The 53,864-nt window shown below is 63.5% G+C and carries 58 protein-coding genes and 3 pseudogenes (1 of these 61 running past the window's edge); 34 read left to right on the top strand and 27 right to left on the bottom strand.

The features are described 5' to 3' along the window. A protein-coding gene (locus ABIB80_RS25365) for a haloacid dehalogenase type II (RefSeq protein ID WP_007596984.1) crosses the window boundary here: on the bottom strand, positions 1-215 show its 5' portion. The gene continues 517 nt to the left of window position 1, outside the view; only the first 215 of its 732 coding nucleotides appear in the window; the start codon lies at positions 213-215; the stop codon falls past the left edge of the window. A gap of 93 nt (positions 216-308) precedes the next feature. After that, entirely contained in the window at positions 309-1,319 is a 1,011-nt protein-coding gene (locus tag ABIB80_RS25360) for a zinc-dependent alcohol dehydrogenase family protein (RefSeq protein ID WP_007596983.1), read from the bottom strand. An 84-nt stretch (positions 1,320-1,403) separates the two neighbouring features. Here ABIB80_RS25360 and ABIB80_RS25355 point away from each other — a divergent pair, with 84 nt between their 5' ends. Then, a complete protein-coding gene (locus ABIB80_RS25355; RefSeq protein ID WP_007596982.1) occupies positions 1,404-1,751 on the top strand; it encodes a MerR family transcriptional regulator in 348 nt (115 codons plus the stop codon). Positions 1,752-1,923: 172 nt separating this feature from the next. On the opposite strand, the gene ABIB80_RS25350 is transcribed toward ABIB80_RS25355, so the two are convergent. Beyond that, positions 1,924-2,808: a 4-hydroxyphenyl-beta-ketoacyl-CoA hydrolase gene (locus ABIB80_RS25350; protein ID WP_007596981.1), complete on the bottom strand. Its 885-nt coding sequence runs from the start codon at positions 2,806-2,808 to the stop codon at positions 1,924-1,926. Positions 2,809-3,131: 323 nt separating this feature from the next. Between ABIB80_RS25350 and ykgO the strand changes: the two genes are divergently transcribed. The 3 genes from ykgO to ABIB80_RS25335 all read left to right on the top strand — a co-directional run bounded on the left by ykgO (position 3,132) and on the right by ABIB80_RS25335 (position 4,391). Beyond that, complete coding sequence (gene ykgO, locus ABIB80_RS25345) at positions 3,132-3,257, top strand: type B 50S ribosomal protein L36 (RefSeq protein ID WP_006611362.1); 126 nt, start codon at positions 3,132-3,134, stop codon at positions 3,255-3,257. Between the two features lie 107 nt (positions 3,258-3,364). After that, complete coding sequence (locus tag ABIB80_RS25340) at positions 3,365-4,006, top strand: tetratricopeptide repeat protein (RefSeq protein WP_007596972.1); 642 nt, start codon at positions 3,365-3,367, stop codon at positions 4,004-4,006. Between the two features lie 124 nt (positions 4,007-4,130). Next, positions 4,131-4,391, top strand: a complete 261-nt coding sequence (locus ABIB80_RS25335) for a hypothetical protein (protein WP_007596971.1) — start codon at positions 4,131-4,133, stop codon at positions 4,389-4,391. A 12-nt stretch (positions 4,392-4,403) separates the two neighbouring features. On the opposite strand, the gene ABIB80_RS25330 is transcribed toward ABIB80_RS25335, so the two are convergent. Next, a complete protein-coding gene (locus ABIB80_RS25330; protein WP_007596968.1) occupies positions 4,404-4,586 on the bottom strand; it encodes a hypothetical protein in 183 nt (60 codons plus the stop codon). Positions 4,587-4,912: 326 nt separating this feature from the next. Between ABIB80_RS25330 and ABIB80_RS25325 the strand changes: the two genes are divergently transcribed. Continuing rightward, positions 4,913-5,869: an alpha/beta fold hydrolase gene (locus ABIB80_RS25325; protein ID WP_354128666.1), complete on the top strand. Its 957-nt coding sequence runs from the start codon at positions 4,913-4,915 to the stop codon at positions 5,867-5,869. A gap of 18 nt (positions 5,870-5,887) precedes the next feature. Here ABIB80_RS25325 and cycA read toward each other — a convergent pair whose 3' ends face one another. Next, positions 5,888-6,283: a cytochrome c-550 CycA gene (gene cycA, locus ABIB80_RS25320; protein ID WP_007596966.1), complete on the bottom strand. Its 396-nt coding sequence runs from the start codon at positions 6,281-6,283 to the stop codon at positions 5,888-5,890. Positions 6,284-6,556: 273 nt separating this feature from the next. Here cycA and ABIB80_RS25315 point away from each other — a divergent pair, with 273 nt between their 5' ends. The 5 genes from ABIB80_RS25315 to ABIB80_RS25295 all read left to right on the top strand — a co-directional run bounded on the left by ABIB80_RS25315 (position 6,557) and on the right by ABIB80_RS25295 (position 12,573). Further along, the gene (locus ABIB80_RS25315) at positions 6,557-8,050 is read left to right on the top strand and encodes an FAD-linked oxidase C-terminal domain-containing protein (protein ID WP_007596965.1); all 1,494 of its coding nucleotides are present in this window, start codon (positions 6,557-6,559) and stop codon (positions 8,048-8,050) included. 63 nt (positions 8,051-8,113) lie between these two features. Further along, the gene (locus ABIB80_RS25310) at positions 8,114-9,352 is read left to right on the top strand and encodes an FAD-binding protein (protein ID WP_007596964.1); all 1,239 of its coding nucleotides are present in this window, start codon (positions 8,114-8,116) and stop codon (positions 9,350-9,352) included. Continuing rightward, positions 9,349-10,671, top strand: a complete 1,323-nt coding sequence (gene glcF / locus ABIB80_RS25305; protein ID WP_354128665.1) for a glycolate oxidase subunit GlcF — start codon at positions 9,349-9,351, stop codon at positions 10,669-10,671. The genes ABIB80_RS25310 and glcF overlap by 4 nt, the downstream gene beginning before the upstream one ends. A 99-nt stretch (positions 10,672-10,770) precedes the next feature. Next, complete coding sequence (locus tag ABIB80_RS25300) at positions 10,771-11,130, top strand: histone (RefSeq protein WP_354128664.1); 360 nt, start codon at positions 10,771-10,773, stop codon at positions 11,128-11,130. A gap of 441 nt (positions 11,131-11,571) precedes the next feature. Then, positions 11,572-12,573 (top strand): TorF family putative porin, encoded by a 1,002-nt coding sequence (locus tag ABIB80_RS25295; RefSeq protein WP_007596962.1) that lies wholly within the window; start codon positions 11,572-11,574, stop codon positions 12,571-12,573. A gap of 246 nt (positions 12,574-12,819) precedes the next feature. On the opposite strand, the gene ABIB80_RS25290 is transcribed toward ABIB80_RS25295, so the two are convergent. Then, positions 12,820-14,583 carry an ABC transporter ATP-binding protein/permease gene (locus ABIB80_RS25290; RefSeq protein WP_007596961.1) on the bottom strand — a complete coding sequence of 588 codons (1,764 nt, stop codon included), beginning with the start codon at positions 14,581-14,583 and terminating at the stop codon, positions 12,820-12,822. A 312-nt stretch (positions 14,584-14,895) separates the two neighbouring features. Here ABIB80_RS25290 and ABIB80_RS25285 point away from each other — a divergent pair, with 312 nt between their 5' ends. Continuing rightward, positions 14,896-16,560, top strand: a complete 1,665-nt coding sequence (locus tag ABIB80_RS25285; protein ID WP_007596960.1) for an L-lactate permease — start codon at positions 14,896-14,898, stop codon at positions 16,558-16,560. Positions 16,561-16,698: 138 nt separating this feature from the next. After that, positions 16,699-17,097: an META domain-containing protein gene (locus ABIB80_RS25280; RefSeq protein ID WP_007596957.1), complete on the top strand. Its 399-nt coding sequence runs from the start codon at positions 16,699-16,701 to the stop codon at positions 17,095-17,097. 157 nt (positions 17,098-17,254) lie between these two features. Here the strand turns inward: ABIB80_RS25280 and ABIB80_RS25275 are convergent, their stop codons facing one another. Continuing rightward, positions 17,255-18,466, bottom strand: coding sequence for a hypothetical protein (locus ABIB80_RS25275; protein WP_007596956.1), 1,212 nt, complete (start codon positions 18,464-18,466; stop codon positions 17,255-17,257). A 26-nt stretch (positions 18,467-18,492) separates the two neighbouring features. Here ABIB80_RS25275 and ABIB80_RS25270 point away from each other — a divergent pair, with 26 nt between their 5' ends. Further along, complete coding sequence (locus ABIB80_RS25270) at positions 18,493-18,672, top strand: hypothetical protein (protein ID WP_035993636.1); 180 nt, start codon at positions 18,493-18,495, stop codon at positions 18,670-18,672. Here the strand turns inward: ABIB80_RS25270 and groL are convergent. After that, positions 18,669-20,300: a chaperonin GroEL gene (gene groL / locus ABIB80_RS25265; RefSeq protein ID WP_007596955.1), complete on the bottom strand. Its 1,632-nt coding sequence runs from the start codon at positions 20,298-20,300 to the stop codon at positions 18,669-18,671. The genes ABIB80_RS25270 and groL overlap by 4 nt on opposite strands. A 146-nt stretch (positions 20,301-20,446) precedes the next feature. After that, positions 20,447-20,743, bottom strand: coding sequence for a co-chaperone GroES (locus tag ABIB80_RS25260; protein ID WP_007596954.1), 297 nt, complete (start codon positions 20,741-20,743; stop codon positions 20,447-20,449). Between the two features lie 313 nt (positions 20,744-21,056). Here ABIB80_RS25260 and ABIB80_RS25255 point away from each other — a divergent pair, with 313 nt between their 5' ends. Beyond that, positions 21,057-21,578: a hypothetical protein gene (locus ABIB80_RS25255; protein WP_007596953.1), complete on the top strand. Its 522-nt coding sequence runs from the start codon at positions 21,057-21,059 to the stop codon at positions 21,576-21,578. 187 nt (positions 21,579-21,765) lie between these two features. Here ABIB80_RS25255 and ABIB80_RS25250 read toward each other — a convergent pair whose 3' ends face one another. Further along, positions 21,766-22,545 carry a protein phosphatase CheZ gene (locus ABIB80_RS25250; protein WP_007596952.1) on the bottom strand — a complete coding sequence of 260 codons (780 nt, stop codon included), beginning with the start codon at positions 22,543-22,545 and terminating at the stop codon, positions 21,766-21,768. Between the two features lie 314 nt (positions 22,546-22,859). Between ABIB80_RS25250 and ABIB80_RS25245 the strand changes: the two genes are divergently transcribed. Then, entirely contained in the window at positions 22,860-23,660 is an 801-nt protein-coding gene (locus ABIB80_RS25245) for a L,D-transpeptidase (RefSeq protein ID WP_007596951.1), read from the top strand. A gap of 74 nt (positions 23,661-23,734) precedes the next feature. On the opposite strand, the gene ABIB80_RS25240 is transcribed toward ABIB80_RS25245, so the two are convergent. From ABIB80_RS25240 to ABIB80_RS25215, 6 genes are all read right to left on the bottom strand, one after another. Next, positions 23,735-24,571: a DUF2076 domain-containing protein gene (locus ABIB80_RS25240; protein ID WP_007596950.1), complete on the bottom strand. Its 837-nt coding sequence runs from the start codon at positions 24,569-24,571 to the stop codon at positions 23,735-23,737. Between the two features lie 135 nt (positions 24,572-24,706). Further along, on the bottom strand, positions 24,707-25,552 hold the full coding sequence (locus tag ABIB80_RS25235) for a ChbG/HpnK family deacetylase (RefSeq protein ID WP_007596948.1): 846 nt from the start codon (positions 25,550-25,552) through the stop codon (positions 24,707-24,709). Continuing rightward, positions 25,549-26,610, bottom strand: coding sequence for a glycosyltransferase family 2 protein (locus tag ABIB80_RS25230; protein ID WP_007596946.1), 1,062 nt, complete (start codon positions 26,608-26,610; stop codon positions 25,549-25,551). Before ABIB80_RS25230 ends, ABIB80_RS25235 begins: the two co-directional genes overlap by 4 nt. Before the next feature lie 112 nt (positions 26,611-26,722). Next, positions 26,723-27,700 (bottom strand): ATP phosphoribosyltransferase, encoded by a 978-nt coding sequence (gene hisG, locus ABIB80_RS25225; protein WP_007596944.1) that lies wholly within the window; start codon positions 27,698-27,700, stop codon positions 26,723-26,725. Between the two features lie 3 nt (positions 27,701-27,703). After that, positions 27,704-28,855, bottom strand: coding sequence for an ATP phosphoribosyltransferase regulatory subunit (locus ABIB80_RS25220; protein ID WP_007596942.1), 1,152 nt, complete (start codon positions 28,853-28,855; stop codon positions 27,704-27,706). Between the two features lie 132 nt (positions 28,856-28,987). Continuing rightward, entirely contained in the window at positions 28,988-29,740 is a 753-nt protein-coding gene (locus tag ABIB80_RS25215) for a 16S rRNA (uracil(1498)-N(3))-methyltransferase (protein WP_007596940.1), read from the bottom strand. A 210-nt stretch (positions 29,741-29,950) separates the two neighbouring features. Here ABIB80_RS25215 and ABIB80_RS25210 point away from each other — a divergent pair, with 210 nt between their 5' ends. Both ABIB80_RS25210 and ubiA read left to right on the top strand, forming a co-directional pair. Beyond that, positions 29,951-30,610, top strand: coding sequence for a hypothetical protein (locus tag ABIB80_RS25210; protein WP_007596938.1), 660 nt, complete (start codon positions 29,951-29,953; stop codon positions 30,608-30,610). Next, positions 30,607-31,539 carry a 4-hydroxybenzoate octaprenyltransferase gene (gene ubiA / locus ABIB80_RS25205; RefSeq protein WP_007596935.1) on the top strand — a complete coding sequence of 311 codons (933 nt, stop codon included), beginning with the start codon at positions 30,607-30,609 and terminating at the stop codon, positions 31,537-31,539. The genes ABIB80_RS25210 and ubiA overlap by 4 nt, the downstream gene beginning before the upstream one ends. Here ubiA and ABIB80_RS25200 read toward each other — a convergent pair. Next, positions 31,536-32,054 (bottom strand): DUF6101 family protein, encoded by a 519-nt coding sequence (locus ABIB80_RS25200; protein WP_007596933.1) that lies wholly within the window; start codon positions 32,052-32,054, stop codon positions 31,536-31,538. The two genes, ubiA and ABIB80_RS25200, sit on opposite strands and share 4 nt — an antisense overlap. A 264-nt stretch (positions 32,055-32,318) precedes the next feature. On the opposite strand from ABIB80_RS25200, the gene ABIB80_RS25195 reads away from it, so the two are divergent. The 7 genes from ABIB80_RS25195 to ABIB80_RS25165 all read left to right on the top strand — a co-directional run bounded on the left by ABIB80_RS25195 (position 32,319) and on the right by ABIB80_RS25165 (position 38,500). Then, positions 32,319-33,722, top strand: a complete 1,404-nt coding sequence (locus ABIB80_RS25195) for a TldD/PmbA family protein (RefSeq protein ID WP_354128663.1) — start codon at positions 32,319-32,321, stop codon at positions 33,720-33,722. Further along, positions 33,709-34,527, top strand: a complete 819-nt coding sequence (locus tag ABIB80_RS25190) for an inositol monophosphatase family protein (protein WP_007596930.1) — start codon at positions 33,709-33,711, stop codon at positions 34,525-34,527. The genes ABIB80_RS25195 and ABIB80_RS25190 overlap by 14 nt, the downstream gene beginning before the upstream one ends. A gap of 60 nt (positions 34,528-34,587) precedes the next feature. After that, positions 34,588-34,830, top strand: a complete 243-nt coding sequence (locus ABIB80_RS25185) for a DUF4170 domain-containing protein (protein ID WP_007596929.1) — start codon at positions 34,588-34,590, stop codon at positions 34,828-34,830. Further along, positions 34,827-35,540 carry a lysophospholipid acyltransferase family protein gene (locus ABIB80_RS25180; protein ID WP_007596928.1) on the top strand — a complete coding sequence of 238 codons (714 nt, stop codon included), beginning with the start codon at positions 34,827-34,829 and terminating at the stop codon, positions 35,538-35,540. The genes ABIB80_RS25185 and ABIB80_RS25180 overlap by 4 nt, the downstream gene beginning before the upstream one ends. Beyond that, positions 35,503-36,849 (top strand): 3-deoxy-D-manno-octulosonic acid transferase, encoded by a 1,347-nt coding sequence (locus ABIB80_RS25175; protein ID WP_088941022.1) that lies wholly within the window; start codon positions 35,503-35,505, stop codon positions 36,847-36,849. Before ABIB80_RS25180 ends, ABIB80_RS25175 begins: the two co-directional genes overlap by 38 nt. Further along, entirely contained in the window at positions 36,842-37,858 is a 1,017-nt protein-coding gene (lpxK, locus tag ABIB80_RS25170; protein ID WP_007596926.1) for a tetraacyldisaccharide 4'-kinase, read from the top strand. Before ABIB80_RS25175 ends, lpxK begins: the two co-directional genes overlap by 8 nt. Before the next feature lie 306 nt (positions 37,859-38,164). Then, positions 38,165-38,500 carry a GYD domain-containing protein gene (locus ABIB80_RS25165; protein WP_007596925.1) on the top strand — a complete coding sequence of 112 codons (336 nt, stop codon included), beginning with the start codon at positions 38,165-38,167 and terminating at the stop codon, positions 38,498-38,500. Between the two features lie 374 nt (positions 38,501-38,874). Here ABIB80_RS25165 and ABIB80_RS25160 read toward each other — a convergent pair whose 3' ends face one another. Beyond that, on the bottom strand, positions 38,875-39,069 hold the full coding sequence (locus ABIB80_RS25160; RefSeq protein WP_083869876.1) for a hypothetical protein: 195 nt from the start codon (positions 39,067-39,069) through the stop codon (positions 38,875-38,877). 497 nt (positions 39,070-39,566) lie between these two features. On the opposite strand from ABIB80_RS25160, the gene ABIB80_RS25155 reads away from it, so the two are divergent. Further along, on the top strand, positions 39,567-39,872 hold the full coding sequence (locus tag ABIB80_RS25155) for a hypothetical protein (RefSeq protein ID WP_007596923.1): 306 nt from the start codon (positions 39,567-39,569) through the stop codon (positions 39,870-39,872). A gap of 16 nt (positions 39,873-39,888) precedes the next feature. Here the strand turns inward: ABIB80_RS25155 and ABIB80_RS25150 are convergent, their stop codons facing one another. Next, positions 39,889-40,116 carry a DUF2093 domain-containing protein gene (locus tag ABIB80_RS25150; RefSeq protein WP_007596922.1) on the bottom strand — a complete coding sequence of 76 codons (228 nt, stop codon included), beginning with the start codon at positions 40,114-40,116 and terminating at the stop codon, positions 39,889-39,891. 175 nt (positions 40,117-40,291) lie between these two features. Here ABIB80_RS25150 and ABIB80_RS25145 point away from each other — a divergent pair, with 175 nt between their 5' ends. Together ABIB80_RS25145 and ABIB80_RS25140 are read left to right on the top strand one after the other, a co-directional pair. Beyond that, entirely contained in the window at positions 40,292-41,116 is an 825-nt protein-coding gene (locus ABIB80_RS25145) for a dienelactone hydrolase family protein (RefSeq protein ID WP_219685584.1), read from the top strand. A 223-nt stretch (positions 41,117-41,339) separates the two neighbouring features. Continuing rightward, on the top strand, positions 41,340-41,525 hold the full coding sequence (locus ABIB80_RS25140; protein ID WP_198288339.1) for a hypothetical protein: 186 nt from the start codon (positions 41,340-41,342) through the stop codon (positions 41,523-41,525). 249 nt (positions 41,526-41,774) lie between these two features. Here ABIB80_RS25140 and xseA read toward each other — a convergent pair whose 3' ends face one another. Next, complete coding sequence (gene xseA / locus ABIB80_RS25135) at positions 41,775-43,397, bottom strand: exodeoxyribonuclease VII large subunit (RefSeq protein WP_354128662.1); 1,623 nt, start codon at positions 43,395-43,397, stop codon at positions 41,775-41,777. Positions 43,398-43,534: 137 nt separating this feature from the next. On the opposite strand from xseA, the gene ABIB80_RS25130 reads away from it, so the two are divergent. The 3 genes from ABIB80_RS25130 to ABIB80_RS25120 are packed head-to-tail and all read left to right on the top strand — an operon-like array spanning position 43,535 to position 45,395. Continuing rightward, positions 43,535-44,545, top strand: coding sequence for an alpha/beta hydrolase (locus tag ABIB80_RS25130; RefSeq protein WP_007596919.1), 1,011 nt, complete (start codon positions 43,535-43,537; stop codon positions 44,543-44,545). Further along, positions 44,542-45,096 (top strand): hypothetical protein, encoded by a 555-nt coding sequence (locus tag ABIB80_RS25125; protein WP_007596918.1) that lies wholly within the window; start codon positions 44,542-44,544, stop codon positions 45,094-45,096. Before ABIB80_RS25130 ends, ABIB80_RS25125 begins: the two co-directional genes overlap by 4 nt. Then, positions 45,096-45,395, top strand: coding sequence for a winged helix-turn-helix domain-containing protein (locus ABIB80_RS25120; RefSeq protein ID WP_007596917.1), 300 nt, complete (start codon positions 45,096-45,098; stop codon positions 45,393-45,395). Before ABIB80_RS25125 ends, ABIB80_RS25120 begins: the two co-directional genes overlap by 1 nt. Before the next feature lie 112 nt (positions 45,396-45,507). Here ABIB80_RS25120 and ABIB80_RS25115 read toward each other — a convergent pair whose 3' ends face one another. Together ABIB80_RS25115 and ABIB80_RS25110 are read right to left on the bottom strand one after the other, a co-directional pair. After that, complete coding sequence (locus ABIB80_RS25115; protein WP_007596916.1) at positions 45,508-46,032, bottom strand: DUF8737 domain-containing protein; 525 nt, start codon at positions 46,030-46,032, stop codon at positions 45,508-45,510. Positions 46,033-46,047: 15 nt separating this feature from the next. Continuing rightward, complete coding sequence (locus tag ABIB80_RS25110) at positions 46,048-46,401, bottom strand: hypothetical protein (RefSeq protein ID WP_354128661.1); 354 nt, start codon at positions 46,399-46,401, stop codon at positions 46,048-46,050. A gap of 178 nt (positions 46,402-46,579) precedes the next feature. Between ABIB80_RS25110 and ABIB80_RS25105 the strand changes: the two genes are divergently transcribed. Further along, entirely contained in the window at positions 46,580-47,494 is a 915-nt protein-coding gene (locus tag ABIB80_RS25105; protein ID WP_007596914.1) for a LysR substrate-binding domain-containing protein, read from the top strand. Between the two features lie 34 nt (positions 47,495-47,528). On the opposite strand, the gene ABIB80_RS25100 is transcribed toward ABIB80_RS25105, so the two are convergent. Further along, the gene (locus tag ABIB80_RS25100) at positions 47,529-48,515 is read right to left on the bottom strand and encodes a crotonase/enoyl-CoA hydratase family protein (protein ID WP_007596913.1); all 987 of its coding nucleotides are present in this window, start codon (positions 48,513-48,515) and stop codon (positions 47,529-47,531) included. A gap of 174 nt (positions 48,516-48,689) precedes the next feature. Between ABIB80_RS25100 and ABIB80_RS25095 the strand changes: the two are divergent. Further along, a pseudogene (locus ABIB80_RS25095) lies at positions 48,690-48,902 on the top strand (winged helix-turn-helix domain-containing protein); the annotation flags it as partial. A gap of 145 nt (positions 48,903-49,047) precedes the next feature. On the opposite strand, the gene ABIB80_RS25090 reads toward ABIB80_RS25095, so the two are convergent. Then, positions 49,048-49,890 (bottom strand): Crp/Fnr family transcriptional regulator, encoded by an 843-nt coding sequence (locus ABIB80_RS25090; protein WP_007596912.1) that lies wholly within the window; start codon positions 49,888-49,890, stop codon positions 49,048-49,050. Positions 49,891-50,196: 306 nt separating this feature from the next. Next, positions 50,197-50,734: pseudogene (locus ABIB80_RS25085) on the bottom strand (REP-associated tyrosine transposase). A gap of 59 nt (positions 50,735-50,793) precedes the next feature. Here ABIB80_RS25085 and ABIB80_RS25080 point away from each other — a divergent pair. After that, positions 50,794-50,928 (top strand): annotated as a pseudogene (locus ABIB80_RS25080) (transcriptional regulator); the annotation flags it as partial. A 183-nt stretch (positions 50,929-51,111) separates the two neighbouring features. Next, positions 51,112-52,017, top strand: coding sequence for a 3'-5' exonuclease (locus ABIB80_RS25075; RefSeq protein WP_354128660.1), 906 nt, complete (start codon positions 51,112-51,114; stop codon positions 52,015-52,017). Here the strand turns inward: ABIB80_RS25075 and ABIB80_RS25070 are convergent. Together ABIB80_RS25070 and ABIB80_RS25065 are read right to left on the bottom strand one after the other, a co-directional pair. After that, entirely contained in the window at positions 51,992-52,636 is a 645-nt protein-coding gene (locus tag ABIB80_RS25070) for an SLATT domain-containing protein (RefSeq protein WP_354128659.1), read from the bottom strand. The two genes, ABIB80_RS25075 and ABIB80_RS25070, sit on opposite strands and share 26 nt — an antisense overlap. Beyond that, positions 52,636-53,864: reverse transcriptase domain-containing protein (locus ABIB80_RS25065; protein WP_354128658.1), on the bottom strand; the 1,229-nt coding region annotated here is incomplete at its 5' end. The genes ABIB80_RS25070 and ABIB80_RS25065, both read right to left, overlap by 1 nt.

The following is a 53,864-nucleotide window of genomic DNA, read 5'->3' as shown; positions in this document are numbered from 1 at the left end:
CGCAACGTATAGGCGAGCGAGTCGCGCGTGATGGCTGCAAAGTCCTGGTAGCGCCGCATCAGCGAGCGCAGCCAGGTGTATTCGAGCTGCTTGAGCCGCCAGATCTGCGTGATGATCTCACCGTAGCCGGGAAACGCATCCTCGGTGATCTCCGCGACCGATTGGATATCGTAAAGCGTTCCGTAGGCGTCGAAGACAACGGCTTTGAGACTCAATTCACCTGTCCCCCGGGATCGTTGCGGTCCACGGACTATACAAGGCGCAGCGAAATCGGTCCAAGAGGCAATCGCGACTTGGGCCTCTGGTTTCTAAAGCCTGATCACGACCTTGCCGAAATGTGAGCCGGTCCGCAGGTGCGCATATGCTTCGGGAACCTCGTCGAAGTCGTAGACCCGATCGACGATCGGGTGGATCGCATGCTCGGTCAGGAAGCGATTCATCGCGACAAAGTGTTCGGCCGATCCGACGGTGACACCGATGATGTCGGCATTCTCCCACTGCAGGCGTGCGAGGTCGGGCTTGGGACCGAACCCCGTCAAAACCCCAATCTGAACGATCTTGCCACCCGAAGCGACCGATCGCAGCGATCGGTCATAGGTGCCGGGACCGCCGAGTTCGAGGATATGACTGGCGCCGGCGCCATTCGTCGCCTTCATCAGGGCGACATCCCAGTCCGGCGTGTCGCGGTAGTTGATGAGGATCGAACCGCCCAGCGCCTTGGCGCGGGCGAGTTTTTCGTCCGAGGATGATATCACGATCGCGCGCGCGCCCAGCGCCGCTGCGAATTGAAGCCCGAACAGCGCGACGCCGCCTGTTCCCTGGACCAGCAGCGTGTCGCCTTTGCGCATCCCGCCGCGTGCGATGAGGCCATGAAAAGCCGTGACGCCGGCGCAGGGCAGGGTCGCTGCCTCCACCGCGGACAGATGCGCCGGCACCGAGACCAGCGCGGTCGCCGGCAGCACGACATACTCAGCCAGCATTCCGTCCATCGTGTTGCCACCGAGGGATAACGGAATATAGCTGGACTTGAACGGCCCCGAGATCCAATCGCGGAAGAACGATGCAGCGACGCGGTCCCCGAGCCGCCATTGCGCGACGCCGGCGCCGATGGCGTCAACGACACCCGCACCGTCGGAGAGTGGAACGCGTCCGTTGAGCTCGCCTTGGCCTGCACGGTCGAGGACCAGGAGGTCGCGGTAATTCAGACTTGCCGCTTCGACCCGAATGCGGACCTCGCCATTGGCGGGTTCGGGTTTGCCGACGTCGACGCACGCAAGGCGGCCAGCACCAGCATGGCCATTCAAATGGTAGGCTTTCATCGTTGCTCCCTTCACAAGTGGCATTCACTTGGACGAGCGAAGTCTGTAAGGTCTGACAGCGCTGTGAGGGTCAAGAGGCTTCAGATGAAAATCGGTGAACTCTCCCGACGGACGGGGGTCAGCGTCCGAATGCTGCGCTACTACGAAGGCGAAGGACTGCTTGCGCCGCTGCGGACGAACTCCGGCTATCGCGACTATGGCACGGCCGAAGAGGAAACCGTACGGCGCATCAAGATGCTTGGCGGTGCGGGGATGACGCTCGAAACCATCAAGCGGTTGCTCCCCTGCGTCAGGAACAACGATCCGGCTTTCACGCCGTGCAACGAGCTGCGAAAAATACTCATGCAGCAGGTCGGCCTGATCGATGAACGTATCGAGACGCTCAGCCAAAGCCGGACAATCCTGGCCGGCTTCCTCGCAAGCGTGAACTGATCGGACGCAACGCCGCCATCGGATTCACCGCGCCAAGGCCGCCATCCGCAACTTGGGCCGCAGCTGGGTGCTGGACCTGCGCGGCGCGAGCATCGGCCTTGAGCCTTGAGGACCTGAGCGTGAGGGCTTCGATAGCAGCGTCGAAGCCCTCAATGCGCTGACGAGTGCGCCCCTAGATCCCCAACAGCTTCCTTGCGTTCGCCTTCAGCACCTTCGGCCGGATCTCATCGCGGATGTCGATCTTGGCGAAATCCGACAGCCAGCGGTCCGGCGTGATCACCGGCCAGTCCGAGCCGAACAGCATCTTGTCCTGCAGGATCGAGTTGATGTAGCGCACCAGGATCGGCGGGAAATATTTCGGCGACCAGCCCGAGAGGTCGATGTAGACGTTGGGCTTATGGGTCGCGACCGACAGTGCTTCCTCCTGCCAGGGGAAAGAGGGATGCGCGAGGATGATCTTGAGGTCGGGGAAATCGGCCGCGACGTCGTCCATGTACATCGGGTTGGAATATTTCAGCCGCATGCCCATGCCGCCGGGCATGCCCGAGCCGACGCCGGTCTGGCCGGTGTGGAACAGCGCGATCGCGCCGCCATTGTTGATCTCTTCATAGAGCGGATAGGCCATGCGGTCGTTGGCGTAGAAGCCCTGCATGGTCGGGTGGAATTTGAAGCCGCGAACGCCGTATTCCTCGATCAGCTTGCGCGCCTCGCGCACCCCGAGCTTGCCCTTGTGCGGGTCGATCGAGACGAAGGGGATGAGAACGTCGAGATGGTCGGAGGCGATCTCCAGCATCTCCTCGTTCTTGTAGCGGCGGAAGCCGGTCTCGCGCTCGGCGTCGACCGGAAAGATCACCGCGGCGATGTTCTTGGATCGATAGTAGGCGGCAGTCTCCGGCACGGTCGGCGGATGCTTGTGCGGCGACTTGAAATAGTCGGCCATCTGCGCCTGGAAATCGTCATAGCCGTCGTCGGGATGGGTGCCGCAGGGCTCCTCGGCGTGGGTGTGGATATCGATGGCGACGACGTCGTCGATATTGGGCAGCTTCAGCTTCGGCATGGGTTTCCTCCCGACGGGTTGTCGAATTGATTATATGATATAACGAATTTGGCAAGGCATTGTGGGACAAGGCGTCGTGGGACAGGCGTCGCCCGAGATGCTGATTGGGCCGATCCGGCCGCTTCTACTTTGCATGGGGTTGTTTTCCTGAATTTGCTGGGTGGGATCGGGCCAGTTAACATTGACATCCGGTCCTCCCATGCCTTAAGAACCGCCCCGTCCCGGGCGGTCGGTCCGCCAGCGGGAAAATCTCATTTTGCCTCATTCGCGCGTGCCGAAACGGTAGTGCCGAACACGGCCTTTCGAACGTTCAGGATTCTGCCATGAAGGTCCGTAACTCGCTGAAATCGCTGCGCGGTCGCCATCGCGCCAACCGCCTGGTCCGCCGCAAGGGCCGGGTCTATGTGATCAACAAAGTGCAGCGCCGCTTCAAGGCACGTCAGGGCTGATTTCGCCCTGCCGGACGCTCGCGAGCGCCCCGCAAGACCACGGTCTCACACGAGTTTGACGCCGCCCCTGCTTTGCAAGGGCGGCTTTGCGCGTTTAGACTTCGGCCATGGCAGTGAGATTCTTCGTTGCGCGCACCCTGTGTCTGGCTCTTGTGCTGGGAGCCGCCGGACTCGCTCCGGCGCTGGCGCAGCAGATTGATCCACCGACCCCGCCCGGCAAGCAGAAGAAACTTCCGGAAGCGCCGGCCAAGCTGCCCAAGGTCGACCGCACCAAGAATCTCGATTTCCTGTTCGGCGCGCTGAAAGCTGCGCCCGACGAGGCCAGCGCCAAGCACGTCGAGGCGCGGATCTGGGCGATCTGGATCCAGACCCCGAGCGACACCGCGGCGCTGCTGATGGCGCGGGCCAAGACCGCGGTCGACGCAAAGAAGATCGAGGTCGCGATCAAGCTGCTGGATTCGGTCGTCAAGCTCAGGCCCGACTATATCGAGGCCTGGAATCGTCGCGCGACGCTCTACTACATGCAGAACGATTATGGCCGTTCGCTCGCCGACATTCGCGAGGTGTTGATCCGTGAGCCCCGCCATTTCGGCGCGCTCGCAGGCCTCGGCATGATCATGCAGGAGGTCGGCGACGAAAAGCGCGCACTCGAGGCCTACCGCAAGGCGCTCGCCGTCAATCCGCACCTCGAGAAGATCCCCGATCAGGTCAAGGCGCTGACCGAGAAGGTCGAAGGCCGCGATATTTAGCGGACAAGTCGATCATTGCTCGAGCGAATGCAACGCAGGCGGATTAACCACGATGACACGCGCTGCGTCACGAGGGGTGTGGGTGGCACCGCCGCAGGCCTACCTTCATGGCGGGAGCACAGCCATGAAGCGTTTGATCTTTGCAGGTACATTGCTGTTGGCGTCGGGCACGGCGAGCCTCGCCGACGGACTGTTCTGGGTGGTCGGCAATCGCGCCACCGGAAAATGCAACATCGTGACCAGCAATCCCGTGATCATCGGCGACGTCTGGTTCGGTGACGGTCCTTACAAATCGAAGGCCGACGCCAAGCTTGCCCGTTCGACCATCCGCGCCTGTCCCGCACCCACGCCTGACGAGGAAAAGGACGAGGACAGCACGAACTAGGTCGACAGCGACCTAGTGCAAAACGCTGCCCTCGCGCTCGGCGAGGCCGCGATCGACTGCTGCGGCGTAGGCCTTTGCAAGCTCCGTCTCGAGGTGCTCGTTGATCAGCAGCAGCGCGCGCACAGCACCGCGCAGGTCGCCGTGGCAGCTTGCCACGATCTCGTCGATCGCAGTATCTTTGGATCTCAGGCTCATCGAAATTCTCCGGTTCAAATCAGGATAAATCCTGCCGGTCTTTCCCGCATCCCCGAGGGTTGCGAGCAGGATCGGCGCCCACCTGCGTCTAAATGGCGGAACCGACCGTGGCGATTATATGGACGCCGCGATGACGACTGCATGAACCTGTTTCGAGGCTTGCGTGCTGCGGGGAGTAGCATTGATTTCGTTGCGTTTTTACCGCTTGAATTATGCACATATCCACAGCCCCGGTATTTCAAGTGGAGCGCGGGGGCTCCCCGGGCGAAACTGCCGCCCGCAAGCCACGTAACTGCCCTGTGCCCTGGATCGCCCGGATTCCATCCATGATCGTGATGTCAGTCGTGACCGCGCTGGTTGTGCTGGCGCTGGTCACGCAGGCCGGCGTCCTCGCTGTGCAACGCGCCTTTCCACCGCAAGGCCGGATGATCGAGGTCGATGGCGCCGTGCTTCACCTCGTCGATATCGGCCCGCGCGATTCGGGCCTGCCGATCGTGATGCTGCACGGCGCGAGCTCCAACCTCGAGGCGATGCGGCGGCCGCTCGGCGATCTCCTCGCCAGGGATCATCGCGTCATCCTGATCGACCGTCCCGGTCATGGCTGGAGCACGCGGGCGCGGCGGCAGGATTCGACCCCGGAGGTGCAGGCGCGGATGATCGATGAGGCGCTCGGCAAACTCGGGATCGATCGCGCGGTCTTCGTGGTGCATTCCTGGAGCGGCGCGCTTGGCGCGCGGCTGGCGCTCGATCATCCTGGCCGCGTCGCGGGCCTTGTGATGCTCGCGCCCGTCACCCATCCCTGGCGCGGCGGCGTCGGCCGCTACAACGAGATCATAGCAACGCCCGTGATCGGCCCGCTGCTCGCCTACACCATAACCCTGCCGCTGGGCTATTTCCTGAGCGAGCCCGGCGCGCGCAACGTCTTCCTGCCGCAAATGATGCCGGATGGTTTCGTGCGGGACTCCGCGACGCCGCTGCTGCTGCGCCCGCGCGAGTTCATCGCCAATGCCTATGATCTGGTGACGCTGAAGGAAGCGGTCGCCGTGCAGGTCGTCCGCTACGGCGAGATATCGGCGCCAGTCACGATCATCGCCGGCGAACCCGACAAGACGGTGAAGACCGACATTCACGCGCGCCCGTTCGCTGCCACCGTGCAGAATGCCAAGCTGATCGTGCTGCCTGATCTCGGCCACATGGTGCAGAACGCGGTGCCCGATCTCGTCAAGACGGAGATCGAGACGATGATCGGAAACATCGTCCCGGCGCAGGCGGCCGCCGATTAGCGGCCGCCGCTTACGCGCTTACTGCTTGATCTTGCCGTCCTTGTCGAACTGCGACACATAGGCCCAGAGATTGTTGATCTCGTTCTCGTTCTTGATGCCGGCGAACGCCATCTTGGTGCCGGGGATCTTGGCCTTCGGGTCCTTGATGTATTCCTTGAACTGCGCCTCGTTCCAGGTGATGCCGGAATTCTTGTTGGCGTCGGAATAATTGTAGTCCGGCGCGGTGCCGGACTTGCGGCCGTCGAGGCCGTTGAGCTCGGGGCCGACCTTGTTCTTGGCGCCTTCGCCGATCGCGTGACAGGCCAGGCATTTGTTGAACGAAGACTTGCCGGCCGCGGCATCCTGCGCCATCGCGGCAGGTGCGGTGGCAATCGCGGTGAGGATGGTCAGTGCGCCAAAAATCAGTTTTGTCATCGGGTGCTCTTCGTCTCTTCCCTGGGGTCTGGTCAGTTGCATGCCTGATCGGCAATGGTCGGACCTGCCGGTTTTGGCAGGCCTGTCCGGATTGGACAAGCCGCCAAACCATGGCAGGTTTCACGATTTCCTACTTGTCCCAGAGCGAACTCGTGCAAGATCGTCGATCCGACTTTCGGATGGCCTACCCAAACCACCGCGGACGTGGTTGATTTGCCGCGACAATTCGATCGTGCGGCCTCGGCCGGAAGGATACGCCATGAAGGAAATGTTATGGCCATCATGATGCCTGCGAGCGACCAGGCCGTGCTCGCGCGCCGCGCCGAGATCGTGGCTGCATTGCGCGCAATCGTCCCAGGCGAAGGCGTGATCGATACGCCTGCCGAGATGCGGGCCTATGAATCCGACGGATTGACGGCCTATCGGCAGCCGCCGATGGTCGTGGTGCTGCCCGACACGACCGAGCAGGTTTCGCTCGTCCTGAAATATTGTGCCGGACAAGGCATCAAGGTGGTGCCGCGCGGCTCGGGCACCTCGCTCTCCGGCGGCGCGCTGCCGCTGGAAGACGGCGTGCTCCTGGGCCTCGGCAAGTTCAAGCGCATCCGCGAGATCGATTTCGACAACCGCGCCGTCGTCACCGAACCCGGCGTCACCAACCTCGCGATCAGCCAGGCCGTCGCCCATGCCGGGTTCTACTACGCGCCGGATCCGTCCTCGCAGATCGCCTGCTCGATCGGCGGCAATGTTGCGGAGAATTCCGGCGGCGTGCACTGCCTGAAATACGGCATGACCACCAACAACGTGCTCGGCTGCGAGATCGTGCTGATGAGCGGCGAGATCCTGCGCATCGGCGGCAAATCGGCGGAGAACTCCGGCTACGACCTCATGGGCGTCATCACCGGCTCGGAAGGCCTGCTCGGTGTCATCACCGAGATCACGGTGCGCATCCTGCAAAAGCCGGAGACGGCGCGTGCGCTGATGGTCGGATTCGCGCAAGTCGAGGCGGCCGGCGAATGCGTGGCGCGCATCATCGGCGCCGGCATCATTCCAGGCGGCATGGAGATGATGGACAAGCCTGCGATCCACGCCGCGGAAGCCTTCGTCCATGCCGGCTATCCGCTCGATGTCGAGGCCCTCCTCATCATCGAGCTCGACGGTCCCAAGATCGAGGTCGATGAGCTGATCACGCGGGTCGAGACGATTGCGAACGCTTGCGGCTCGACCACCTGCCAGATCTCGACCTCGGAGGCCGAGCGCAATCTGTTTTGGGCCGGCCGGAAAGCCGCGTTCCCCGCCGTCGGCCGCATCTCGCCGGACTATCTCTGCATGGACGGCACCATCCCACGCGGTGCGCTGCCGAAGGCGCTGGCGCGCATCCGCGAGCTATCCGAAAAATACCAGCTCGGTTGCGCCAACGTGTTCCATGCCGGCGACGGCAATCTGCATCCGCTGATCCTCTATGACGCCAACAAGCCCGGCGAGATCGAGCGCGCCGAAGCCTTCGGCGCCGACATCTTGCGCGCCTGCGTCGAGTTCGGCGGCGTGCTCACCGGCGAGCACGGCGTCGGCATCGAGAAGCGCGATCTGATGCCGGAGATGTTCAGCGAGATCGACCTCAACCAGCAGCAGCGCCTGAAATGCGCCTTCGACGCGCAGGGCCTGCTCAATCCCGGAAAGGTGTTTCCGACCCTGCACCGCTGCGCCGAGCTCGGTCGCATGCACGTCCATGCCGGCAAGCTGGCGTTTCCCGACATTCCGCGGTTCTAGAGCCGCCTCGCTGCAACGCGCCAAATTTGATTTTCGCTGCAAACTTCGGTACCCGCTACAGGCGTGGATACGCTCAAGGTACGAGACGCCAAAGACGTCGAAGAGGTGGTGCGCGCGGCGATTGCCAATGAGCAGCCGCTCGAGATCATCGGCCATGGCTCCAAGCGTGCCATCGGTCATGCGATGGCGACCAACGCCGTGCTCGACGTCTCCGCGCTGAATGCCATCACCGCCTATGAGCCCAACGAACTCATTGTCACGCTCCAGGCCGGGGCGCCGCTGGCCGACGTGCTGTCGCTGATCGATGCCAAGAACCAGCAATTCGCCTTCGAGCCGATGAACACCGCGCCGCTGCTCGGCACGCCCGCGCTCGGCACCATCGGCGGCATGATCGCGGCTGGCCTGGCCGGTCCGCGCCGGATCAAGGCGGGCGGGGCGCGCGACCATCTGCTTGGGGCGCAGGCTGTCTCCGGTTTCGGCGACAGCTTCAAGACCGGCGGCAAGGTGGTGAAGAACGTCACTGGCTACGACCTCTGTAAGCTTCTCGCGGGTTCCTGGGGCACGCTGTCGATCATGACCGAGGTCACGCTGAAGGTGATGCCGAAGCCGGAGGCGGAGCGGACGCTGTTGCTGCGCGGGCTCGACGATGCCGCCGCGAACAAGGCGATGACGGCGGCGCTCGGCTCGCCCTTCGACGTCTCCGGGGCCGCGCATCTGCCGACATCGGCGTTCCGGACCAAGATCGAAGGTCTCGGCGATATCGCAGGCCAAAGCGAGGCGCTGACCGTGCTGCGGCTCGAGGGCATTACCGCCTCGGCCGCTCACCGTGCCGGCTCGCTGCGCGAATTGCTGGCGCCGTTCGGAACCGCAACTCTCGTCGAGGACACGGTGTCAGCGGCGCTGTGGACCACGATCCGCGACGTCCTGCCGTTCGCGGCTGACGGCGCGCTGGGGGCGTGGCCGGTCTGGCGGATCGTCTGTCCGCCGGCGTCGGGCGCGGCGCTCGGGACGCTGCTGGCGCGCGAGACCGGCGGCGAATTGATCTACGATTGGGGTGGTGGACTGATCTGGGCGGCGTTGCCACCGAAGCCGGACGCGCATGCCGCGGCCGTGCGCGAACGTGCAAATGCGGCCGGCGGGCACGCTACGCTGATCCGGGCGGCCGAGGACATCAGGCGCACGATCGATGTATTCCACCCCCAATGCCCTGGCCTTGCCGCCTTGAGCGAGCGGGTCCGCGCCAGCTTCGATCCGAAGACCATCCTCAACCGGGGCCGGCTGTTGCGGGGCGTTGCGGCATGAAGACCGAATTCTCACTCGCGCAGCTCGCCGATCCCGACATCGCGGAAGCCGACAAGATCCTGCGCGCCTGCGTCCATTGCGGCTTCTGCACCGCAACCTGCCCGACCTATGTGCTGCTTGGCGACGAGCTCGATAGCCCGCGCGGCCGCATCTATCTGATCAAGGAGATGCTGGAGAAGGACCAGACGCCGACCGCCGAAGTGGTCAAACATGTCGACCGCTGCCTGTCGTGCTTGGCTTGCATGACGACCTGCCCCTCGGGGGTGAATTACATGCATCTGGTCGATCAGGCCCGGGTCAGGATCGAGCAGCGTTACGAGCGGCCGCTGGCCGAGCGGCTGCTGCGCCGGGTGCTGGCCTTCGTCCTGCCGGACCCGCAGCGTTTCCGCGCCAGCATGGTGCTGGCGCGGCTGGCCCGCCCGCTGGCCGCGTTCCTGCCGACGCCCCGGCCGTCGGCGACGCCCGGCCTGATCCTGCGCCTGAAGGCGATGTTGGCGCTGGCGCCGAGCCGGCTGCCGCCGCCGGGGCCCGCCGCCGGCAGTGTGTTCGCGGCTCTCGGCAAGAAGCGCGGCCGGGTCGCGCTGCTCCAGGGCTGTGCCCAGCAGGTGCTGGCGCCGCGCATCAACCAGGCTGCCATCAGTCTCCTCACGCGCCACGGCATCGAGGTCGTCCTGGTCAGGGACGAGCAGTGCTGCGGCGCGCTGACCCATCACCTCGGCAACGACCAGGACGCATTGGCGCGGGCTCGCGCCAATGTCGCGGCGTGGCGCGCGGAAGCGGCCGGCGAGGGGCTCGACGCCATCCTGGTGACCGCGTCCGGTTGCGGCACCGTGATCAAGGACTACGGCTACCTTCTGCGCGAGGACGCTGCGCTTGCCGCCGATGCGGCGAAGGTCTCTGCGCTCGCCAAGGACATCACTGAATATGTCGCCGGCCTTGGACTCGCGGCCACGGCGCGACAGGACAACATCGTCGTCGCCTATCACTCGGCGTGTTCGTTGCAGCACGGGCAGAAAATCACGGGCCTTCCGAAAGAATTGCTTTCCAATAACGGATTCGTGGTGAAAGATGTGCCCGAGAGCCATTTGTGTTGCGGTTCGGCGGGGACTTACAACATTCTCCAGCCCGAGCTTGCGGGCCGGTTGCGTGATCGCAAGGTCGCCAACATCGCGAGCGTCAAGCCGGACATGATTGCCACAGGCAATATCGGCTGCATGGTGCAGATTGCCAGTGGCACGTCAGTTCCGGTCGTACACACGATTGAGCTTCTCGATTGGGCTACGGGCGGGTCGCGGCCGGCATTGAACGCGCAAGACTGAGCTTTCGAAGACCGAGCTTTCGAGGGCTGAGCTTTCGTCCGGAGGTGACGGCTGAAGACACCCGATCGACCATTGTTCGGCGGCAACAGGAGGACCACGATGGCGAAAGCGAAGAAGAAAAAAAGCAAGAAGGCCAAAAAGGCCAAGAAGGCAGTAGCGGCGAAGAAGACCGCAAAGAAGGCAGCCAAGAAGTCGGCGAAGAAGTCTGCCAAGAAGGCTACAAAGAAATCTGCGAAGAAGGCCGCGCCGAAGAAGGCGGCCAAGAAGGCCGCTAAGCAGGCTGCGCCCAAGAAGGCCGCCAAGAAGGCTGCGAAGAAAGCGGCGCCGAAGAAGGCGAAGGCAGCTCCCGCGCCGAAGCCGTCAACGCCGGCAGCTCCGGCTCCTGAGCCCGCCGTCGAGACAAGCTGGGCGATGCCTTCGTCTTCTGCGGACTCGACGCCGGCCGAAGGACAAGGTTAGGCCCAAGGTTCAGGCCCAAGGTTCAGGCCCAAGGTTAGGCCAAAGGGCTGGGTCCAATCCGACGACCATGATCGACAACAGGAAGGCCGCAGCGGTGATGCTGCGGCCTTTTTGCATCGCGCGACGGCGCGCGGAGGATGGTCTTGTCCGGAAGCAACCTGATTCGTGGCGCGGGCAGCACGGTGCCGCAGGACCCGTACTAACCCGGGCCTCCCAGTGCACTTTGGATTGCAAATAATGTGTTCGAGAAGACACACAGGCTGACAACCTGCCGTGGAATCGTCAGAACGCCCAAAAAGTCGGCAGATGCCCGCGTTTTTTGCTTCTCGGTTTGCGCCACTCCATCCAGATTGCCGCAGTTACGAAATTTGCAATCAGGTCGTGCGTTCCGGGGGCTTCCGGGATCCGGCTGGGGTCATAGAACTGGTGATGGGGATCGAAATGAAAAAAGTGGCTTTGTTGGCAACGGCGCTGGCAATGGTGACGGGCTCGGCTTTCGCGGCAGACATGGCGGTGAAGGCTAAGAAGGCCCCGGTGGTTGCGTTCGATCCCTGGGATATCGCCTTCGGCGGCGCCATCATGAGCGACTACATCTTCCGCGGCGTCACGCAGTCGAACCACAAAGCGTCGGTCGCGGCCTATTTCGAGCCGCGCTACAACGTCAACAAGGACCTCCAGCTCTACGTCGGCGTGTCCGCCGAGAGCATCTCCTTCGCCAATCGCGCCGCTGCTGAAGTCGACATCTACGGCGGTATCCGCCCGACCTTCGGCGCCTTCGCGTTCGACATCGGTGTCTGGGGCTACCTGTATCCGGGCGGCAGCTGCGCCGACAACGTGCTCACCGGCGGCATTCCCGGCGGCAACGTCTGCGGCGTCAGCACGACCACGATCTTCCTCGCCGACGGCAACGTCATGAAGAAGGACGTCAGCTTCGTCGAAGTCTACGGCAAGGTGAACTACACCATCAACGACAGCTTCACGGTCGGCGCGACCGAGTACTACTCGCCGAACTTCCTGAACTCGGGTGCTTGGGGCAACTACGCTTCGTTGACCGCCAAATACACGGCGCCCAGCACGGCCTTCGGTCCCTCCGGCATGGGCATGTACGTGTCGGGTGAGTTCGGCCGGCAGTGGTTCGGAACTTCGGACGCCTTCTACGGCACCGGCGTCGGCACCGTTTTCGCCAACGGTATCCCCTACAAGGACTACAACACCTGGAACATCGGCATCGGCTTCACCTACAAGGTGTTCACGCTGGACCTGCGTTACTCCGACACCGACCTGAACAAGGGTGATTGCAACGCCTTCACCAGCGCCTTCAACGCCACCGGCACCACCAACGTCACCGCGATCAATCCGGGCGGCGCTGGATCCAACTGGTGCGGCGCGGCCGGCATTGCCAAGCTGTCGTTCGACCTGACGGCGATGAGCAACCTGAAGTAAGCTTCTTCCCGAAGCGACTTGATGAGGGCGGCAGGGCAACCTGCCGCCCTTTTGCTTTGGGACTTTTGGGGCGCAGGCTGAGGGCCTGCATGGTTCGAGACGTCCGCCTTCCGGCGGGCTCCTCACCATGAGGGGGCACGGTTTTCACCGCGAGGACAGACCTCATCCTGAGGGCCCGCCAAGGGCGGGCGTCTCGAAGGATGGCCGCAACGAAGGGCGATAGCCTCAGGGCTTGGTCGAGCCGTCTCAGCGTGCCGCGCTCGGCTCCTTCTCGACCGGCACACCACCGTCACCGAGGACGTGGATCGCGCCGTGCTTCACCATCGTCACCTTGCGGGTATGGAAGGCTTCCAGCGTCGAGCGGTGGCCGATCGAGACGAGGGTGGCCTGTGGCAGCTTCTCCGCCAGCAGCCGGTACAGGCGGGCCTCGGACGGCTCGTCCAGCGAGGCCGTGGCCTCGTCCAGAAACAGATAGTCCGGCGCATGCAGGAGCGCGCGGGCGAGCCCGAGCCGCTGCTGCTCGCCGAGCGACAGCATCCGGTTCCAATGACCGTCCTCCTCAAGACGCTCGGCCAGGTCAGGCAATCCGACCGCGATCAGCGCATCCCTGACGCGTGAGGTTTCGAACGCGCCCGGCGCGGCCGGATAGACCACCGCGTCGCGCAGCACGCCGACCGGGAAATAGGGGCGCTGGGGCAGCATCATCAGCTTCGCCTTTTCCGGGACGAAGATGGTGCCGGTGCCGAACGGCCAGATGCCGGCGATGGCCCGGAACAGCGTCGACTTGCCGGAGCCGGACGGTCCGGTCACCAGCACGCGCTCCGGCGTCTGGACGGAGAAGGCGTCGGCGGCGACCAGCGGCGTGCCGCTCGGCAGGTTCACGCAGAGCTGTTCGAGGGCGATATTGCGATTGCCGCCGGCGGCCTTGAGGGCAATCGCAGGCTCGTGCGGCGGCAGGTGCGCGGCCGCATCGACCGACATCTCGAAGCCGTCGAGGCGGGCGACGATCGAGCGCCATTCCGCCAGCGATCGGTACGCCGTGACGAAGAACGACAATGCGCCCTGTACGCTCGAGAAGGCGGAAGCGGTTTGCATCATGTCGCCAAGCTGGATCTTCTTGGCGAAGAAGGCCGGCGCCACCAGCACGTAGGGAAAGATCACGGCGGCCTGCTGATAGCTCGCGGTGAACGCGGTGAGGCGCTTGGTACGGCTCATAATGGCGTACCAATTGCCGATCACGAAGCCGAAGCGATCCAGCAGGCGGCCGCGCTCGGCGCCTTCGCCCTTGAGCAGCGCGATCTGCTCGGAATTCTCGCGGACGCGGACGAGGTTGAAGCGGAAGTCGGCCTCGAAGCGCTGCTGCTCGAAATTGAGATTGACCAGCGGGGCACCGATCCAGTGCGTCAGCGCCGTGCCGAAGATCGCGTAGACCAACGCGCCCCAGCAGAGATATCCGGGGATCATGAGGTCGGCGCCGAACAGGTGCAACGGCGCGGCGTTGGAAAGCCCCCAGAGGATGATCACGAAGGAGAACAGCGTCACGATCGACGAGAGCAGGCCGAGCCCGATGGTCAGGGTCTGCTCGACGAAGTTCTTGACGTCCTCGGTGATGCGCTGGTCCGGGTTGTCGGCCGCATCGCCCTTGAGCTGCATGCGGTAGTGGGTGGCGCCCTGCAGCCATTCGCCCAGATAGTGCCGGGTCAGCCATTGCCGCCAGCGGATCTGCAGCCACTGGTTCAGGTACAGCTTGTAGACCGCCAGCGCGATGAAGGCGGAGGCGAGGCCGATGAAGATCCAGATCTCCCTGACGAAGCTATCCCAGTCGCTTGCCTGCAGCGAGCTGTAGAACCGGTTCTGCCATTGGTTGACCAGGACGTCGATCGCGACCAGCGCCAGCTCCATTGCGATGACCGCGGCGAGCAGGCCGCGGCCGGCCCATTTGTCCTCCGACCGGAAATACGGGGCGGCGATTCGCCAGACGATCGCGAGCGTGGCGCTGATGTTCTTCACAGAGCTCTGTCTCCTGAGGGGATGTGCACAACTGCCCGGGCCAAAGACCTGGGACGACGGCGGAAATCGGCGCGCTTAGACTAAAGTCGCGAGTCCTGCAATTTGCGTTGGCTTGTCGCAGCTTGCAACCCTAGCATGGGGCTCATCGGCGCGGGGTGGGGGCCTCCGGGATTTCGCGAGCTTGTGAGCGGACGGGAACCGCTGCATTCGCGAGGAATTCGCGTCCGGCTCGGGGGTTATCGCTTCAGCGTCAAGCAGGATCGGCTGTCCACGCGGGCGGCCTGCAGCACACATGCGTGGGGGAGGAAGATCATGTGGAATCAAGTTTATGACCCGTTGCACAGCCCCGTGCTGTCGACGATCGCGGCGGCAGTCCCTGTCGTCACATTGCTGGTCCTGATCGCGAGCGGCCGCGTCCAGGCTCATATCGCGGCGGTCGTCGCCGTGATCGTGGCCAATTTGATCACGATCTTCGTCTTCACCATGCCGGCGAACATGTCGATCCGCGCCTCGGTGCTGGGCATCGTGACAGGCTTTTTCCCGATCGGCTGGATCGTTCTCAACGTCATCTTCCTCTACCAGGTGACGGTGAGCACCGGACGCTTCGAATTGCTCAAGCGCGCGGTCGGCGGCGTCACCGAGGACCGGCGGCTGCAATTGCTGCTGATCGCGTTTTCGTTCGGCGCGTTCTTCGAGGGTGCCTCGGGCTTCGGCACGCCGGTCGCGATCACGGGCGCCGTCCTGATCGGCCTCGGCTTCTCGCCGCTTGCAGCAAGCGGCCTGTCGCTGATCGCCAACACCGCGCCGGTCGCCTATGGCGCGCTGGGCACACCGATCCAGGGCCTGGCCTCGGTCACCGGGCTTGATCCCTATATCCTCGGCGCGATGGTCGGCCGGCAATTGCCGTTCTTCTCGCTGATCGTGCCGTTCTGGGTGGTGTGGGCGTTCGCGGGCTGGAAGGGCATGAAGGATGTCTGGCCGGCGATCCTGGTCACCGGCGTGTCGTTCGCGGTCCCGCAATTCTTAATCTCGAACTTCATCAATCCCTGGATCGTCGACATCGGCGCATCGCTGATCTCGATGGGCGCGCTGATCCTGTTCCTGAAGGTCTGGCAGCCGAGGCAGCTCTGGCTGTCCCCCGCGCTGCGCGGCCGCGATGAATCGGCCGCCACCATGGCTGCGGCAAAACCGATGGACAAGACGCCGCTGACGCAGAGCGAGCTGTTCAGCGCGCTGCTGCCGTGGATCATCGTCTGTATCGTGATGCTGATCTGGGGCAATGGTGGATTCAAGACCTGGGCGAATTCGATCTTCACCTGGAACTATCCCGTTCCCGAGCTGCATCAGATGATCAACAAGATGCCGCCGGTCGCGCCAGGGCCGACGAAAGAGAGCGCGGTGTTCGGCTTCACCTATCTCTCTTTCACCGGCACGGGCATGCTGATTGCGGCGATCATCTCAGGCTTCCTGATGGGCGTCGGTCCTGGCCGGCTCTTGACGGAATACGGGCGTACCATCCGGCTGTGCGCGATCTCGCTGATCACGATCTCGGCGATGCTCGCGATCGGTACGCTGACGCGGCTCTCCGGCGTCGACGCGACGCTCGGCCTCGCCTTCGCCGCAACCGGCGTGCTCTATCCCTTCTTCGGCACGCTGCTCGGCTGGTTGGGCGTGGCCCTGACGGGATCGGACACTGCCTCCAACGTGCTGTTCGGCAACCTGCAGAAGATCACCTCGGAGCAACTCGGCCTGTCGCCGATCCTGATGGCTGCGGCGAACTCGTCCGGCGGCGTAATGGGCAAGATGATCGACGCGCAGTCGATCGTGGTCGCCTCGACCGCGACCAACTGGTACGGCCATGAGGGCACGATCCTGCGCTTCGTGTTCTGGCACTCGATCGTGCTGGCCTCGTTGGTCGGCGTGTTCGTGACGTTGCAGGCCTATGTCTGGCCGTTCACGGCGATGGTGCTGAAGTAGCAGGCCACGCCCGCCTTCGACGCAAATCCCCGCGAGGTTGGTCCTCGCGGGGATTTTTGCGTCGTGCATGGGCGAACCTTCTCAACGGCGCCGCCGTCTTATAGAAGGTGCCGCAAATCAGGTCGGTCGAGAGGTCTCATGGTTTCGTTCAGGCAGACGGTGTGCGCGGCGGTTGCAATGCTGGCGATGTCCACGCTCGCGCGTGCGGAGGACGGTTTTCCGTTCGGCACCGAGATGACGCTGGAGGCGCTGCCGCAGCCGGGCTCGAAGCGGATTCCAAACATCGAGATCGGCGACAATGGCGAGGTCGTGCTGGAGCTCTGGTGCAAGGGTGGCCAGGGCCAGTTCTCGGTCGCCGGCAACACCGTGATCTTCGTGCCCGGCCAGATCCAGGACCGCTCCTGCCCGCCGGCGCGGGCCCAGGCCGACGACGATCTCGTTGCAGCGCTGGGCAGCGTCGAGACTTGGAAGCGCCAGGGCGACGTGCTCACGCTCGTCGGCCCCAAGCCGCTGCGCTTCCGCGTCAACGGGAATTAGATCTCTCGCGTCCCGGACGCGCTGCAGCGTGCAACGTTGCTGCGCAGAGCCGGGACCCAGTTATCTATCGTCGATCTCGTGCGCGGCTTCTGGGCCCCGGCTCATCAGCGCATCACTGACGTGCTGCACTGCGTCCGGGGCACGATAGTTCAGCGGGCTACTTCCACACCGACTTGTCGGCGTCCCAGCGCTGGCCTTTCAGCTCCTTGGCGAGCGCCTCGACCGAACCGTTGTCGTCGGGCTGATCGCCTTCCTCGTCGGCGGTCGCTTCGTCCGAGAGATTGAGCTTGGCGCCGCTGCTCTCGTCAGTGGTCGTGATCGCGGGACTCCCGACCCAGAGCATGAGCTTGTCGGTCGTGCCGGGCTTGTCGGGCGAGACGAGGCCCGCGACCTCGATCGTGTCGGTGAGCTCGAGCGCGGGAAAATCCTGGTTCGGCCGCTTGAACACCAGCTTGAGCTTGCCGGTCGCCGGGTTGAAGCCTTGTGAGACCGGCTTTGCCGCCAGCGTCCTGCTCAGCACGCCGGCCACCGCGGCCGCGAGCTTGTCGCGGTTGATCTTGTCGCCCTCGCGCCAATCGGCGGCGGCAATGCGGATGGTGCGGTCCATCTCGGTCATGCCCGCGGTCCAGCCCGCGGCGGTGACGCCGGGCGTCGCCTTGAATTTTGCCAGCAGCGCGCTGGCGCGCTCCGGATCGACCGACATGTTGATGGTCTGCTCGCCCGCGCGCAGCGCGTCGCAGCCGACGGTGAGGCTCGCCAGCGTCACCTCGACGTCCTGGCCCTTCAGGCTCTTCAGGAACTCGGTCGCGGCATCCAGCTTGACCTTGACCGCGATCGCTTCCGGCGAGACGTCGGTGAAATCCTTCGGCTGCGGCGTGATGCCGTCGTCGGAGGTCTGGTTGTCGAGGAATTCCTTCTCGCTGAGATCGGAATTGTCGGGTGAGGTGACCTCGGTCACGGCCTGGCCGATGCTGATCTGGCCGCGGAATTCGAACGTGTCTCCGGCCTGTTTGCGCAGCAGTTTGACGGTGACCGGCGCCTTCGCGCCGAGGCTCTGCGTCGTACCCGTCAGGTTCTGGCCGGCGACCTGGAGATTGACGACGAAGCGGTCCTTGCGGTCGGAATTCTTCGCGACGGGATAACAGACGTCGAGCACGGCTGCGGTGACGGTCTTGCCCTGGCGTGTCTCCTTCAGGATCACGTCGGCATTGCCGTCCATCAGCCCGTCGATCGAGGTGAAATAGCGCGTCTCGACGCCGCCGGGCGCCGTGGCCTTCGGCGACAGCTTCATCTGGGCGGATGCGACCTCAGGCGAAACTGCAAGCAGAGCCGCCAGAACGGCCGTGGAGCAAAACACAAGCGCGCGCATCGAGGAAATCCCTGAGGCAATGGGGCATGATCCGGAAAAATGTGAAGCGGTTTTCCGATCAGATCATGCCCAAACAATTCGAATCGGGCGTCACCGTAGTGGGTTTTGGCCGCCGGTTGAATTGGAAAGCACGGGGCACGATTGCCAAAAAAGAAGGCCGCCCGGAGGCGGCCTTCGCAACACTGCAATGGAACGGACGGCTTTAGAAGCCGCCCATACCGCCACCGCCCGGCATGCCGGGCGCGGCGTCCTTCTTCGGCGACTCCGCAACCATGGCCTCGGTGGTCACCAGCAGGCCGGCGATCGAGGCGGCGTCCTGGAGCGCGGTGCGCACCACCTTGGCGGGGTCGATGATGCCCTTCTCGACCATGTCGACATACTCCTCGGTCTGGGCGTCGAAGCCGAAGGTCTCGGACTTGTTCTCCAGGATCTTGCCGACGACGATCGAGCCTTCCACGCCCGCGTTCTCGGAGATCTGGCGGATCGGGGCTTCCAGCGCCTTCAGCACGATGTTGATGCCGGCCTGGACGTCGGCATTGGCATTGGTCAGACGGCCGACCGCCTTCTTGGCGCGGAGCAACGCGACGCCGCCGCCGGGGACGATGCCTTCCTGCACCGCGGCGCGGGTGGCGTTGAGCGCATCCTCGACGCGGTCCTTCTTCTCCTTGACCTCGATCTCGGTGGCGCCGCCGACGCGGATCACCGCGACGCCGCCTGCGAGCTTGGCGAGACGCTCCTGGAGCTTCTCACGGTCGTAATCCGAGGTGGTCTCCTCGATCTGGGCCTTGATCTGGCCGACGCGGGCCTCGATCTCCGGCTTCTTGCCGGCGCCCTTGACGATTGTGGTGTTCTCCTTGTCGATCACCACCTTGCCCGCGCGCCCAAGCATCTTCACCGTGACGTTCTCGAGCTTCATGCCGAGGTCTTCGGAGATCAGCTGGCCGCCGGTGAGGATCGCGAGGTCCTCGAGCATGGCCTTGCGGCGGTCGCCGAAGCCCGGCGCCTTGACGGCGGCGACCTTCAGGCCGCCACGGAGGCGGTTGACGACCAGGGTGGCCAGCGCCTCGCCCTCGACGTCCTCGGCGATGATGACGAGCGGCTTGCCCGACTGCACCACGGCTTCAAGCACCGGCAGCATGGCCTGCAGGCCGGACAGCTTCTTCTCGTGCAGGAGGATGTAGGCGTCCTCGAGCTCGGCGGTCATCTTCTCGGGGTTGGTCACGAAGTAGGGGCTGAGATAGCCGCGGTCGAACTTCATGCCCTCGACGATGTCCACCTCGGTGTCGAGCGACTTGTTCTCCTCGACGGTGATGACGCCCTCGTTGCCGACCTTCTGCATCGCCTGCGCGATCATTTTGCCGATGGCGGCATCGCCGTTGGCCGAGATGGTGCCGACCTGGGCGACCTCGGAGGAGGCGGCGACCGGCTTGGCGCGCTTCTCGATGTCCTTGACGACGGCCGCGACCGCGATGTCGATGCCGCGCTTGAGGTCCATCGGGTTCATGCCGGCGGCAACCGACTTGGCGCCTTCGCGCACGATGGACTGGGCCAGCACGGTCGCGGTCGTGGTGCCGTCGCCGGCGAGGTCGTTGGTCTTGGAGGCGACCTCACGCACCATCTGGGCGCCCATGTTCTCGAACTTGTCCTCGAGCTCGATCTCCTTGGCGACGGTGACGCCGTCCTTGGTGATACGGGGCGCGCCGAACGACTTCTCGATGAGCACGTTGCGGCCCTTCGGGCCGAGCGTCACCTTGACGGCGTTGGCGAGAATGTCGACGCCGCGCAGCATGCGATCGCGCGCGTCTCCGGAAAACTTGACGTCTTTGGCAGCCATGGTCTGCAATTCCTCTTCTATTTTCGTGATGTGTCTTGTTTATTGGGTCGCCTCATTCCGGGATCTGCGATCGAACCCGGCGGAATGATGCATGCCCGGATCGAGTGACCCGGGCATGCATTCAGCGGCCGTTCAGGCGTCTGGCCTTAGGCCATCACACCCATGATGTCCGACTCCTTCATGATCAGGAGCTCATCGTTGTCGATCTTGACCTCGGTGCCCGACCACTTGCCAAACAGCACACGGTCGCCGACCTTGAGGTCGATCGGGATCAGCTTGCCGGCCTCGTCGCGGCCACCGGGGCCGACGGCGACGACTTCGCCCTGGGACGGCTTTTCCTTGGCCGTGTCCGGAATGATGATGCCGCCCTTGGTCTTTGACTCGGCGTCGATACGTTTGACCACGACACGGTCATGCAGCGGACGAAATTTGGATTTAGTCATGACGTTTCCCTTTGGAGGCTCGCTTCGGAAGGAGTGAAAGTGGGCGGGCGGCGCTTCCGTCCACCCTTCCCGAGGATCGATCGGCGCGCGTTAGCAATCCATCTTTCAGAGTGCTAATGGTGCGTCCGGGAATATGGCTTGGCCGCGATCCTGTCAAGCAAAGGTGGTTAAGCGATTGGTGAGACGGATATAGGATGGTGACATTGGAAACTTGTTCGGGGCGCCGGCGTATTAAAGGACGTCATTGCTCCGGCAGCGGTTTTGCGCTTGGCTGCGGAAGGGGTGCGGCCATGGTTTTGTCCGGGGGAATGCCATGATCAGTTCAGCTCACGCGCGCACGGTCGCCAATCTGGCGGCGGCTTCTTGCCTGGCGCTGCTGCTTGGCGCCTGCGGCGGCGGCATGAGCCTGCCGTCCTTTTCTTCGTCCTCACCGCCCCCCGAGGCCGAGCCCGGCACCGGTCCGGAAATGCCCGCGTCGATCCGCGCCGACGAGATCGTTGGGCGCTGGGGCCTCGCCTCGTTCCAGAACCCGGCCGACCGCGCCCGCACCGAGGCTGCCGCCCGGGCCCAATGCAAAAATCCTTACGTGATCACCGCCGGCTCCTCCGGCGGCGTGATCATGCATCTGGCGGACCAGGCAACACCGCAGGAGCTGCGGCTGAAGGGGTCGCCCAGCGGCAAGAATTATATCGGGCCGGCGGGTCCGACGCCCGGCGAGCAGGACCGCGAGATCGTCTCCTTCGACGGTCGCGTCCTCATCACCCGCTTCATCGACAAGGACGCCGCCACCCGCTACGGCAACATGGTCTACGTCCGCTGCGCGCCGAGGGCGTGAGGTTCTCTCTTCCGTCATGCCCCGCGAAGGCGGGGCATCCAGTACGCCGCGGCCCCTCGGTTCAATCGCTATCGACTCGGAATACTGGATCGCCCGGTCAAGCCGGGCGATGACAGCGGAGGGAATGCTCTCACGAAAAAAACGCCGGCTCTCGCCGGCGTTTTGTTTTCCGTAGCGTCGCGTCCGCTCAGTCGAACAGCGCGTCGATGTCGTCCTGCGAGGCGTGGCCGACGTCGCCGGCGAGCTTCGGGCCGTTGAGAAGCTTGTCGTCGTCGCTGCGGGTGTCGACCTGCGGCACGACGTGGGACTTGATCGCGTCGACACCGCCCCAGATTTCCATCATGGAATTGATGTGCTGCTCGATGAACTTCATCGTGCTCATGACCTTGCTGATGCGCTGGCCGGTCAGGTCCTGGAAGTTGCAGGCTTCGAAGATCGAGATGACGCGTTCCTGGATATCGTCGGCGAGCCGCTTCTGCTGATCGGCCGATTGCACCTTGGCCATCGCGCTGGCCGCCTGGTCGATCGACTCGGCGGCTTCGAGGATCTGCTGGGTCGCCTGTTCGGTGCCGCCGACGACCGCGCCGAGCTCGCCATTGACCTTGGCCATTTCGCCGCCGTCGAAGCTCTTGCCATGCAGTGTCGCGATCTCGCGCTTGGTGCGGTCGATGGCGTCGTGGATGAGGTCGAGCTCGACCTTCAGCTTCTCGCACTGCTCGATCTGCGCCCGGTAAGTATCGAGCATGGTACGGGCTTCGGAGAGCTCATGGGCGGTGGAGGCGTCGATCGCCGCCATGGCGGCGCTGCCGGACAAGGGCACGGTGCCCTTCGCCATCTGTGCACGGATCGCACGCAACTCGGCCATGATCTCGCTATGCATCGGCGCAGCCTCCTCAATCATTTCGGGGCTTGGCATCTCGCCGACAATAGCCTCTTCGACACGAAAACGTTTGCGGTGAATAGCCATCAAGAACTCCCCCCACCTCACTCACGCGTCTTTGTAGGCAGAAGCGATTTAACACGAAGTTCACAGCCGGAACTGTCGTGCGGTTGTGCGCGACGGCTTGCAAACGGGCGATTAACCATGCGTGCGCGGCGTTCATCGAAAATAAACGCTGATCGCCAAATTGCACCGCTGCCGACGACGTGGTGAATCGAAATGGCGTTTCCGTTTACCAAACAAAACGGCTTTTGCTCTTTATTGACCACGTCGCGGGTGCGGATCAGCCATCACCTCGCCACGACGCATGTGATCTAGACGAAACAGTACAGAGTACGTCGATGTTCAAGAAAATGTCTGTTGCGCTGCTTGGCAGCGCTTGCACCTTCATTGCCGGCGTCAACAGCGCCAGCGCCTTCGACAATAGCGTGCCGAACGATCCGCCCGCGGTGCTGTACCAGCCGCAGGTGCCGCCTGCGCCGGTGCGTGTCGCCTCCAATTCGAACATGGGCGGCGGCTTCATCGAGTTCATCTTCGGCGACGGGCCCGGCCGCGGTCCGGCCTACGCTCCGCAGCAGCCGGTGTACCAACAGCAGCCTGGTTATTATGACCAGCGTCGCCTGCCGCCGATGGGCGAGCCGCAGACACAGGGCGCAGGTCTCCAGCAGGAGGCGGTCGATCCGCGGCAGCGTCAGTTCGATCCGAGATTCGAGAAACAACTCGTTGACTATAGCGGCAACGAAAGCGCCGGCACGATCGTGGTCGATACGCCGAACAAGTTCCTCTATCTGGTCGAGGGCAGCGGTCGTGCGATGCGCTACGGCATCGGCGTCGGGCGTCCCGGCTTCACCTGGTCCGGCGTGAAGTCGATCACGGCCAAGCGCGAATGGCCTGCCTGGACGCCGCCGGCGGAAATGATCGCGCGCCGTCCCGACCTGCCGAGGCATATGGAAGGCGGCCCGGAAAATCCGCTCGGTGCGCGCGCGATGTATCTCGGCTCGACGCTTTATCGTATCCACGGTTCGAACGAGCCCTGGACCATCGGCACCAACGTCTCCTCGGGCTGCATCCGCATGCGCAACGAAGACGTCATCGATCTCTATGGCCGCGTCAACGTCGGCACCAAGGTCGTCGTGATGTAGGCGCATAGTGCTCGGAACCAAAAACGGCCGCCTCATCGGCGGCCGTTCTCGTTTGGAGCACCGGGTAAGAAGCGTCAGGCGTAATCGCTGCCGCCATCGTCTCCGCCGCCGAAATCGCTGTCGTCGGCGAGGTCGACATTGTCGTCATTGTCGTTCTGATCGTTGTAATTCTGGTCGTCGTTCGATGCGTGGTCGGCGAAGCCCTGGCGGGACGCATCGCCGCGGTCGCGGTTCGAGCCGATGTCGTCGAGGCCGGCATCGCGCGCGAGCGATCCGCCGGACTGGTCGCCGCCGCTCCAGGGGCCTCCACCAGCGCTGCGGTCGCCCAGGGCATTGGTGTCGCCAAAAGCCTGCTGGTGCGGTCCGCCCATCATGCCGCGGATGCTGGACAGCAGCAGCGAGCCGCCGACGACGCCGGCCGCGGCTGCCGCCGCCGTGCCGAGGAACGAGCCGCCACCGCCGACCGGCGGCGCGCCATAGCCCTGGCCTGGACCCTGATTTGGACCCTGACCGTATGCCTGCCCATAAGGCGGCTGGCCGTAACCGGGCTGAGGCTGCTGCATCGCCTGGCCGCTGTTCCAGACCGGCCGCGAGTCACGCGGCGGTACGTTCGGAACCGAGCCGCGCGATGGACCCCCGCCGAACAGCGTGTCGCGCATGGTGTCCAGGAAACCGCCGGACTGCGCCTGCTCGGGCGCCTGCCCCGCCTCCAACTCCTGGATGCGGTTGTGGGCGCGCTTCAGCGCCTCGTCCTGCAACAGCGTGGTCTGAACCAGCGCATAGACAGCGCCGGGGGCCTTGCGCAGGCCGTCGGAGATTGCGGCGATCGCGTCGGGATCGCGCGGTGCATTTTCCAGTTTCGAAAGCCGATCGAAAAGCTCGTCGACGAGCTGGCGTTCCTGCGGCGTCATGGTCAGTCTCCCTTGCGCAAAACAAGCGCGAGGCAGATGTAGGGTTCCATTGTGGCCCCAACAGTGCCGGCAGGATTAAATTTCGGTATGCGACAAGCTGCCTCGCGGGCGGCTTTCTCGCAAACTTCCACCGGTTCACCCCAGCGTGACGCCGCTGTCCGTCAGCAGGCGCGCGAAGGCATCGCCGGCGAGATAGGCGTGCTCGCGTTCGCGGACATCCGTCATCGGGTCGAGCCCGGTGAGGATGTCGTCGACGAAGCCGGGATGACACATGATGAGGCCGCCATCCGGCAGGCCTTCCAGGAAATGCCGCATCAGCGCGCCGAAATCGGCCGCTTGCGTGAAATCATAGGCGCCGGCGAAACCGGGATTGAAGCTGAGGCCCGCGCTGCCGGCACGGCGGCGGAATTGCGCGCTGAGGATATCCAGCACCATGGCTTTCGGCGAGGCCAGCCGCTGCATCAGGGGCAGGTCGCGGCCGCCCTGGCGCACCCAGGCTTTTGGCGCGGCTTCGGCGACTGCGTCGACAAATCCGTCGCGCACCTGCGGGTAGAGCTGCACATGCTGATGACCGTCGACGAAGTCAGGCGCGCGCCCGAACGCTTTCGCGAAGGCTGCCAGCTGCGCCTTGACCTCGTTGCGAAAGAACTCGCGGTCGAGCCTTCGCGCAAGACCGGCGCGGAGCAGCTTCGGAAACGGGAGAAACATGTCGCCGTCGAGCGGGCGGAAATGCATGGTGAGCGGCCGGAACGGTGCCGACAATGTCACGTGCAATCCGATCGCGCAGCGCGGGCTCGCTTGCGCCGCCGCCTGGAGCGCCTCGATCTCGCTGCGCTCGACCGCAGGTCCCACCATCATTACCGACGTCGCGTTGAGACGGCCGCGTTCGATCAGGTCGCGGATGGCGCGATTGACGCCCGGGCTGATGCCGTAATCGTCGGCGCAGAGCCAGATCCGCCGTGGCGGCGCGGCCGCGCTCATTCGGCCGCCGTCCTCTTCGAGGCGTCCAGGCTTGAAGCATCCTGGGCCTTGTCGGTCTCGAAATGCTTTTCACTGTGCTCGGCGACGAAGTAGATCGGGCGCGCCTTCAGCTCGGAAAGGATCTTGCCGATATATTCGCCGACGATGCCGATCATGATGAGCTGCACGCCGCCGATCGTCATCAGGCCGATCACGAGTGAGGGATAGCCGGGCACCTGCTTGCCGGTGGTCAGGACCTCCCAGAGGATCGACAGACCGAACAGGAACGCTCCGCCGGCGAGGATCACGCCGAGCAGGCTGGCGAAGCGCAGCGGCGCCACCGAGAACGAGGTGACGCCTTCGATCGAAAGACCAAGCAGGCGCGCGGCGCTGAAGGTTGTCACGCCATGGGTGCGCGGCGCCGGTTCGTAATCAACGCGGATCTGGCGGAAGCCGATCCAGCTCGCGAGGCCCTTGAAGAAGCGGTTGCGCTCGGGCAGCTGCCTCAGTGCTGCGACCGCGCGCGGCGACAGCAGGCGGAAATCGCCAGCGTCTTCCGGAATCTTCTGGCGCGCGCCCCAATTGATCAGCGCATAGAAGCCGCGTCCGGCGAGCCGCCGCAGGAACGGCTCGTTATCGCGATGCGCCTTGGCGGTATAGACGACGTCGTAGCCGTCCTCGATCCAGTGCCGCACCAGTCGCTCGACCAGCGACGGCGGATGCTGGCCGTCGCCGTCCATGAACAGCACCGCGCCGAGCCGGGCATGGTCGAGGCCGGCCATCAGCGCGGCCTCCTTGCCGAAATTGCGCGACAACGACACCACCTGGACGTCGACCGCGTCGGCCGGCAGTGCGCGGGCGATCGACAGTGTCGCGTCCGCGCTGCCGTCGTCGACATAAACGATCTCGCAAGCCAGGCGATAGCGCTGCCGCAAGGTCTTTGCGAGATCGCAGATGCGCTGGTGCAGGGCGGCGAGACCCGCCGCTTCGTTGTAGAGCGGGACGACAATCGACAGTCCCTTCGCGGCGGCGCTGGCCGCGGTGGTCGTCATGCCGGAAACGTCAGAGCCCAGCGTCATGGATCAAGGTTCCAGAGGCGATCAGGTTTTCTTGCAAGGTCATCCCGACAGCATATGGTAGCTGCCGTTTGCTGTCGCTACGCTGAACGGAATTGCTCAACAAACTTTGGGCTCACTGCCGCAGGAACGCCTCGAGCCTGGCGAACAGCGGGTTCTCCCGGTCGAACACGTAATCCAGCGAAACCACCGAGACGGTCTCGGCGCCATGCCCGCGCAGGAAGCTCGCGAGTGCATAGAGCTGGCCCGGCGGGCAGTGCAGCGTGAGCATGCCCGACGAGGTCGGTCCGCCGAACGGCGCTTCGACGCCGAAGCGCTCGTGGGCCTCGGTGAGCATGGCCGCGTCGCACTGGCGGAAGCGGGTGCGGACTTCGCGGTATTTGTTGGCCCGCGCCCGCGCCGCGATGTGATCGAGGATGACTCGCGCGGTCTCCCGCGCCTGCGGCGACCAATCGGCGTCCCTTGAGGCGACCAGATTGGCCTGGCTGCGCAGGATCACGCCGTCGTCGAGCACCCGCAATCCGTTGGCAGCGAGCGTCGCGCCGGTCGTGGTGATGTCGACGATCAACTCGGCGCTGCCGGCGGCAGGTGCGCCTTCGGTCGCGCCCGTGCTTTCGACGATGCGGTAATCGGTGATGCCTTGGCTCTGGAAGAAGGCGCGGGTGAGGTTGATGAACTTGGTCGCGACCCGCATCCGCATGTGATGCTGCTCGCGGAAGCCGGTGGTGACGTCGTCGAGGTCGGCCATGGTGCGCACGTCGATCCACGCCTGCGGCACCGCGACGACGACGTCGGCATAGCCGAAGCCGAGGCCTTCGATCAGGGAGACGCGCTTGTTGGCGTCCGCGATGGTCTCGCGCACCAGATCCTCCCCGGTGACGCCGAGATGCGCCGAGCCGCGGGACAACTGCGAGGCGATCTCACTCGCCGAGAGATAGGCGACCTCGACATTGTCGAGGCCCGCGAGCGTGCCGCGATAGTCACGGGCACCGCCCGCCTTCGACAGCTTGAGCCCGGCGCGGGCGAAGAAGGCCTCGGTGTTTTCCTGCAGGCGGCCCTTGGAGGGAACGGCCAGAACGAATGGCGCGCTCATGACTTAAGCTCCCACCTTGCGGCCGATCCGGGTCAGCGCATCCACCCAGACCGAGAAACCGACCGCAGGGATCGGCTCGGCCGATCCAAGCTGGGTCATCAGCCCGTCATAGCGGCCGCCGGCAACCAGCGGCTCGGCCCCGTTGCCGCGGTGATGCAGCTCGAATTCGAAGCCGGTGTAGTAGTCGAGCCCGCGTCCGAACGCGGTCGAAAAGCGCGTTCCCTTCACATCGATGCCGCGCGCGGCCATGAAGCCGACCCGGCTTTCGAACTGGTCGACCGCAGCACTGAGGTCGAGCTTCGCGTCATTGGTGAGCGCGCGCAGCTCGGCGACGGCGTCATCGGGGTTACCCGATATCGACAGGAAACGCTTGAGCACGGCGATGGCCTCGCGCGGCAGCGCACCGCCCTTCAGTGTCGACTGCTCGAGGAAGCGGTCGGCAATCTCGGCCGTGCTGCGGCCGCCGACATTGGTGGTGCCGGCGATCGACATCAGATCGGTGACGAAAGCGAGTGCCGCCTTGCGGTCGGAGCCGGCGAGCGCCGCGAGCACGCCCTCATATTCGCTGCGGGTCGCGGTCGTCGCGGCTGCCAGCCGCTCCAGATCCTGCTCCAGGCTGATCTTGCGGTTGAAATCCTTGACCAGGCGGCGGCGCCAGACCGGATAGAGGTTGAGCGCGTCGAGCAGCGCGTTGAACAGCGCTACGTCGCCGGTGCGGATCTCGACGTCGCGGACGCCGAAGGCGGCGGTCGCCTCCAGCGCCAGCGCCAGCATCTCGGCATCGGCCGCGGCGCGGTCCTGGCGGCCGAACGATTCGATGCCGGCCTGCAGGAATTCGTTGCTCTGGCCGTTGCGGTAGCGAAACACCGGGCCGAGATAACTGAACCCGGCCGGCTGGCCGGCACGGCCAGAGCTGAGGTAGTCGCGGGCCACCGGAATGGTCAGGTCCGGGCGCAGGCACAGCTCCTCGCCGGAGAGGTCCGTGGTCAGGTACAGGCTCTTGCGGATGTCCTCGCCGGAGAGATCCAGGAACGGTTCGGCCGGCTGCAGGATCGCGGGCTCGGCCCTGACATAGCCCGCCTGCGCGAACGACAGCAGCAGCGTGTCCGCCCAGGCGGCGGAGCCGGCAGCATTTGAGGTGGCAGTCGCGGTCATGTCGGGGTCCATCGTCCCGGTGGAACCGGGCAGGGCAAGCAAGGGGAGCGAATTGCCGCAGGCCTTAGCATGGCCCGAAAGCGGTTTCGACCTCCAAAGGATCAATCGCTTAACGGTCGGCCAATATCGGCATCAGGCCATTTTGCCACGCCAATCGCCCAGCACCGCCTGCACCAGCGCCAGCGCGGCCACCGCGGCCGTGTCGGCCCGCATGATCCGCGGTCCCAGCGCCAGCCGCAGGATATTCGGCTGCCGCAGCAGCAGCGCCCGCTCTTCCCCGGCAAAGCCGCCTTCGGGGCCGATCAGCACGTCGATTCCCTCTGCCGCGCCTGCGCCTTGCAGGCTCTGAATGGGGTTTTCGAGCTCCGCCGCCTCGTCGCAGAAGATCAGCAGCCTGCCAGCGGCGCGCTGGGTCAGGAAGCGCTCCAGCGGCACCGGCTCGGCAACGGTGGCGATGCTGAGAATGCCGCATTGCTCGGCCGCCTCGACGACATTGGCGCGCATCCGCTCGGTATTGACGCGGGAAGCTTGGGTGAACCGGGTCAGAACCGGCTGAAGCGAGGCAGCGCCCATCTCGATGGCCTTCTGCACCATGTAGTCGAGCCGGGCGTGCTTGAGCGGGGCGAAGACGTAAGAGAGGTCGGGCAGCCTGTCCTGCGGCCGGGTCTGCTGGAGGATGACGAGGCCGTCCGGCCGCTTGCGGCCTTCGATGGCGGCCTGCCATTCGCCGTCGCGGCCGTTGAACGCCAAGACCTCGGCCCCGGCGGCAAGCCGCAGCACATTGCCGAGATAATTGCTCTGGTCGCGGTCGAGCTCGACCCTGCCATCCTGGGCCAGGGGGGCATCGACGAACAGGCGGGGGCCGCGGAAATCGTGGGAGGGCATCGTTCAAAAGTCCAATTTGCCGCCGTTCTTAACCGAAAGCAGTACTTTCGGGGTAAATTTTGCCAAAATGGTGCGTCGGCGCGCCGCGCTCCTGCCCTATTCAACGGGTTGTTAAGGGCCGGCGGGAATCGTAAAATCGCGAGCACGCTGGTTGCGCTTCAATTGGGAAGACGCCGAACCCCGCAAGCTCCTGCCGGAGAGACTGCCTTGATGATCCGTCATTTGATGGTTCCGATCACTGCCGCCATGGTCACGATGGGCGCCGTTTGTGCCTATGCGCAGGGTTTCCCCGCGCCGCTGCCGGGCCAGGCCCCAACAAGTTCCGCGTTTCCGCCCGTGAACGGCTCGGCGCCCGTCGCCTCCGTCGGCGGCGCGCCGCAATCGTCCTTCCCCGTAAACGGCGCCGCGCCTGTCGGCGGCGCCGGCGCCTTCAGCGCCGCGCCGCCGACGCAAGCCGGTCCCGGCGAGGACTGCATGAAGGCGTTCATGCCTCTGCGCGAGGATGCCGAAAAGCGCGGCAAGCTGATCAAGGCCGCGAGCGACCGTCACGCTCCACCTGACGAGGCCTGCAAGCTGATCCGCAACTTCAGCCAGGCTGAGACCAAGATGATCAAGTACATCGAGGCCAACGCCTCGAAATGCGGGATTCCGGCGCAGGTCGGCGCGCAGATGAAGGACGGCCACAAGAACACCGAGGCCATGACGGCGAAGGTCTGCAACGTCGCGCAGCAGATGCAGAACCAGCCGCGCGGACCGGCCGGTCCGTCGCTGAGCGAAGTGCTGGGTTCGGGCTCGGCGCCCGAGGCCAATGCCGGCAAGAAGGGCGGCAGCACCTTCGATACACTCAACGGCAACGTCCTGACGCGATGAGCGACACATCCGCCCGAGTTGCCGATTCCACCGGCAACTGGGTCGATACGCGTGCGCCGCAATGGGCGCGGCCTTATCTGCGCTTGTCCCGCTTTGATCGTCCGATCGGCTCCTGGCTCCTGTTGATGCCGTGCTGGTGGTCGGCGGCGCTCGCCGCCGGCATGGCGCATGACGTCCGCGGGCTGCCGCTCACCATCGTCCTGTTCTTCATCGGCGCCTTCGTGATGCGGGGGGCAGGCTGTACCTGGAACGACATCACCGACCGTGATCTTGACGACAAGGTCGAGCGCACCCGCTCGCGACCGCTGCCGTCGGGCCAGGTGAGCGCGAAGCAGGCGCTGGCCTTCATGGTCGCGCAGGCGCTGATCGGGCTCGTGGTGTTGCTGCAGTTCAACCGCTTCGCGATCCTGACCGGCATTGCCTCACTGCTGATCGTCGCGATCTACCCGTTCATGAAGCGCATCACCTGGTGGCCGCAGATCGTGCTCGGGCTTGCGTTCTCCTGGGGCGCCCTGATGGGATTTGCCGTCACCTTCGGGCGCATCGACGTCACCGCACTCGTGCTCTATGCCGGCGCGATTTCCTGGGTGATCGGCTACGACACGATCTACGCGCATCAGGACGCAGAGGATGATGCGCTGATCGGCATCAAGTCCACCGCGCGCCTGTTCGGCGCGCATACGCACCAGGCGCTGATCCTGTTCTACGGCCTGGCGATGCTGCTGATCGGCGTGGCGCTGGCGTCGGGCGATGCGCGCTGGCCGGCCTGGCTCGGACTTGGGGCCTTCGCCGTGCATCTGGCCTCGCAGATCGCGCGGCTGAATATCAGCGACGGCGATCTCTGCAAGCGCCTGTTCTACTCGAATCGCGATGCGGGGCTGTTGCTCTTTGCGGGTTTGCTGGCCGACGCGGTGCTGCGAGCGGCCTAACTCCGCGCGATGATCTCGCGCTCGTCGCGATGCACCGACAACTCGCGTGCGACACCGGTGCGGCGGCGCATCAGAAATTTCGGACGGCGGTGGCGGATCGCGTTGGCGCGGCGACGCCGCGGCGCGGGTTGGCGTGCGCCTTCGTCGAGCTGCGGAAGCGCGAACAGCTCGCTCCAGATCGCCCAGGCCTCAACGAGTTCGTCGCCATCGGCGCTGACCAGCAGCGGAATGGAGAGCGAGGGATCGCGATGCACGAGGACGAGGGTCTGGGCCTCGTCGTTGCCGCGCAGCGCGACGCCGATGAAGTCGCTGACGCGGACGTTGATCGCCATCCGCATGCCGCGGACGGCACGGTGCAGCACGACACGTTCGCGATGAAGCTCGATCTGCCGGACATATCCGTCGGCGCGCGGATCATGCGCATCGAAGCGGACCGGAAGGGAAAGGGGGTCGAGCCGCAGGGAGCGGCTCGACCCGGCGGGAGTGATCCCGCTTGTTGCTGTTTGACGCCTCACGGCTTTAGTTCTCCCCGCCAGGATTATGTTCCCGGTCGATGCGAGGACCTTAGCGCGGGCCTTTCCGAAACCGCTTAAAAAGGCTGGTTAATCCAACCTCACCGCCGCGCATGATTGACAAGACCTTGGCGCGCATGATTGACGAGACGTTGCGCGCAAGGTGCGAATCTGAGCTTTTGGTGGGTTGAAAATGCTTGAAGTCCGCGCGATCAGGGCACATCTGTGGGTTCCGGTCCCGCAGCCCGCCCCAACAGGATTTCGTTTGTGAACCCTTCACCAAGCTCGACGCTTTCACCCAAGAATTCGTCCACAGCCAGCCGCGACCTGTTCGACCAGTCTGCGCTCTCCGATCTCGCGCAGCGGCTGGTGGAGGCTGCCAGGCGCGCCGGCGCGGATGCGGCCGATGCGGTCGCCGTGCGTGGCGTCTCGCAAGGCGTCGAGGTCCGCGACGGCCGGGTCGAGGAATCCGAGCGTTCCGAGGGCGATGATGTCGGCTTGCGCGTGCTGGTCGGCCGGCGCCAGGCGGTGGTCTCCACCAACGACGCCAGCGGCGATGCCGTGACCAAGCTTGCCGAGCGAGCGGTTGCGATGGCGCGTGTTGCGCCCGACGACAAATATGTCGGCCTTGCCGATCCCGCATTGCTCGCGCGCGACTTTCCCGATCTCGATCTGCTCGACCCTGACGTGCCCGCCACCTCGGAACTCGAGCGCCGCGCGCTCGAAGCCGAGGCTGCGGCGCTCGGAGTGAAGGGCGTGACCAAATCCGGCGGCGCCTCGGCCTCTGCCGGAATGGGCGGCATGGTGCTCGTCACCAGCACCGGCTTCCACGGCTCTTACCTGCGTTCCAGCCAGGGCATCTCCGCCACCGCCATTGTCGGCGACGGCACCGGCATGGAGCGGGACTACGATTTCACCTCGGCGCCGCATGGTGCCGATCTGCTGTCGCCCGAGATCGTCGGCCGTTCCGCGGGCGAGCGCACTGTGGCGCGCGCCAATCCGCGCAAGGTCGAGACCTGCAAAGTGCCTGTGGTGTTCGATCCGCGCGTCGCGGGCTCGCTGGTCGGTCACGTCGTCGGCGCCATCAACGGCGCTTCGATTGCGCGCAAGACCAGCTTCCTGAAGGACAAGCTCGGCCAGCAGCTGTTCGCCAAGAACATCCGCATCATCGACGATCCCCTGCGCAAACGCGGCCTGCGCTCGCAGACGTTCGACGCTGAAGGTGTCGCCGTGAAGAAGATCGCGCTGATCGACGAAGGCGTGCTGACGACCTGGCTGCTCGATTGCGCCACCGCGCGTGAGCTCGGTCTCACCACCACCGGCCATGCCCATCGCGGCGTCTCCTCCTCGCCGTCGCCCGGGCCGTATAATCTGCATCTTGAACCCGGCACGCCGACGCCGGCCGAACTGATCTCCGACATCAAGCAGGGTTTCTACGTCACCGATTTGATCGGCTCGGGCGTCAACGGCGTGACTGGCGACTACAGCCGCGGCGCCTCCGGCTTCTGGATCGAGAACGGCGAACTCACTTATCCCGTGAGCGAGGTGACGATCGCCGGCCATCTGTTCGAGATCTTCAAGTCGATGCAGCCGGCGAACAATCTCGAGTTCCGCTACGGCGTCAATGCGCCGACGGTGCGCATCGAGGGTTTGACGCTTGGCGGACGTTGACGCGAACGCAACAGGCGAAGCCATCCTGACGCGCGACGCGGCGCTGCTGCAAGACACGGTGCGGGAGGCGGGCGCACTCGCGCAGTCGATGTTCCGCACCGAGCTGAAGAAGTGGACCAAGGGCGCGTCCTCGCCGGTCTCGGAAGCCGACATCGCCGTCAACGATCTCCTGGAAGCGCGCCTGCGCGCGGCGACGCCCGACTATGGCTGGCTGTCGGAGGAGAGCGCCGACGATGAGGTGCGGCTGTCGCGGCGGATGACCTGGATCGTCGATCCCATCGACGGCACCCGCAACTACCTCAACGGCCACGACGAATGGTGCGTCAGCGTCGCGCTGGTTGAGGACGCCTCGCCGGTGCTGGCCGCGGTGTTCGCGCCGACCAGCGATGAGTTCTTCTTCGCCGCCCGCGGCCAGGGCACGATCCTCAACGATGTGCCGGTGCGGGCGACGGCTGGGTCCGAGCTCGACTTCTCGCGTGTCGCGGGTCCGAAGCCCCTGGTCGAGCGCCTGAAGCCGTCACTGGGCGAGATCAAGCTGCATCCGCGAATCGGTTCGCTCGCGCTGCGGCTGTGCCGGGTCTCCCATGGCGCGCTGGATGCGGCTTTTGCGGGCGGCAACAGTCATGATTGGGACCTTGCGGCGGCGGATTTGATCGTGCAGGAAGCCGATGGTAGGATGAGCGATCTCTCCGGAGATCCCATCCTCTATAACCGCCGGCAAGTCACGCATGGGGTGCTGGTGGCAGCGGGTCGCGATCGTCATGCGAACATTGTCTCGCATTTTCGAAACCGCCCCTTGCCGTGAAGCGCTTTCTCGTGCTTGTCGAACACTGCTTTGCCGGGCAGCCCGTTAGGAACAGAACCGATGCCAGATAGTGCCCCGCAACAACTGCTCCACCTCGTCGTCGGCGGCGAGCTCGTCGATCTCGAGCACAACACCTTCAAGAACCTCGACGACGTCGAGATCGTCGGCCTCTATCCGAACTATGCGACCGCGCACGCCGCCTGGCGCGCCAAGGCGCAGAGCACGGTCGACAACGCGCAGATGCGCTATTTCATCGTCCATCTCCATCGGCTGCTCGACCCGAATCAAGAACCGGCGCGTTGAAAAAGCTGCTTCGCAATACGCTGAGGAGCAGCTTCGTTCAGCGTGCCGTCGGAATCCTGGCGGCGGAATATCTGCGTCTGGTCTGGCGGACGAACAAATTCACGTTCGATCCGCCGGACGTCTATGACCGCGTCGAGCCGCAGATCCCGGCGATCTTCGCGTTTTGGCACGGCCAGCATTTCCTCACCCCCTTCATCAAGAACAAGGACTGGTACAAGGCCAGGGTCCTGATCTCCCGTCACCGCGACGGCGAGTTCAACGCGATTGCCGCCGAGCGGCTTGGCATCGGCACCATCCGCGGGTCCGGAGACCATGGCGGCGCGTTTCACCGCAAAGGCGGGGTCGGTGCCTTCAAGGAAATGGTGCGGACGCTCCAGGACGGTTGTAATGTCGCGCTGACCGCCGACGTCCCCAAGCGCTCGCGCGTGGCCGGGCTCGGCATCATCATGCTGGCACGGGAATCGGGGCGGCCGATCATGCCTTTTGCGATGGCGACCAGCCGCTTCATCCGGCTCAAGAACTGGGACCGCACCACCATCAACCTGCCGTTCGGGCGGGGCGCGTTGGTCGGCATCAAGGAAATCCACGTTCCGCCGGATGCGAACGCCGCCACCATGGAAGCGCTGCGGCTCGAGCTGGAGGAGACCTTGAACGAGGCGACCCGCCAAGCCTATGCGCAACTCGGCCGGCCGGGACCTGCAGATGCCTAAATCGCTGCCCGGCTCGCTGCCGTTGACGCTGCGGATGTACCGGCGCCTGGCGCGTGGCCTGGTGCCGCTCGCGCCTGTGCTGATCAAGCGGCGCCTGAAGCAGGGCAAGGAAGATCCCGCGCGGGTCAGCGAACGGCGGGGTCTGTCCCGGGACGTGCGGCCGCACGGTCCGCTGGTCTGGATTCACGGCGCCAGCGTCGGCGAGGTCCTCGCCGCGGCGGCGCTGATCGAGCGCTTGCGCGATCTGAACCTGCGCATTCTGCTCACCTCGGGCACTGTCACGTCGGCTGCTATTGTGGCAAAGCGTTTTCCGCCCGACGTGATCCATCAATACGTGCCGTATGATTCCCCGCGTTATGTCGCGCGCTTCCTCGACCATTGGAAGCCGTCGCTGGCGCTGTTCATCGAATCCGATCTGTGGCCGAACCTGATCCTGGCCGGCGCCGCGCGCCGCGTGCCGATGGTGCTGATCAACGGGCGGATGTCGCCGCGCTCGTTCCCGCGCTGGCGCCGGATGCAAGGCACCATCTCGGCGCTGCTGTCGCGGTTCGACATTTGTCTGGCGCAGTCGAAGACCGATGCCGAGCGCTTCTCGACGCTCGGCGGCCGCGACGTCGTCACCACGGGCAATCTCAAGCTCGACGTGCCGGCGCCCCCGGCCGATCCCGCCAAGCTCGAACGGCTGATGGCGATGACGCGCGGGCGTCCGATCATCGTCGCGGCCTCGACCCATCCGGGCGAGGAGGAGATGCTGGTGGCGGCGCATCGCAGCCTCACCGGTTTCTTCCCGCAGCTCCTGACCGTGATCGTGCCGCGCCATCCGGATCGCGGCTCCTCGATCACAGGCCTGATCACGGCCTCCGGCCTGAAGCCGGCCCTGCGCTCGCGCGACGAGCTGCCGACCGCGACCACCGACGTTTATGTCGCCGACACCATGGGCGAGCTCGGCCTGTTCTATCGCCTCTCGGACATCGTGTTCATGGGCGGATCGCTGATCCATCATGGCGGCCAGAATCCGATCGAAGCGATCAAGCTCGGCGCGGCCATCGTCCATGGTCCACACGTCTTCAATTTCGCCGATGTCTACGAGGCGCTCGATCACAGCGGCGGCGCGCGCCAAGCCGACACGCAGGAACTACTGATCAAGCAGCTCGGCCAGCTGCTCGCCGATCCTGCCGTGCGAAAGAACGTCCAGCAGTCGGGCGCCGGCGTGGTCGAGGATCTCGGCGGCGCGCTCAACCGCACCATGACCGCGCTCGAGCCTTATCTCTTGCAGTTGCGGATCGAGATGGGGGCCGCCAATGCGTGAGCCGGCCTTCTGGTACCGGCCACGTTCCCTCGAATCGTACGCATTGGGGCCGCTGGGTGCGCTCTACGGCGCGATCACGGAACGGCGGATGCTGCGCGAGGGCGTCGACGCCGGCATCCCCGTGATCTGCGTCGGCAACTACCATGTCGGCGGCGCCGGCAAGACGCCGACCGTGCTGGCGCTGACGAAGCTCTTGCGCGAGCTCGGCGAGACGCCGGTGGTGCTCAGCCGCGGCTATGGCGGCAGCCTCAAGGGCCCGGTGATGGTCGACAGCATGCGTCACACCGCGTCCGACGTCGGCGACGAGCCGCTGATGATGGCGCGCGACGTCCCTGTCACGGTCGCGCGCGACCGTCTCGACGGCGTCGTGCTGGCGAAGTCGCAAGGCGCCACCGTGATTTTGATGGACGACGGTTTCCAGAACCCGCGTCTTCTCAAGGACACCTCGCTGATCGTGATCGACAGCGAGCGCGGCCTCGGCAATGGCAAGGTGTTTCCGGCCGGTCCCCTGCGTGCGCCGCTGAAGGCGCAGCTTGCGCGCACCGACGCGCTGGTCCTGATCGGCGGCGGCCGCGCCGCCGACGCTGTCGCCGCCGAGCTTGCCAGGCGCAACAAGCCGGAGCTGCGCGCGCGGCTGAAACCCGACGCCGGGTCGGTCGCAAGACTGTTGGGCAAGCCGGTGTTCGCGTTCGCCGGCATCGGCGATCCCGAACGGTTCTTCCGCAGCTTGCGCACTGGCGGTATCGAAGTCGCACGCACGCGCGCCTTCGCCGATCATCACATGTTTTCGAACGACGAGATCGCAACTCTCGCCGCGGAGGCGCAGCGCGAGCAGCAAACACTGGTGACGACGGAAAAGGATCTCGCGCGTCTGCACGGCCGCGAAGGCGTGCCGGACGGCATCGTGCCGTTCGCCGTCCAGCTCGAGTTCGACGACCCGGCTACGCTCCGGCAACTGATCAGCGATCATCTCTACAAGGCGCGCGAGCGAAGATTCGGCAGGCGATAATGTCGGACGGCGGGCGAACCGCGCTCGTTGTGGACGCACGGTGTGACGAAAAGCATTTCATGCGCGGGTGCGATATGTGGCAACCGAGGTGACATGTCGCGGCTGACGAATTCTCTTCCGCACGTTCGGGAGTTGATGTAGCGTTTCATGAGAGCCGTCACCGGGACGTGCCGAACTCCCGGAAATCATCGACGGCGTTTATGCCCACGGCGGGCAGTACCTTCATCATTTCAGATGCAGCGGCCGTAACGACGAGTTCGGAACGGCAGGGAAAGTCATTGCCAAAAACCCAGAGGAGAACATGCCATGCATTTTTGCCTCACCGGACAATACACACCACGCGCTCTCAATGCCATTTTGGAGAACCCCAAGACCGATCGTCAGGAGGCGGCAAGAAAACTTATCGAAGCGGCCGGCGGAAAGCTGATTTCGATGTTCAGCGTTGCGGCCGACGGCCCAGGCGTTTTGGTGATTTTCGATGTGCCTGATCCGGGTGCGGCTCCGGCCATTTCCGGCCTGACCGTCACGGCGGGCACCCTGCAGAACGTGAAACTGACGCGGCTGTTCACGCAGGACGAGATCAAGCAGGTCCGCCAGAACGCGGCGAAGCTGCGCTCTTCGTATACCCCGCCCGGAAGCTGACATCCGGATCTGAAGCGAAGCCGCCGCAGTCCGAAACGGCGGCAACGCTCACCTCACAGCAGGAATAATGTTTGCAAGCCGAGGCGAAGGCCTTCCAGCCTCCGTTGACGAACCATGCTGTACGCTGCGTGCTGCGTCCGCGCCGTCGTCCGACCGGACGTGCTTGCCAGCGACCTCGGCAACGGCCTGCGATTGCGGTTCAGCAGTCAATCATGCTCACCACGCCCCAACGGCCATCAATCCGATAATGGTCAGGCACGAGGCGCAGGCTACCATGGCGGTATAGTACTCGGGTGTATTCATTGCTGCCTCCCAAACTGTTGCCAACTGCTTGGTCACTGCTACGCGGGAGAGATCGCCGGTCTCGGGCCGCTTCAATTCGGCGCGCGGCGACCGGTCTTGCGCTGTGTGTCCGTCCTCTCATCGTCACCCTGATCCGGATGATGATGCGCTTCGAGAGCTTCAAAGCGTTCAGCTGCGATCAGAAGCTGTTTCCGCATTTCAGCGAGGCGGGCGCGGCAATATTCACGATAGAGCAGGTCTAGTATGGTGGGCATGATCACCCCCATCGTTGATTTTCGATTTACAAATAATCCACCGCGAATTTTCGAGGTGATCGTAGCCCGACAGATGGCTCTTCGATATGAGCCCGTTCACAGACTGCGCCAATTCCAGAGCTCAGTGGCCGTTTGGTTGACTTGATTGTCTGTGCGATAAAAAGAGCAGGGCCAATTACCTAAGATGAAGCATAGCGGCGCTTTGTTTCACCAAGACTTCGTCAAACAACCTAAGAGCGCCAATCGCAACAAAGAATCCAACCACAACGCGAAATGGCTAACCACGGAGTGCAAGCACTCTTCGATGCAACGCGGATCGGCATAACGGAAATCGTCTCGGCTGTGCGAGCAGCATTTCTGGTGCGTGCGAACATGCCTCGTGAAAAAGCTGCACCGCTCGTGCTGTGCCGGCAGGGCAGCTGCGCTTTGCCCATCCGACACAGCAGCCTGCCATTCACGCGTCGTTCATCGCAAAACTCCTAACCGTTTCATACGACCAGGAGAGTTCGATGAAGTTGCCGTTCGCCGCCGTTGCCGCCAGCCTTGTGTGTCTGATCATTGCGCCGGTGTTTGCACAAACGACTCCGCCGGCTCCTCAAACCACCACCGTGCCGGTGCCCGCGACCAAGCGCGTCACCTGCCTCGCGACAACTCAGAACCTGAAGGGACAGGACAAGCGCGACCAGATGCAGCTCTGCATGGCGCAGGCGCGGCTGGATTGCCTCAAGCAGGCGATCGATCAGAAGATCGTCGGCGAGCCCAGGAAGAGTTTCATCAAAACCTGCGTGGGCACGGATGGCGCGGAGCAGCAATAGACGCGCGCCCGCGGCCTCAGGCTTGCGGCTTGGGCGCGCCCGGGTAATGTCGCTCGAGCACGGCGGCGGGTGTGGCGTAGGCTTCCTGCAGGTCCACGCTCCAGTATTTCAACTCGTCGAGCGGGATGCGCGTATCGGTGATCGCGCAGCGCACGAAAGTCCCCGGCGAGATCACGCGGAAATCGCCGTCGAGATATTGCACCTGCGCTTCGCCATGGCCCGAGGGGCCGAACTTGTTCAGCACGGTCGAAAGTCTCCGTGGAAGGCCGCTCCGGGGTCACCTTGGAGGGCACGATGTGTTGGACGGGATGTAGCATAAATAGGGTGGCTTGTCCGCCCGGTAAACCCACCGGTTTGTGATGTTTTGGCGCCGTTTCCGCGTGATAGTGCTTGAGCGAAGGATCCAACGGCAAAGTTCGATGCGCCTTCCGTTCACCGCCCTGTTCCTGACGTTCCTGATCTCGGCCGCGCACGCGTCGCCGGCGCCGCAGCCGGTCGAGATTCCGCTGGCGTCCGGCGTGCTGCATGCGCAGCTCTACAAGCCCGAGGGCGCGGGGCCGTTTCCGACCGTGATCGCGCTTCATGGCTGCGGCGGGCTCGGTGGCCATTCCGATTCCGTGCTGCCGCGCTATCGCGACTGGGCCGAGCGGCTGCTCAAGTCCGGTAACGCCGTCCTGCTCCCTGACAGCTACGGCTCGCGTGAGCTCGGGCCGCAATGCCGCGTCAAGGACATCCACGTCAAGGCGCGGCGCGAACGCGTCACCGACATCGCGGCGTCGCGCGCCTGGTTGATGCGGCAGAGTTGGGTTGCGCGCGACCGCGTCAGCCTGATGGGGTGGGCGAATGGCGCCAGCGCGCTGCTTTGGGCCGTGCGTCCGCAGAGCCTGGCGCGCGATGTGGGCCCGGATTTCCGCGCCGCGATCGCGTTCTATCCGGACTGCAGGATTTCCGCAGGCCTCGGCTGGAGCACACGGGTGCCGACGCTGGTGCTGATCGGCGGCAATGACGACGTCTCGTCGCCGCCGGCCTGCCGCCAGATGGTCGATGGCGCGCATGGCCGCAGCGCGCTCGCGCGCATCGTGGTCTATCCCGGCGCCTATCACGACTTCGACCGCGCCAACACGCCGCTGCACGCAGCTGCCGGCAGCACCGACGCCGCCACGCCCGAGCACGGCCATCTCGGCACCGATGCGGCAGCGCGCGCGGAATCGCAGAAGGAAGTTGCGGAGTGGCTGGCGCGGTGACGGCAGTGCCGTAGCCCGGATGAGCGTAGCGATATCCGGGTAGGTCCGTCCCGCATATCGCTGCGCTCGTGCGGGCTACATGTGCCGAGCGGGGCCGCCCTTGGGAACAACAGCGGACAGCCCCGCATCGACCACCGCCCTGCACGGAAAATGGCCGACCGTGACTCTACGGATCCCGCGCCGTGTGGGTTTCAGCCCGTGCCGACGCCATCATTCGACCACGATGTCGATTAAACGCAGTCCCATGCGCAACCGCTTCGTCCTGTTCTCCTCCGCCCTGATCGTTTTCACCGTCGCGGTCTTCCTGTTCGAAGCCCATCTGTTCGAAGCCCATGCCGGCGCGCCACAACTCGCGCCGGAACATTGCGGTTTCTGGACCACGATCGACGCGGGCTTGTCCTGCCGCTGAGACGCGCAGTCTTGTAGCCCGGATGAGCGTAGCGATATCCGGGGCCGCTGGTCCCGGATGTCGCTACGCTCATGCGGGCTACGACAGCGATTTCGTGGCACGCGTCCCACACACTCACTGTCATCGCCCGGCTTGACCGGGCGATCCAGTACGCCGAGACGCCTGTGATTGATCGAGAAGCCGCGGCGTACTGGATTCCCCGCTTTCGCGGGGAATGACGCCGAGGGTGACGCGATGCCGTCGCTCCAGCTAAAACAAATTCCCCTGATCCACCGGCTTGCCCACGCGCTTTGGCGCTGGCTTCGCCTCCTGCGCCGCCGCCTTGGCTTGCGCCGGCGCGCGTTTTGCCGTCGGTGCTGCACGATCCGCATCCGCGGTCGCACCCACGCGTCCATCCGCAAACTCGATCTCGACTCTTGCACCAGGCCCGATCGTGTCCGCCGAATGCAGGGGATGGCCGGCCTCGTCGCGCACCAGCGCAAAGCCGCGCGCGAGCACGCCGCGATAAGACAGCGCGGAGAGCAGCTTGCCGCTGTTCTCGACGCGGGCGTCGAGCCGCTGCAACAGCGTCACCAGCGCGCGGCCCGCGCGCTCGGCCAGGCGATGCGTGCGTTCGCGCTGGCGCGCAATCGCGTTGCGCTGCGCCTGCGCATTGGAGAGCTTCGAGGCGCGCAAGCGCACCTCCAGCCCGGCGAAGCGGTCGCGCCGCCGCCGCAGCAGCGAGCGCGTGGACAGTCCGAGTCGCTCGCCGCACACCGTGAGGCGATGATCGGCCTGCGCGATCTGGCCATGCAGCACCCGCAGCGTCAGCTTGGCGCCTGCGGCGGTGAACCTGCGGAAATGCGCGTGCGTATTGGCCTTGAGGCAGCGGGGCAGGGACGCACCTGCCGAATCCAGCCGCTGCCGCGGGATCGCCAGCAAATCGCCTGCCGCCGGCAGCGCGCGCGCGGCCGCACGCAGCTCGCTGCGACGGCTCTCCTGGCCGCGTTGCCAGCAGGACCGGGTGCGTCGCCCGAGATCGCCGACCTCGACAAAGAGATCGCTGCGCACCGGCACGGCCATCTCGGCCGCCGCCGTCGGCGTCGGCGCGCGCTTGTCGGCGACGAAATCGATCAGCGTGATGTCGGTCTCATGCCCCACCGCCGAGATCAGCGGGATCATGCTCTCGGCCGCGGCACGGACCACGATCTCTTCGTTGAACGACCACAGATCCTCCAGTGAGCCGCCGCCGCGCGCGACGATCAGCACGTCCGGGCGCGGAATCTTGTCGCCCTCCGGCAGCGCATTGAAGCCGCGGATCGCGGCCGCGACCTGCTCGGCCGAGCCTTCGCCCTGAACTTTCACCGGCCACACCAGCACGTGGCGGGGAAAGCGGTCCTCCAGCCGATGCAGGATGTCGCGGATCACGGCGCCGGTCGGCGACGTCACCACGCCGATCACCTCCGGCAGCCACGGCAGAAGCTGTTTGCGCGCCTCGTCGAACAGGCCTTCGGCGGCGAGCTTCCGCTTGCGCTCCTCCATCAGCGCCATCAGCGCGCCGATGCCGGCCGGCTCCAGCGCCTCGATCACGATCTGGTATTTCGAGGAGCCCGGATAGGTCGTGAGCTTGCCGGTGGCGATGACCTCGAGCCCCTCCTGGGGCTTGAAGCGCATGCGGCCGTGCACGCCCTTCCAGATCACCGCCTCGATCTTGGCGCTCTCGTCCTTGAGCGCGAAATAGCAATGGCCGGAGGAATGCGCGCCGCGGAAGCCGGAGATCTCGCCGCGGACCCGGACATGGCCGTAGGTGTCCTCAACCGTCCGTTTCAGGGACTGCGAGAGCTCGGAAACGGTGAATTCGGGTGTGTTGAGCAGGGGTTCCGCTGAAGGCATCGGCAAACGATTCGGCATTTGGGGATCAGACCCGACGTTAAGGATTTTTGCGGCGCCGCGCCAATCCGGGGATTGACCAAGAGAGTACTCTGTCATATAGAGTTCTCTATAGTTGATCGGTTTGAGGGGAGTGGATCATGGCAGTTCGATTGCTGCGCGGCGTGTTGAACGGAATGAAATGGGCCCTCTGTGCGGTCGGCGCCGTGGCGCTGATCCTGGCCGCGATGATCGCAACCCCGCTGACGCGGCCGCCCGAGATGCGATCGGTCTCCGACTCCTCCAAGGGCATCGATTGGTCCACCCTCCCGCCCCTAGAGCGCTTCCAGGCCCGCGACGGCACCTGGATCGGTTTCCGCCACTACGCTGCCAACGGCCCCGCGACCGGCCGCGGCGCGATCTTCATCCATGGCTCGTCCGGCTCCAGCGGCACCGTCAATCATGCCCTGACCCATGCCATCGCCTCGCGCGGAGTGGAGACCTGGGCGCTCGACATCCGCGGCCATGGCGGCTCCGGCACGCGCGGCGACATCGGCTATGTCGGCCAGCTCGAAGACGACCTCGTCGATTTCGTCGCCGAGGTGCGCAAGGCCGCGCCGGAGCTGCCGCTCACCTTGATCGGCCATTCCGCCGGCGCCGGCTTCTCGCTGCGCATCGCCGCGACGCCGATCATGCAGGACATGTTCGTGCGCACCGTGCTGCTCGCGCCCTATCTCGGCTATGACGCCCCGACCAATAAGCCGCATGCCGGCGGCTGGGCCAATGTCGACCTGCCGCGCTTCTTCGCGCTCGCCACGCTGCGCAAGCTCGGCATCGACTGCTGTTCGCAGCTTCCGGTGCTCGCGCTCGCCGTGCCCGCGACTTCGGCAAAGTACCTCGTCTCCACCTATTCCGATCGCCTGACGCGCAATTTCGCGACGCGCGGCTATCGCATCGATCTTCCGGCGACGACACGTCCGGTCACGATCTTCGGCGGCGCCGAGGACGAGATGATGATCTCGGACAAATATGCGGAAGTCGTGCAGGCCATCAAACCGTCGGTCGATGTCAAGATCATCGACGGCATCAACCATATGGGCATCGTCACCAACCCGAAGGCGATTTCGGTCATCGCCGACGATGTGGCGACGCGCGGGGCAAGGCAGTCATGATCGACAGCAAGGAAGCGTCCGCGGCGCTGGCCGATATCGACGACATCGTCCAGCGCGTGAAGCAATCGCAGCTCTATGAGCTGGCGAGCTTTGCTGCCGTCTGGTGGGGCCTCTTGGTGTTCGCGGCCAATCTCGTGACCTGGCTTTGGCCGGTCTATGCGGTCTACGCCTGGGTCGCCGCGGACACTTTGGGCGCCGGCGGTCTGGTGGCGCTGCGCATTTTCAATCCGCCGCATCACTCCCATGGCGCCGCTTTCAACGTCAGACTGCTTCTGGTGTTCGTGCTGTTCTTCGCCTTCGGTTATCTGTGCACCAACGTGATCGGTCACTTCGGCCCGCGCCAGCTCGGCACGTTCTGGCCGCTCTACTTCATGCTGTTCTATACGCTGGCCGGTCTCTGGTTCGGCTATGCCTTCATGGCGATCGGTGTCGGCATCTCCGCGCTGACGCTGATCGGCTACTTCTACATCGGCGAGGCGTTCCCGCTCTGGATGGCCTTCGTCAATGGCGGAGGCCTGATCCTCGGCGGCCTCTGGATGCGGCGGATCTGATGGCCGAGCTCGACGACATCATCCACCAGCCGTTGCGGCTGAAGATCATGGCGGCACTGAACGCGCTGCCGGCCGCGACAGGATTGGAGTTTTCCCGGCTGAAGAAGCTCACCGGCGCGACCGACGGCAATCTCGGCGCGCATATCGAGACGCTGGCCAAGGCGGGCTACGTATCGGTGGAAAAAGCCTTCGTCGGCAAGAAGCCGCAGACCACGGTCATCGCCACCGCGGCAGGCCGCGGCGCGTTCGCGCGGCATGTCGCGACGTTGCAGGAGATCATTGCGGGGAAGCAGGTCTGATCTTCCAATAGGTCTGATCTTCCGAAGCTGGCGCGCTCGTTGTTCGCTTGCCACCAGGCCCACATCGCTATGCTGCGCATACGTCACCGGGTTGTACGGGATGCGAAGAGACTTAGTTGCGAGCCGGCGCCGGAGTCGACGAGTATTCTTCCGCTGGTCCGACCTTAAACAGAAGCAGAAAGATCAGAACGTGACTGACAAGTAGCAAGGGGACGTAAAGTGCGGGCACGTAAATCCCTGCGCCCATCAGACCGGGATCTCTGAGTTGTGTCACTCCCATGTAGTATGCGTTCAGGAGGTCGATCGTGCCCCAGACATTGAAGACCCAAACAGCTGGAATGGCGATCGACCAGCGCCGGGAGAGTGCCGCCATCGAGCCAAGGGCCAAGGCCGCGGCGATGAAATCGCCCCATCCGACCTGACGGGCGAAATCCGGATTCAATTCCGGCGACACAAATCCAGTCACCAGGAAATTCATCCCAAAGAATCTGAAGGCATGAAAGGCCGCAATCAATCGCAAAGCCTCAAATCGCGGCAGGCTACGCAGCCATGGCCAGACATAGATGTAACCGATCGCTGAACTTGTCAGGAAGGCGCCGACGACGCTCAGAACAAATGGCAGGTTGATGGCGGGCATTTCTCTGCCTCCTCGCTATTGCGGGCGTTCCGGGCTGGCCAGAAGCAACCGAAGGGGCAGCAACGGACCGACCGCGATGTACTCGTGATCGACGAGGCCTTGCCGGGCCAGCGGCAGATCATCCATGATCGCGTGCGCTTCCGCCACATCCCTGGTGTCGAGCAAGAAGACAGCACCGCGGCCATCGGCACGCGAGAACCATTCCCGGATTTTCCCGCCGACGTAGAGCTGCACGGTCTGTCGGACTTCGGCCGGCATTACAGCCATGACCTGTTCGCGTGTGACGTTGCTCTTGGCCGTCAGGATAACCATCACCCCAGTTGTTACGGGCGATAGGTTTTGTGTTTGGGCAATGGATGCTTCAGTCATGGCAAGGGCTCCTATGAGGATGAAGGTGAGGGCGGCGTTCCGGACTTGCGTCATCGTTTTCAGGCTCCGACTCTGGCGCGATAGGCAACCAAGTCACCCGCCGGCGTGGCGTCTCGCTCTGCAACTGAACTTAAGAAAGCTTTCGTCGGTCCACTATCCGCTATAAAGTGGACAAGCCATGAAGCAGAACTTCACAATGAAGCAGGGCACGATCGATGGTGTGGAGGCATTCCTCAGCGTTGCCCGGCACCGCAGCTTTCGAAAGGCGGCCGCAGAGCTGGGCATCACCCCATCGGCGATGAGCCAGGCGGTGCGCGCGCTCGAGGCGCGCATGGGCGTTGCCCTGTTCGTTCGCACAACGCGCAGTGTCGGCCTCACTCAAGCTGGCGAGCAATTCCTGTCCCGCGCCAGACCAGCCTTTGAAGAGCTCATCGCGGCCGGAGCTGCCGTGCGCGAACTCGGGCAACGTCCCGTCGGGCTTTTGCGGCTCGCCGTTCCCAGAGCGGTCGTTCCGCTGATCCTGCAGCCGGTCATCCTCTCGTTCTGCAAGGCTTATCCCGAGATCGAAGTGGAGATTGCTGCCAGCGAGGAGCGAGTAGATCTCGCCGCCGGAGGATTTGACGCCGGCATCCGGATGGGTCAGTTCATCGACGCCGACATGATTGTGGTCAGGCTTTCCCAGCCCTTCCCGTTCGTCGTTGTCGGGAGTCCCGATTATCTGCGCGCACGGACACGACCGAAGCTTATCGACGACCTGCGTGGCCATGCCTGCCTGCGTCTGCGCCGGCCGAACGGATCAGTCGTGCCGTGGTCGTTTCTCGACGGCAACAGAACGATCGAGGCAGTCGTCTCGGGTCCGCTTGTCGCGCACGATTATCCGACGCTGATCGAAGCGGCAGTGGAGGGTTTGGGACTTGCGCAGGTGCCTGGCCCACCTGTTAAGGCTCATATCTCGGAGGGCCGATTGCAGGCGGTGTTGACGCGCTTTGGCACGACAACTCCCGGCCTTTTTCTCTATTATCCGAGCAAGCGCCAAATCTTGCCGAAACTGCGCGCTTTCATTGACCATCACGCCAAGTCTCGGCGCCGTTGACGCCTGCACTCACTCGGCCGCCCCGGTGTGGCGGTCAGCGCCCGCGGAAGGCGGGAGCACGCTTTTCCCCAAGCGCCCGGAAATATTCCTGGTGATCGTCGCTCTGAGCCAATCGAGCCAGTTCAGGAAACAGCGCCGCGTACGCGGCTTCCTGACCTTCGCTCAGCGCGCGATGGGCCGACGCGATTGTCGCTCGAATTCCAAGCGGAGCCGCGGCCGATATCCTGCGAGCGACTGCGATCGCCCGATCAAGTTGCTTTCCGGGCGGCGTCACGTATTGAACCAATCCCATTCGGTAGGCCTCATCGGCGCTCCATTCGTCGCCTATCAGCATGTAGCGCATCGCATTTGCCCAACCCGCTTCCCGGACGAACGTGATCGGTGCACCCCCAGCAGGGAAGTGTCCGCGGGTGACCTCTGGTTGGGCGAACACGGTATCGCTCGCTGCAACGCGGACATCTGCCGCCAGGAAAAGCTCATGGCCTGCACCCTGGCATTTGCCCTGGACGGCGACGACGAGTGGCTTCTGCCTGCGAGGAGGTATCGTGCCGACGGGATTGATGAACTCAGACATTTCCGGGAACTTGCCCGTGCGCAAGACTGGCGCCCAACTGTCAGGATCGAGCACACCGCCAACGAAGTCGGAGCCTTGGGAGTAGAGGACTGCGACGCGCAGCGCGTCATCGTGGTCGAGCATATACATCAGGCGACCCAAGCCAATGACGCTTGATAGGTCGACACGGTCGGTCTCCTGCCGAATGCCGATCAGCAGAATTGAGCCGTCCACGCGTTCCACTCTGACATTGCTTGGCATTGTGCCCGAACCCGTTGGAGCAGAGGCAACCGGGGATTGGACCTGCGCAGAACTCGGGCCCCCAAGCAGAACCGTGGCGCCTGCACTTGCAGCTAGAAACGCTCGACGATGTAATCCGCCCGCGTTCTGCTCAGAAAGCCGTCGAGAAGGCGGCGAATAAACTTCTTTCTGGTGGAGTTCATCGCGCTTTGCGGGGATGTCGTTCATCTCAGTGTCTCCTGTGAGAGCTTTGAAATTGCTGAGGAGAGATAGGACGCATGCTCGATAGGGGCTATCCAGGATAAAACTCACAGGGTGTGAAGGAGAACTTCACAGTCAAATGATATGGCGAGCGACATTCATTCCTACGATGTCAAGCCATGAGATGACTCGCCTCGCCCCGAATTCGCGCGGCTGAAGAAGCTCACCGGCGCCACCGACGGCAATCTCGGCCCGCATATCGAGACGCTGGCCAAGGCAGGCTACGTGTCGGTGGAGAAGGCCTTCGTCGGCAAGAAGCCGCAGACGACCGTCACCGCCACCGCCGCCGGCCGCGTCGCTTTCGCGCGGCATGTTGCGACATTGCAGGAGATCATCGCGGGGAAGCAGAGCTAGGACGTGTATTCATAAACGTCGGCTTACTAACGCAAAGCGGAAGTCTCCCACCACGGGCGTGATCGACGGCTTGTGACCCGTTGCGGATCTGCGCCGACTGCTACCTAATGGCAGCTTCTGACCGAAGGCGGTCATCGCATGGTCTCTACTTCTCCGCCCGCGAAACGGCTCTGGATTCACCCCTCGCTCCGCCGGACGAGACGATGGCGTTTTCCCGGAACGGCGCACGGGTAGGCTGGGGCGCCGACAATTCCTGGCAATACATCCGATCGATCTTGCGCTGCATAAGCGCATAGCAGTCGCATGCGACCCTCTCGAGTCGCGCCCGGTCGATCTCAACAAATCCGCGCCGGTCGGAGGGGACGGCTCCGGCCTCGCGTAGCTTGCTCATCGTCAGAGTCACTGTCGTCCGCCGGACCCCAAGCAATTGCGCAAGCGCCTCCTGCGTCACCGGGAGGAGGTCATCGGGAACGCGGTCGTGAAGCTGCAGAAGCCACCGCGCCATGCGGCCATCCACCCGGTGCAGCGCGTTGCAAGCGGCTACGTGCTGGAGTTGCAATAACACCGCGCGGGCGTGGAGCTGAACGACATTCCTGATGGCCGCGCTTTGCGCATAGGCATCCCGAAATTTGGCGGCGGAAATCAATGATGCTGTGCCCGCCATGCGTGCAATCGCGGTCACGGATGAAAGCGATGGGCCGAGTACGGAGAAAGAGGCCAAAGCGCCTTCCCGTCCCATCAAGGTGGTTGCGACCGTTTGCCCGTCCGGCATATCGAGCATGAAGGCGATTGCGCCGCTATGGGGAAAATAGACCGGGTCCATCTCATCCCCCGAGCGCACCAGAACGGCATCTGGCTCAAAGGAGACCTTCTGGAAGTGGGGCGTGAGCAAGCCGAGATCCGCCGGCGGCAGCGCCGCCAATAGCCGATTCCCGATGCCGGTACGGTAGAGGGTCACGGATGCTTTCTCTTGTGAAAGAGCATCCATTGAACGCCGGTATCCATCTCTTTCATTCACTATGATTATCCGAATACGAGTTGCGCGAAACGCAACTATCCAAACAGAGCCATTGGTCGAGATCAAGCACGGACATTTGCGGAGACGCTGCCGGCGTCTCGCCGCGCAAGCAGGATCTTGCATACATCATACTATTCACGCCCGTTGTGCGACTCGGCGAGCGGGGCCTGCGGGATGATCGAGCGATGATGGTTCCGGAAGCGCCCGCTCTTGGCTTCCTAGCTGACGTCTTCAGCTCGTAGGATGGGTTGAGCCCTTGCGAAACCCATCGCTTCTCTATCCCCGTTCTCCGAAATCGCGGCCGTCATCCGACTGATCGCCGGCCCAATCGGCCGGATAATTGCCGAGCTTTATGTGGCGATGAAGCGAGGAGGGCGCCCAGTCACGGACTCTGTCGACGAGCCCGTGCTTGACCGGATTGATATGAACATAGTCTACATGCAGCGCCGAAATCGGCTTCGTCGCGAATGGTATGCTCCCAATATCTGCGTTGTCAGATGCCCCGTTCACCTCTAGCCGCGCGGCTTGGGGATATCCTCTCGTTGCGCGCCAGACCGCGCGAAAAGGTGGATTTGATCAACTGCCTGCGCATTCCAAAATCGGCATCACCTTCTGGCAACGTCCACACCGTGTGAAGGTGATCCGGCAGCACCACGATGGCATCGGTCGTGAATGGATGGCGTCGGTGCGTTTCACGCAACGCCGTGCGCAACAACCCGATATGATCCGTCAGCAACGCTAGCTTCCGCTCCGCCAGGTTGACGGTGAAGAAGAAACACCCACCCGAAACGAAGTTGCGGCGGTACGAGGTCATGACGGACGTTATCACGAAACAAGTGCGATGGGTTTCGCAAGGGCTCAACCCATCCTACGGGCTACGTGTCGGTGGAGAAGGCGTTCGTCGGCAAGAAGCCGCAGACCACGGTGACCGCGACTGCGGCCGGCCGCGTCGCCTTTGCGCGGCATGTGGCGACGTTGCAGGAGATTATTGCGGGGAAGCAGGTTTAGCCCATTGGCAGGACTGGTACAGGCACTTAGACCATAACATCGCGGAGCCCGTGCAAACGCACTTGTGCGAAAATTACGCCGCTGGAAGCAGGCGAACGCGTTGCGGGCGTACCCTCCACGGCTTGAAAGACTACATTCTCACCCTACAGTAAAGGTCTGAGATTTGCTCTAGGTTAGTTGCACATGGTCGATCATCGATACGAAGACTGCATACGTGAACTTGAAGCTACCGGTGATTTTCGGGTCCTGAGGCGCGCAGCGCTCGGGCCAATTGCCGACCGAACGTCTGTTCAAGACAAGATTGCTGTCATTGTAGACGTGGAGACGACAGGTCTAGATTTGGAGCGAGATGAAATCATCGAAATCGGGATGGTCGCTTTTTCTTACGGAGACGACGGCAGGCCTAAGAATGTCATTGGGACGTTTAGCGGTCTACAGCAACCTCAGCGCCCCGTATCGTCCGCGATAACTGAGCTAACGGGCATTTCGAACGACGACGTGGCCGGCAAGATTATAGACAGAAAAGCTCTCGAAGCATTCATTCAGCCGTCCGCCTTGGTCATAGCCCACAATGCTGCATTTGACCGCCCCTTTTGCGAACGGCTAACCGATGTCTTCGCTGAGAAGTCATGGGCCTGTTCGATGAGTGAAGTTAATTGGCGAGCAAGGGGATTTGAAGGCTCCAAACTGGCTTATATCCTCGGCCAGTTTGGGCGATTTCACGACGGTCACCGGGCGATGGATGACTGTATAGGGCTTTTCAACGTCTTGACTTCAAGTTTTCCACACACCGAAAGTCCGGTGTTTCTCGATTTACTTTCGCATGCTCGGAAGCCAAGCATACGAATTTCAGTCGTGGCACCATTTGAGATGCGCGATACATTGAGGACCCGGGGATACCGTTGGCATCCTGGAAGTCCCGGCCGACCACGTTCCTGGTGGATTGAAATCGAAGCTGACGCTCAAGAGAGGGAATTTCTTGCTCTGCGCAGCGAAGGAGTACGCAGCGAGAATCTAATTTCGGAGACGCTTACGGCGTTAAACCGCTTCAAGTTAATGCGCCCTATTTTACAAGACCATTCGAAATAACAAAATGGACCGTATACCAAACGGTCGGCACGATTATCGCGACGAGCAGGAATACGTGCATGAACATCGAGGAAAAATAAAACCAGCAACGGAAGAGTAATCGCCGAACAGGAAACCATAGGCTCGAATAAAGCCCATTGGGTTTAGCAGAATCATATCGCCAATGAGTATAATCCATGCTCGTGTGATTCACTTGTGTTTCGCTAATATGCCGCTCATACGTTGCTGCTATTTTCGCCAATTTAGCCACGTTGGGCTTCGCCGTCGCCAATTCTCTTTCCAATTCTCTCATGCAAACAGATATTTGGAGCGCGTTCTGCTGAAACTTTTCAGCTTGCACAGAGCGACTAAAAGCGTAGTCCATCAACGAGACGACTAACAATGCAACGGAGGCAATCGCAGAGATGGCGGAGTAAAAGCTCGCATGCTTCGTGGTGATGATCTCAGGAAACGCCATAGAGAAAATAGACCACGCCAACAGGTAAACAGAGAGAAAAGCAACGGTGCCAACGCTCCATCGCTCTTTCACTTCCATTGACGACGCGGCCCCGAATCTGCAGCCGCGAGTGCGATACATAATTTCAGCAAGCTGCTTATAATAATTGATTTCGTCTGACATCAGTATGAGTAACCCGTTCCAGTCGTGTCGACTCCACCCAGGCCATGCCGCATCCAACTTTTCCTAGCAGCACGCCACGCCGTGAAGAAACTAGGGATCCGAGTGTCCAACGGCAATTTAGGGAAATCATACCATGTACCGTCGATCATCTTTCTCTCCGAAATTCTCTTCATCGCCTTAAGCGCAACAAGCGAGGCAAGTGTTTTAGGAAAGGATAGAAGAAGTGCTCTGCGGGCCTCATACGCCCGACACAGAGAATCGACAAGCCAGCCATCAAGGTTTCGGAAAACCGCGCCGTCTTCGACTAAGCAAAAATAGGAAATGGCTCCGCTCAGGTTGGATATGTTTTCAGTGCCCGCAAGATAGTCGTCGATATCGTCTTGGGAACGCCCGCCGTAGACATAGGCACGAAGCTCATTCAAACAGGTCAGTAGGTCCCAATCCCGGAATCCAGCACCAATCCGCTTTGTTTCAAACGACTTCGTTCGTCTCGGATGAAGCAGCAGGTGGTTGTAGATAATTCGCGCGCACCGACGCTTAATTGCTCCAAGGGCCTTATCACTGACATGAAGGCCGTCTCGATGAAAACTATAGCTGAGGAAGTCGAACTGTTTGATGCTCGCTAACTCCGCAGGCTGTTCGGAAAAGATGCGTATTCCGCTCGATTTCTGATGATTTATGCCGACTCCGCTCCGTTCCGAGAAGCGTTGAATTGCACTCGCACACGCAAGAGCGTCTTCGTAGCTGTAATTAATAATAACGGAGTCATCTGCAAACCGCGCAAAGGCGCCGTTCAATCTGCCCAACTCCTCGTCCAAAGGATGTGCTGCGGCATTTGCTAAAAAGAGGGACAGACTGTTCCCCTGTGGAATACCCACCGACCTGGTTTCAGGGGCCTTTCCTCCTTCCTTGTACTCATGAGTCATTGCAGCACGAAGAACAGCGCGCTCCATATGAGTGGTCAAAAAAGGGCCGCCCTTCTCAATCAGTGCAGCCAAATAGGAGTGTTGGATAGAATCAAAGTATTTTGAGAAGTCATACTGACTTACGAAGATGGTTTGGGCCTTCAAAAGCGTCCTTATGTGCAGGATCGCGTCCAAGGGAGTTTTAGTTTGCTGATAGGCGTAACTTGAATCGTATTCCTCCGGGGTGGGCCGCCTTGTTGAGTTGCAGGTATCCGACGAGGATCTAGCTTTAAGGCTAGCCTTAAGGTCGGTAGATGCGGGTA

This window comes from Bradyrhizobium sp. i1.15.2 (assembly GCF_040548425.1).
Lineage (GTDB): Bacteria > Pseudomonadota > Alphaproteobacteria > Rhizobiales > Xanthobacteraceae > Bradyrhizobium > Bradyrhizobium canariense.
Note: the sequence above shows the minus strand (reverse complement) of the source record. Positions and strands in the feature narration are given on the sequence as shown.

Bases quoted from the DNA above. Each gene is read 5' to 3' on its own strand.
- ABIB80_RS25360 (WP_007596983.1), bottom strand. From the start codon at position 1,319: ATGAAAGCCTACCATTTGAATGGCCATGCTGGTGCTGGCCGCCTTGCG.
- ABIB80_RS25355 (WP_007596982.1), top strand. From the start codon at position 1,404: ATGAAAATCGGTGAACTCTCCCGACGGACGGGGGTCAGCGTCCGAATG.
- ABIB80_RS25350 (WP_007596981.1), bottom strand. From the start codon at position 2,808: ATGCCGAAGCTGAAGCTGCCCAATATCGACGACGTCGTCGCCATCGAT.
- ykgO (WP_006611362.1), top strand. From the start codon at position 3,132: ATGAAGGTCCGTAACTCGCTGAAATCGCTGCGCGGTCGCCATCGCGCC.
- ABIB80_RS25340 (WP_007596972.1), top strand. From the start codon at position 3,365: ATGGCAGTGAGATTCTTCGTTGCGCGCACCCTGTGTCTGGCTCTTGTG.
- ABIB80_RS25335 (WP_007596971.1), top strand. From the start codon at position 4,131: ATGAAGCGTTTGATCTTTGCAGGTACATTGCTGTTGGCGTCGGGCACG.
- ABIB80_RS25330 (WP_007596968.1), bottom strand. From the start codon at position 4,586: ATGAGCCTGAGATCCAAAGATACTGCGATCGACGAGATCGTGGCAAGC.
- ABIB80_RS25325 (WP_354128666.1), top strand. From the start codon at position 4,913: ATGATCGTGATGTCAGTCGTGACCGCGCTGGTTGTGCTGGCGCTGGTC.
- cycA (WP_007596966.1), bottom strand. From the start codon at position 6,283: ATGACAAAACTGATTTTTGGCGCACTGACCATCCTCACCGCGATTGCC.
- ABIB80_RS25315 (WP_007596965.1), top strand. From the start codon at position 6,557: ATGGCCATCATGATGCCTGCGAGCGACCAGGCCGTGCTCGCGCGCCGC.
- glcF (WP_354128665.1), top strand. From the start codon at position 9,349: ATGAAGACCGAATTCTCACTCGCGCAGCTCGCCGATCCCGACATCGCG.
- ABIB80_RS25300 (WP_354128664.1), top strand. From the start codon at position 10,771: ATGGCGAAAGCGAAGAAGAAAAAAAGCAAGAAGGCCAAAAAGGCCAAG.
- ABIB80_RS25295 (WP_007596962.1), top strand. From the start codon at position 11,572: ATGAAAAAAGTGGCTTTGTTGGCAACGGCGCTGGCAATGGTGACGGGC.
- ABIB80_RS25285 (WP_007596960.1), top strand. From the start codon at position 14,896: ATGTGGAATCAAGTTTATGACCCGTTGCACAGCCCCGTGCTGTCGACG.
- ABIB80_RS25280 (WP_007596957.1), top strand. From the start codon at position 16,699: ATGGTTTCGTTCAGGCAGACGGTGTGCGCGGCGGTTGCAATGCTGGCG.
- ABIB80_RS25275 (WP_007596956.1), bottom strand. From the start codon at position 18,466: ATGCGCGCGCTTGTGTTTTGCTCCACGGCCGTTCTGGCGGCTCTGCTT.
- ABIB80_RS25270 (WP_035993636.1), top strand. From the start codon at position 18,493: ATGATCCGGAAAAATGTGAAGCGGTTTTCCGATCAGATCATGCCCAAA.
- groL (WP_007596955.1), bottom strand. From the start codon at position 20,300: ATGGCTGCCAAAGACGTCAAGTTTTCCGGAGACGCGCGCGATCGCATG.
- ABIB80_RS25260 (WP_007596954.1), bottom strand. From the start codon at position 20,743: ATGACTAAATCCAAATTTCGTCCGCTGCATGACCGTGTCGTGGTCAAA.
- ABIB80_RS25255 (WP_007596953.1), top strand. From the start codon at position 21,057: ATGATCAGTTCAGCTCACGCGCGCACGGTCGCCAATCTGGCGGCGGCT.
- ABIB80_RS25250 (WP_007596952.1), bottom strand. From the start codon at position 22,545: ATGGCTATTCACCGCAAACGTTTTCGTGTCGAAGAGGCTATTGTCGGC.
- ABIB80_RS25245 (WP_007596951.1), top strand. From the start codon at position 22,860: ATGTTCAAGAAAATGTCTGTTGCGCTGCTTGGCAGCGCTTGCACCTTC.
- ABIB80_RS25240 (WP_007596950.1), bottom strand. From the start codon at position 24,571: ATGACGCCGCAGGAACGCCAGCTCGTCGACGAGCTTTTCGATCGGCTT.
- ABIB80_RS25235 (WP_007596948.1), bottom strand. From the start codon at position 25,552: ATGAGCGCGGCCGCGCCGCCACGGCGGATCTGGCTCTGCGCCGACGAT.
- ABIB80_RS25230 (WP_007596946.1), bottom strand. From the start codon at position 26,610: ATGACGCTGGGCTCTGACGTTTCCGGCATGACGACCACCGCGGCCAGC.
- hisG (WP_007596944.1), bottom strand. From the start codon at position 27,700: ATGAGCGCGCCATTCGTTCTGGCCGTTCCCTCCAAGGGCCGCCTGCAG.
- ABIB80_RS25220 (WP_007596942.1), bottom strand. From the start codon at position 28,855: ATGACCGCGACTGCCACCTCAAATGCTGCCGGCTCCGCCGCCTGGGCG.
- ABIB80_RS25215 (WP_007596940.1), bottom strand. From the start codon at position 29,740: ATGCCCTCCCACGATTTCCGCGGCCCCCGCCTGTTCGTCGATGCCCCC.
- ABIB80_RS25210 (WP_007596938.1), top strand. From the start codon at position 29,951: ATGATCCGTCATTTGATGGTTCCGATCACTGCCGCCATGGTCACGATG.
- ubiA (WP_007596935.1), top strand. From the start codon at position 30,607: ATGAGCGACACATCCGCCCGAGTTGCCGATTCCACCGGCAACTGGGTC.
- ABIB80_RS25185 (WP_007596929.1), top strand. From the start codon at position 34,588: ATGCCAGATAGTGCCCCGCAACAACTGCTCCACCTCGTCGTCGGCGGC.
- ABIB80_RS25175 (WP_088941022.1), top strand. From the start codon at position 35,503: ATGCGCAACTCGGCCGGCCGGGACCTGCAGATGCCTAAATCGCTGCCC.
- lpxK (WP_007596926.1), top strand. From the start codon at position 36,842: ATGCGTGAGCCGGCCTTCTGGTACCGGCCACGTTCCCTCGAATCGTAC.
- ABIB80_RS25165 (WP_007596925.1), top strand. From the start codon at position 38,165: ATGCATTTTTGCCTCACCGGACAATACACACCACGCGCTCTCAATGCC.
- ABIB80_RS25160 (WP_083869876.1), bottom strand. From the start codon at position 39,069: ATGGGGGTGATCATGCCCACCATACTAGACCTGCTCTATCGTGAATAT.
- ABIB80_RS25155 (WP_007596923.1), top strand. From the start codon at position 39,567: ATGAAGTTGCCGTTCGCCGCCGTTGCCGCCAGCCTTGTGTGTCTGATC.
- ABIB80_RS25145 (WP_219685584.1), top strand. From the start codon at position 40,292: ATGCGCCTTCCGTTCACCGCCCTGTTCCTGACGTTCCTGATCTCGGCC.
- ABIB80_RS25140 (WP_198288339.1), top strand. From the start codon at position 41,340: ATGTCGATTAAACGCAGTCCCATGCGCAACCGCTTCGTCCTGTTCTCC.
- xseA (WP_354128662.1), bottom strand. From the start codon at position 43,397: ATGCCTTCAGCGGAACCCCTGCTCAACACACCCGAATTCACCGTTTCC.
- ABIB80_RS25130 (WP_007596919.1), top strand. From the start codon at position 43,535: ATGGCAGTTCGATTGCTGCGCGGCGTGTTGAACGGAATGAAATGGGCC.
- ABIB80_RS25125 (WP_007596918.1), top strand. From the start codon at position 44,542: ATGATCGACAGCAAGGAAGCGTCCGCGGCGCTGGCCGATATCGACGAC.
- ABIB80_RS25120 (WP_007596917.1), top strand. From the start codon at position 45,096: ATGGCCGAGCTCGACGACATCATCCACCAGCCGTTGCGGCTGAAGATC.
- ABIB80_RS25115 (WP_007596916.1), bottom strand. From the start codon at position 46,032: ATGCCCGCCATCAACCTGCCATTTGTTCTGAGCGTCGTCGGCGCCTTC.
- ABIB80_RS25110 (WP_354128661.1), bottom strand. From the start codon at position 46,401: ATGACTGAAGCATCCATTGCCCAAACACAAAACCTATCGCCCGTAACA.
- ABIB80_RS25105 (WP_007596914.1), top strand. From the start codon at position 46,580: ATGAAGCAGAACTTCACAATGAAGCAGGGCACGATCGATGGTGTGGAG.
- ABIB80_RS25100 (WP_007596913.1), bottom strand. From the start codon at position 48,515: ATGAACGACATCCCCGCAAAGCGCGATGAACTCCACCAGAAAGAAGTT.
- ABIB80_RS25090 (WP_007596912.1), bottom strand. From the start codon at position 49,890: ATGGATGCTCTTTCACAAGAGAAAGCATCCGTGACCCTCTACCGTACC.
- ABIB80_RS25075 (WP_354128660.1), top strand. From the start codon at position 51,112: ATGGTCGATCATCGATACGAAGACTGCATACGTGAACTTGAAGCTACC.
- ABIB80_RS25070 (WP_354128659.1), bottom strand. From the start codon at position 52,636: ATGTCAGACGAAATCAATTATTATAAGCAGCTTGCTGAAATTATGTAT.